The 44,162-nt window shown below is 47.7% G+C and carries 37 protein-coding genes and 1 riboswitch; of the genes, 21 read left to right on the forward strand and 16 right to left on the reverse strand.

Annotated elements, in window-relative coordinates; genetic code table 11:
- Window positions 1-410: 410 nt before the first annotated feature.
- Together B0181_RS08615 and fabF are read left to right on the forward strand one after the other, a co-directional pair.
- Window positions 411-1,706 (forward strand): anhydro-N-acetylmuramic acid kinase, encoded by a 1,296-nt coding sequence (locus B0181_RS08615; RefSeq protein WP_078277106.1) that lies wholly within the window; start codon window positions 411-413, stop codon window positions 1,704-1,706.
- Window positions 1,707-2,006: 300 nt separating this feature from the next.
- Window positions 2,007-3,308, forward strand: coding sequence for a beta-ketoacyl-ACP synthase II (gene fabF / locus B0181_RS08620; RefSeq protein ID WP_078277107.1), 1,302 nt, complete (start codon window positions 2,007-2,009; stop codon window positions 3,306-3,308).
- Between the two features lie 279 nt (window positions 3,309-3,587).
- Here the strand turns inward: fabF and hisH are convergent, their stop codons facing one another.
- Window positions 3,588-4,229: an imidazole glycerol phosphate synthase subunit HisH gene (gene hisH, locus B0181_RS08630; protein WP_078277109.1), complete on the reverse strand. Its 642-nt coding sequence runs from the start codon at window positions 4,227-4,229 to the stop codon at window positions 3,588-3,590.
- Window positions 4,230-4,238: 9 nt separating this feature from the next.
- Window positions 4,239-4,832, reverse strand: a complete 594-nt coding sequence (gene hisB / locus B0181_RS08635) for an imidazoleglycerol-phosphate dehydratase HisB (RefSeq protein WP_115338089.1) — start codon at window positions 4,830-4,832, stop codon at window positions 4,239-4,241.
- 336 nt (window positions 4,833-5,168) lie between these two features.
- On the opposite strand from hisB, the gene def reads away from it, so the two are divergent.
- Entirely contained in the window at window positions 5,169-5,681 is a 513-nt protein-coding gene (def, locus tag B0181_RS08640; protein ID WP_078277111.1) for a peptide deformylase, read from the forward strand.
- Between the two features lie 145 nt (window positions 5,682-5,826).
- Here the strand turns inward: def and B0181_RS08645 are convergent, their stop codons facing one another.
- Both B0181_RS08645 and thiC read right to left on the reverse strand, forming a co-directional pair.
- On the reverse strand, window positions 5,827-7,692 hold the full coding sequence (locus B0181_RS08645) for an ABC transporter ATP-binding protein (protein ID WP_078277112.1): 1,866 nt from the start codon (window positions 7,690-7,692) through the stop codon (window positions 5,827-5,829).
- A 250-nt stretch (window positions 7,693-7,942) separates the two neighbouring features.
- A complete protein-coding gene (gene thiC, locus B0181_RS08650) occupies window positions 7,943-9,865 on the reverse strand; it encodes a phosphomethylpyrimidine synthase ThiC (protein ID WP_078277113.1) in 1,923 nt (640 codons plus the stop codon).
- Between thiC and B0181_RS12120 the strand changes: the two genes are divergently transcribed.
- The 3 genes from B0181_RS12120 to B0181_RS08660 all read left to right on the forward strand — a co-directional run bounded on the left by B0181_RS12120 (window position 9,864) and on the right by B0181_RS08660 (window position 12,138).
- Window positions 9,864-10,001, forward strand: coding sequence for a hypothetical protein (locus B0181_RS12120; protein WP_158078956.1), 138 nt, complete (start codon window positions 9,864-9,866; stop codon window positions 9,999-10,001). The two genes, thiC and B0181_RS12120, sit on opposite strands and share 2 nt — an antisense overlap.
- Window positions 9,985-10,129, reverse strand: a riboswitch (TPP riboswitch). It overlaps the preceding gene by 17 nt.
- Window positions 10,130-10,480: 351 nt before the next feature.
- Window positions 10,481-11,731 carry a D-amino acid dehydrogenase gene (locus tag B0181_RS08655; protein WP_078277114.1) on the forward strand — a complete coding sequence of 417 codons (1,251 nt, stop codon included), beginning with the start codon at window positions 10,481-10,483 and terminating at the stop codon, window positions 11,729-11,731.
- Window positions 11,732-11,787: 56 nt separating this feature from the next.
- The gene (locus B0181_RS08660; RefSeq protein WP_078277115.1) at window positions 11,788-12,138 is read left to right on the forward strand and encodes a RidA family protein; all 351 of its coding nucleotides are present in this window, start codon (window positions 11,788-11,790) and stop codon (window positions 12,136-12,138) included.
- 98 nt (window positions 12,139-12,236) lie between these two features.
- Here B0181_RS08660 and B0181_RS08665 read toward each other — a convergent pair whose 3' ends face one another.
- The 6 genes from B0181_RS08665 to dnaA all read right to left on the reverse strand — a co-directional run bounded on the left by B0181_RS08665 (window position 12,237) and on the right by dnaA (window position 22,263).
- Window positions 12,237-13,517, reverse strand: a complete 1,281-nt coding sequence (locus B0181_RS08665) for a valine--pyruvate transaminase (protein WP_078277116.1) — start codon at window positions 13,515-13,517, stop codon at window positions 12,237-12,239.
- A 230-nt stretch (window positions 13,518-13,747) separates the two neighbouring features.
- Window positions 13,748-15,310 carry a glutamine-hydrolyzing GMP synthase gene (guaA, locus tag B0181_RS08670; protein ID WP_078277139.1) on the reverse strand — a complete coding sequence of 521 codons (1,563 nt, stop codon included), beginning with the start codon at window positions 15,308-15,310 and terminating at the stop codon, window positions 13,748-13,750.
- A gap of 143 nt (window positions 15,311-15,453) precedes the next feature.
- Window positions 15,454-17,916, reverse strand: coding sequence for a DNA topoisomerase (ATP-hydrolyzing) subunit B (gyrB, locus tag B0181_RS08675; RefSeq protein ID WP_078277117.1), 2,463 nt, complete (start codon window positions 17,914-17,916; stop codon window positions 15,454-15,456).
- A 282-nt stretch (window positions 17,917-18,198) separates the two neighbouring features.
- The gene (gene recF / locus B0181_RS08680) at window positions 18,199-19,476 is read right to left on the reverse strand and encodes a DNA replication/repair protein RecF (RefSeq protein ID WP_078277118.1); all 1,278 of its coding nucleotides are present in this window, start codon (window positions 19,474-19,476) and stop codon (window positions 18,199-18,201) included.
- A gap of 1 nt (window position 19,477) precedes the next feature.
- Complete coding sequence (gene dnaN, locus B0181_RS08685) at window positions 19,478-20,632, reverse strand: DNA polymerase III subunit beta (RefSeq protein ID WP_078277119.1); 1,155 nt, start codon at window positions 20,630-20,632, stop codon at window positions 19,478-19,480.
- Window positions 20,633-20,844: 212 nt separating this feature from the next.
- The gene (dnaA, locus tag B0181_RS08690) at window positions 20,845-22,263 is read right to left on the reverse strand and encodes a chromosomal replication initiator protein DnaA (RefSeq protein ID WP_078277120.1); all 1,419 of its coding nucleotides are present in this window, start codon (window positions 22,261-22,263) and stop codon (window positions 20,845-20,847) included.
- A 799-nt stretch (window positions 22,264-23,062) separates the two neighbouring features.
- Between dnaA and rpmH the strand changes: the two genes are divergently transcribed.
- The 14 genes from rpmH to B0181_RS08760 all read left to right on the forward strand — a co-directional run bounded on the left by rpmH (window position 23,063) and on the right by B0181_RS08760 (window position 37,027).
- Entirely contained in the window at window positions 23,063-23,197 is a 135-nt protein-coding gene (gene rpmH / locus B0181_RS08695; protein ID WP_003662232.1) for a 50S ribosomal protein L34, read from the forward strand.
- A 199-nt stretch (window positions 23,198-23,396) separates the two neighbouring features.
- Complete coding sequence (rnpA, locus tag B0181_RS08700) at window positions 23,397-23,831, forward strand: ribonuclease P protein component (protein ID WP_078277121.1); 435 nt, start codon at window positions 23,397-23,399, stop codon at window positions 23,829-23,831.
- Window positions 23,825-24,145 carry a membrane protein insertion efficiency factor YidD gene (yidD, locus tag B0181_RS08705; RefSeq protein ID WP_078277122.1) on the forward strand — a complete coding sequence of 107 codons (321 nt, stop codon included), beginning with the start codon at window positions 23,825-23,827 and terminating at the stop codon, window positions 24,143-24,145. Before rnpA ends, yidD begins: the two co-directional genes overlap by 7 nt.
- Before the next feature lie 393 nt (window positions 24,146-24,538).
- A complete protein-coding gene (gene yidC, locus B0181_RS08710) occupies window positions 24,539-26,203 on the forward strand; it encodes a membrane protein insertase YidC (RefSeq protein WP_078277123.1) in 1,665 nt (554 codons plus the stop codon).
- Between the two features lie 133 nt (window positions 26,204-26,336).
- Window positions 26,337-26,474, forward strand: coding sequence for a hypothetical protein (locus B0181_RS12125; protein WP_158078957.1), 138 nt, complete (start codon window positions 26,337-26,339; stop codon window positions 26,472-26,474).
- Window positions 26,461-27,882 carry a tRNA uridine-5-carboxymethylaminomethyl(34) synthesis GTPase MnmE gene (gene mnmE, locus B0181_RS08720; RefSeq protein WP_115338091.1) on the forward strand — a complete coding sequence of 474 codons (1,422 nt, stop codon included), beginning with the start codon at window positions 26,461-26,463 and terminating at the stop codon, window positions 27,880-27,882. The genes B0181_RS12125 and mnmE overlap by 14 nt, the downstream gene beginning before the upstream one ends.
- A gap of 74 nt (window positions 27,883-27,956) precedes the next feature.
- On the forward strand, window positions 27,957-28,424 hold the full coding sequence (nrdR, locus tag B0181_RS08725; protein ID WP_078277126.1) for a transcriptional regulator NrdR: 468 nt from the start codon (window positions 27,957-27,959) through the stop codon (window positions 28,422-28,424).
- Between the two features lie 81 nt (window positions 28,425-28,505).
- The gene (gene ribD, locus B0181_RS08730) at window positions 28,506-29,561 is read left to right on the forward strand and encodes a bifunctional diaminohydroxyphosphoribosylaminopyrimidine deaminase/5-amino-6-(5-phosphoribosylamino)uracil reductase RibD (RefSeq protein WP_078277127.1); all 1,056 of its coding nucleotides are present in this window, start codon (window positions 28,506-28,508) and stop codon (window positions 29,559-29,561) included.
- Window positions 29,562-30,016: 455 nt separating this feature from the next.
- Window positions 30,017-30,691: a riboflavin synthase gene (locus B0181_RS08735; RefSeq protein WP_078277128.1), complete on the forward strand. Its 675-nt coding sequence runs from the start codon at window positions 30,017-30,019 to the stop codon at window positions 30,689-30,691.
- Between the two features lie 71 nt (window positions 30,692-30,762).
- Window positions 30,763-31,770: a methionyl-tRNA formyltransferase gene (gene fmt / locus B0181_RS08740; protein WP_115338092.1), complete on the forward strand. Its 1,008-nt coding sequence runs from the start codon at window positions 30,763-30,765 to the stop codon at window positions 31,768-31,770.
- The gene (locus B0181_RS08745; protein ID WP_078277130.1) at window positions 31,770-33,143 is read left to right on the forward strand and encodes a transcription antitermination factor NusB; all 1,374 of its coding nucleotides are present in this window, start codon (window positions 31,770-31,772) and stop codon (window positions 33,141-33,143) included. Before fmt ends, B0181_RS08745 begins: the two co-directional genes overlap by 1 nt.
- Window positions 33,144-33,357: 214 nt before the next feature.
- The gene (thrC, locus tag B0181_RS08750) at window positions 33,358-34,773 is read left to right on the forward strand and encodes a threonine synthase (protein ID WP_078277131.1); all 1,416 of its coding nucleotides are present in this window, start codon (window positions 33,358-33,360) and stop codon (window positions 34,771-34,773) included.
- Window positions 34,774-35,070: 297 nt separating this feature from the next.
- A complete protein-coding gene (gene dprA / locus B0181_RS08755; RefSeq protein ID WP_078277132.1) occupies window positions 35,071-36,309 on the forward strand; it encodes a DNA-processing protein DprA in 1,239 nt (412 codons plus the stop codon).
- Window positions 36,296-37,027 carry an L-threonylcarbamoyladenylate synthase gene (locus B0181_RS08760; protein ID WP_245953234.1) on the forward strand — a complete coding sequence of 244 codons (732 nt, stop codon included), beginning with the start codon at window positions 36,296-36,298 and terminating at the stop codon, window positions 37,025-37,027. Before dprA ends, B0181_RS08760 begins: the two co-directional genes overlap by 14 nt.
- A 202-nt stretch (window positions 37,028-37,229) precedes the next feature.
- On the opposite strand, the gene B0181_RS08765 is transcribed toward B0181_RS08760, so the two are convergent.
- From B0181_RS08765 to B0181_RS08785, 5 genes are all read right to left on the reverse strand, one after another.
- Window positions 37,230-37,463, reverse strand: coding sequence for a GlsB/YeaQ/YmgE family stress response membrane protein (locus tag B0181_RS08765; protein ID WP_078277133.1), 234 nt, complete (start codon window positions 37,461-37,463; stop codon window positions 37,230-37,232).
- Window positions 37,464-37,759: 296 nt separating this feature from the next.
- A complete protein-coding gene (gene ribBA / locus B0181_RS08770; protein ID WP_078277134.1) occupies window positions 37,760-38,866 on the reverse strand; it encodes a bifunctional 3,4-dihydroxy-2-butanone-4-phosphate synthase/GTP cyclohydrolase II in 1,107 nt (368 codons plus the stop codon).
- A 229-nt stretch (window positions 38,867-39,095) separates the two neighbouring features.
- Entirely contained in the window at window positions 39,096-39,737 is a 642-nt protein-coding gene (locus tag B0181_RS08775; RefSeq protein WP_078277135.1) for an HI_0552 family protein, read from the reverse strand.
- Between the two features lie 139 nt (window positions 39,738-39,876).
- A complete protein-coding gene (locus B0181_RS08780) occupies window positions 39,877-41,160 on the reverse strand; it encodes a replication-associated recombination protein A (RefSeq protein ID WP_078277136.1) in 1,284 nt (427 codons plus the stop codon).
- 10 nt (window positions 41,161-41,170) lie between these two features.
- Entirely contained in the window at window positions 41,171-41,707 is a 537-nt protein-coding gene (locus tag B0181_RS08785) for a hypothetical protein (protein ID WP_078277137.1), read from the reverse strand.
- Window positions 41,708-41,999: 292 nt separating this feature from the next.
- Here B0181_RS08785 and recN point away from each other — a divergent pair, with 292 nt between their 5' ends.
- Entirely contained in the window at window positions 42,000-43,682 is a 1,683-nt protein-coding gene (gene recN, locus B0181_RS08790) for a DNA repair protein RecN (RefSeq protein WP_078277138.1), read from the forward strand.
- A gap of 165 nt (window positions 43,683-43,847) precedes the next feature.
- On the opposite strand, the gene B0181_RS08795 is transcribed toward recN, so the two are convergent.
- The coding region (locus B0181_RS08795) for an IS1595 family transposase (protein ID WP_143821595.1) at window positions 43,848-44,162 on the reverse strand (315 nt) is incomplete at its 5' end.

Here is a 44,162-nt window from a genome sequence, read left to right on the forward strand (position 1 = left end):
GATTTTTTAGGGTGTCAAGCGTTTTTTTCAAAGTTTTTTAATTTTTTTGACTGCTCTAAGTTCAGCCTAAAAAATCAAGCTAACTTCTTGTTTTTTCAACGTTTTTTATTACGCTGTATCGCTTGAGTGGTGCGTATTATAGGGGGTGATTCACCCTTTGTAAAGCATTATTTTTATAAATAATGCAAAAAGTTTATAACTTATTGTTTTTATTGATTATTTTATATGAAATTTTTTACTTGTTTTATCGTCTTATCCTGTTGACAAGCTATCCACATCATTTGCCGTGAACTTATAAGCAAATTTCATGTACAATATAGCCAGATTTGGCGCAGCTTTCGCCAAAATAATCGCAAATTATTTCTATATATAAGTCAAACGCACAACTAAACCAACAAAAGACAACTTTTATGAACGCAGACGATTTTTTAGCAACGCTTGGCGAGCCTGAGCTTGATTATCAAGACGGCTATTACATCGGCATCATGAGCGGCACAAGCCTTGATGGCGTGGACGCGGCGCTGTGCCGTTTTTTTACGGATTTGCCAAACGATTTCACCGAGCAAACTACTTCTTATAAACAAGCCGCTTCTCACAAAAAAGACGCTTCTATTTATAATGATGAAACCGCACCGTCCAGCCATGGCAAGAAAATTGAGCTTATCGCCACGCATAGCCTTGATTTTACGCCTGCGCTGCGCCAAACTTTACTGGCGTTATGCATGCCAAACGGCACGGACGCACTGACTCCGAGCATGAGCGAGCTGGACTGGTTTGGGCGTGCCAGCCGTGAATATGGCGAGCTGATTAGCGAACTGGTGGGCGAATTGCTTGCCAAAACCACGCTTGGCGCAGACGACATCATCGCCATCGGCTGTCATGGGCAAACGGTGCGCCATCGCCCTGAGCAGGGTTTTAGTTTGCAGCTGATTGACCCGAACGTCATCGCCGAGCGCACGGGCATTACAGTGGTGAGCGATTTTCGCCGCCGCGATATGGCAGCGAACGGACAAGGCGCGCCGCTGGTGCCAGCCTTTCATCAGGCGATATTTGGACGGCAAGCGCACACGCAAGTGGTGCTAAACCTTGGCGGTATTGCCAACATCACCGTCCTACCGCCCAAAGACAGCACAGATACCGTGATGGGCTACGACACTGGCGTGGCGAACCTTTTGATGGACGGCTGGATTCATCGCCACGAGCAAAAAAACTTTGATAAAGATGGCGCATGGGCAAAAAGCGGCACCGTCCACGAAGCACTCTTGGCTAAGCTGTGCGCGCATCCATTTTTGGCGCAAACCGCTCCCAAATCCACAGGGCGTGAAGATTTTAATCTGGCATGGCTAGACGACGTACTGGCAACGCTTGCGCCCATCGCCCCTGCGGACGTGCAAGCCACTTTGTGCGAATTTACCGCCAAAACTGCCGCCGAACAAATCGTCAAATTCGCCCAAGCGGACGATGCGCCCACTTTATATCTGTGCGGTGGTGGTGCTTATAATACGCACCTTGCCACACGTTTTGCGCATTATTTGCCAAACTGGCACATTGACACGACAGCAGCACTGGGACTTTCGCCAACGTGGGTGGAAGCCTGCGCCTTTGCGTGGTTGGCACGACAAAATATTCTCATGCAAACGGGCAATTTGCCAGCCGTTACAGGTGCGGCGCATGGCGTGGTGCTGGGCATGGTGTGCTTCGCTTAGCGGATCTCAGACCACCTTTAACAATTTACATAGTTTAACCGCCCCAGCGAATGTTGTGGGCGGTTTTATTTTGGGTGGGTTTTGGGTGAAACTTAGATGAACTGCGGCAAATTGACCGTTTAAACAAGACAATTTAAGGAAAAACAAGCAAAATAAACCGCCAAACCAATCACTCAACCGATAAATAAAAACACTTGTAAACTATAAAACTACAAATTGCAAAAAATTCATGCTAAGATAGGCAAAATTTACCCAATTTCAATGAAAATTTATTAAATTGACGCAAATAAGGATAATTTCATGAAAAAAACCCACCACCAAAGCCGCCCAGACCACCAAAGAGTGGTGATTACTGGCATGGGCGCAATCACCCCAGTGGGCAACGACCTTACAACGATTTGGCAAAATTTGACCGCTGGAGTGAGCGGCATTGTCAAAATTGACAGCTTTAAAGACTTGCAAATCAGTGAATTTCGCTCGCAAATCGCAGGATTGGTGAAAGATTTTAACGCCAAAGAGTTTTTAAACCCCAAAGAAGTGCGCCGCTACGATGAATTTATGCACTATGCACAAGTGGCAAGTGCGAACGCCTTGCGCCACGCTGGGCTGATTGATGACGTGGTGGGCGACAGCCTGCCTGTGAATGTACCGAACGAGCGTTTTGGTGTAGTGATGGGTTCTGGCATTGGCGGCATTCAAACCATTGAAAACAGCCGTGATGCGCTGCGTGATGGCGGTGCCAAAAAGACGTCGCCTTTTATTATTCCCGGGACGATTGTCAATATGCCTGCTGGACTGATTGCCATTCGCCACAACCTAAAGGGCGCAAACCTTGCCACGTCCACCGCCTGCACCACATCCACGCACGCCATTGGCTTGGGTGCGCGGCTGATTGCTTACGGTGATTTGGACGCTGTACTGGTGGGTGGTAGCGAGAAGGCTTCCACGCCGCTTGGTATGTCCGGCTTTGGCGCAATGCACGCGCTGTCTACCAGAAATGACGAACCCACCAAAGCCAGCCGCCCTTTTGACAAAGACAGAGACGGCTTCGTGCTGGGCGATGGCGCAGGCGCATTGGTGCTAGAAAGCCTTGCCCACGCCAAAGCACGCGGCGCAACCATCTTGGCAGAACTTGTGGGCTTTGGCATGAGCGATGACGCAAGCCACATCACCGCCCCACCAGAAGACGGCAATGGCGCACGCCGAGCCATGCAAAACACCCTAGATGACGCAGGCATCACGCCAAGCGATGTCGGCTACATCAACGCCCACGGCACAAGCACGCCTGCTGGCGACGTTGCTGAAAGCCGCGCGATTCAAACGCTGTTTGGCGATGATATTTTAGTCAGCTCAACCAAATCCATGACGGGGCATCTTTTGGGCGCAGCAGGGGCGATTGAAGCGATTTTCACCGTCTTGGCACTGCAAAATCAGCTGCTGCCACCCACCATCAACCTAGACAATCCAGACGAGCGCTGCACTTTAGATTACATCGCCCACCAAGCACGCGCGGTAGAAAATCTAAACTACGCCATCAGCAACAGCTTTGGCTTTGGCGGTACGAACGGCAGCCTTGCTTTTGCACGCTGGCAAGATGCTTAATCGTCAAAACCACTGCCAAAATTCTTATACTGGCAAAGCACTTAAAAACCAAAAACCGCTCATGATAGATTTCATGGGCGGTTTTTTGATGGCTTGGCGAGCGGATAATCACACAAACACACTTTTTAAATTACGCCATCTTAAAGAAAACAAAAACACTTGCCAGCACAATCTCTGGCAAGTGTTTCACATGGAACATTTTTAAATCGTTTAAATCACGCTTAAAAACAAACCAACTTTCAATCAAAAAACCAACTAAAAATCCATAAAAACAACAAATTACGGTTTCCAGTTGATAAAATTGCTCAGCAATCTTAGCCCTGCATTGTGGCTTTTTTCTGGGTGAAATTGCGTGATGAACAGATTGTCCTTGATAATACTGGCGCAAAATTTTTGCCCATAATCACTGTACGCAGCGATGATGTTTTCGTTGCGCGCGTCTGTAAAATCTGGCTTGCAATAATAACTGTGCGTAAAATAAAAATGCTCGTCATTGCAGCCTTGCCACAAAATATGGTCGGTCTCGGCACGCACTTTATTCCAGCCAACGTGCGGAATTTTAATCGGTGCGCCTGCTTCCACCCACGCATCATCAAAACGCTCCACACTGCCGCCAATTACACCAAGACATTCCACACGGCCGCCTTCAGTGGAATAATCAAACATCGCCTGCATACCCACGCAAATCGCCATCACAGGCTTTTCATTAAGTGCCTGCTTGACCGCCACATCAATGCCGCACGCCTGCATATGTGCCATCGCATCACGCATTGCGCCCACGCCCGGCAGCAGAATTTTATCAGCACGCTTGATGTCGTCTGGCTTATTAGTGGTGATGACGTCCGCACCTGCAGTCGTCAGCGCATTTGCCACCGAATACAGATTGCCCACGCCATAATCCAAAAGCGCAATCGTTGTCATGACAGCCTCTTATAGCAGATTTTTGGTGGAAGGTAATGCGCCATTGGCACGCTCGTCAATCTCGCACGCTTGGCGCAGCGCACGCGCCAACGCCTTAAACACGCTTTCAATCTGATGATGGCTGTTTTTGCCTTTTAGATTGTCAATGTGCAGCGTGATTTGTGCGTGATTAACCAGCCCAAAGAAAAATTCTGAAAACAAATCCACGTCCAATTTGCCCACATAAGCGCGTGTAAACGGCACGTCCATGTGCAGCCCCGGACGGCCAGAAATGTCCACCACCACACGGCTAAGACTTTCATCAAGCGGCGCATAAAAATGCCCATAACGGCGAATGCCCTTTTTATCGCCCAGCGCTTCACGCAGTGCCTGACCGATGGCAATGCCCACATCTTCTACGCTGTGATGGTCGTCAATGTGCGTATCGCCCACGCATTTTACGTCCAAATCAAACAAACCGTGGCGTGTGATTTGCTCAAGCATATGATCCAAAAACGGCACGCCTGTATCCAGCTTACCTTGACCTGTACCGTCAATATTCAAAGAAACGCTGATTTGAGTTTCGGCAGTATTACGAGTGATGTGTGCGCTGCGAGCAGTCATAATTTTCCTTATTCGCCACCAAAATGGCATAAAATCAATTCTAAAATCAAATTCAACAAACCAAGCAAATCACGGCTTGTGTGGTTTCAACGAACAACCAAACACCCCATTGTACACAAAATCACTGCCATTGTGGCGATTTTTTGTAACAAATGGGCTGGTTTGGCGTGAAAATCGTGCTAAATTTGGGCGCATTGCTGGCAGATTTTACAATAACTGATTTATAAACTATAATTGACACCATATAATTGGATAATTGGGCGTTTGAATGTCAGATTTTATCCCCATTGATAAAACACAACTCCCAACCCATCAAAATGACGAACTGAGAATTTTATGATTTTACCAATTTTACACTACCCTGACCCACGCCTGCGCACGGTGGCTGCACCTGTGGCGAGCGTAGATGACGAGATTAAAACGCTGATTGCCGATATGTTTGAAACCATGTATGATGCGCGCGGCATTGGGCTGGCTGCCACGCAGGTGGATCGTCATGTACAGGTGGTGGTGATGGATTTGGCAAAAGAAGGCGAAGAGCCGCAGCCAAAAGTGTACATCAATCCTGTGGTTACGCCTTTGACCGAAGAGCTGTCGCCTTATACTGAAGGCTGTCTATCCATTCCTGAAGTGTACGATGAAATCATGCGCCCTAGCCGTGTACGCATTGAAGCACTGGATGGCGAAGGCAAGCCTTTTAGCGTGGAAGCAGACGAACTGCTGGCGGTGTGCATTCAGCATGAGCTAGACCACCTAAAAGGCATTGTTTTTGTGGATTATTTATCACGCCTAAAACAAGACCGCGCCATCAATAAAGTGCGCAAAGTCATCGCCAAAAAAGGCAAATAATCGCCAAATTGACTGCTTGGCAAAACCTTGCAAGCCTTATCAAATCCTGCAAATCCTACAAAAAAAAATAGCTTGGCAATCCACCAAGCTATTTTTATTTTCGGCTGTTTTTGGCAAGTTTTAATAAATTTAGCAAACTCACCAATTATTCGTGCATTTCACCATCCATCTCACCCAAAAATCCGCCAGATTGTCTTGCCCACAGATTGGCATACACGCCGCCTTGGGCGATTAGCTCATCGTGGCTGCCCATCTCAATGATGCGCCCTTTGTCCATCACCACAAGTTTATCAAGGCTTGCGATGGTGGATAAACGGTGCGCAATGGCAATCACTGTCTTGCCTGCCATCATGTCATCAAGGCTTTGGGTGATGGCAAATTCCACTTCACTATCAAGCGCACTGGTGGCTTCGTCCAGCAGTAAAATTGGCGCATTTTTTAACATGACACGCGCGATGGCAATGCGCTGACGCTGACCGCCAGACAGCTTCACGCCACGCTCGCCCACTTGTGTGTCAAGCCCTGTGTTACCATGCTTGTCTTGCAAGGTTTGGATAAAATCCCACGCGTGCGCAAGTTTAGCAGCGGCGATGATTTCATCGTCTGTGGCGTCAGGCTTGCCATAAGCGATGTTTTCTCGGACGGTGCGGTGCAGCAGTGCGGTGTCTTGGGTAACCATGCCGATTTGTGCGCGCAAAGAGTTTTGGGTAACGGCGCTGATGTCTTGCCCGTCAATGCGCACTTGACCGCCATCAACGTCATAAAAACGCAGCAAAAGATTCACCAGCGTGGATTTGCCTGCGCCAGAACGCCCCACCAAGCCCACTTTCTCGCCTGCTTTGATGTGCAAATTAAAATCATCAAACAGCTTGTCAATTTTATCGCCACGCCCATAATTAAAATCCACATGACTAAAATCAATCTGCCCTGCCGACACTTGCAAAGTGCCTGCGTTTGGCTTATCGGTGATGGCGTGTGGCGTGTTCAGCGTTTTCATGCCGTCTTGTACCGTGCCGATGTGTTCAAACAGGCTTGCCATCTCCCACATAATCCACTGCACCATGCCTTTTAGGCGCAGCGCAATGCCGCTTGCCACCGCAATCGCACCCACGGTTACTTGCCCAATGCTCCACAAATACACGCCAATCGCCGTACTGCCGACAATCATCAGCAAAGACAAGCTCTCAGTTGTGGTATTTAGCACCGATACCCAGCGCATTTGTGCGTGGACGGTGTGCATAAATTCACGCATGGCGGATTTGGCGTAATTGAGCTCACGATTTGAATGGCTAAACAGCTTTACCGCACCGATGTTGGCGTAGGCGTCCGTTACTCGCCCTGTCATCAAGGCGCGTGCATCTGCTTGGTTGCTCGCAGTCTCACGCAGCCTTGGCAAGAAAAAGCGCATGATGGCAGCCACCGCCACAAGCCAGCCGATGAACGGCAAAAACAGCCAAAAATCCAGCCCCAGCAAAATCACGCCACTGGTAATCAGATATGCCGACACAAACGACACCATCTCAGCGACCGTCATGATGGTATCACGCACCGCCAGCGCCGTTTGCATGACTTTGGCAGACACTCGCCCAGAAAATTCATCGTGATAAAACTGCATGGATTGCCCAAGCATGTGCTTATGAAACCACCAACGCAGGCGCATGGGCAGCACGCCTTGCAGCACTTGAAAGCGCACCAAGTTGCCAAAAAACTCGCCGAAAATTGACAGCACACACAAGCCCAAAATCAGCGTAATCAGGCTGCCTTTTTCTGCCCACAGCGTATCTGGCGTGTAAGTGGTGAGCCAATCCACGACATCGCCCACCCACGCAAACAGCAGCGAGCCAAACACGCCAAGCAACACCGACAGCAGCACACGCACAAAAATCCACGTCCGCGCGCCTTCGGTACACGCCCACAAAAACGCAAGCAATTTGCCTTTTTCTGGCGTGGGCATGGGACTGTCAGGATAAGCGTCCAAACGGCGCTCAAAATAATCAAATAGGGATTTCATGGCTTTATTCTTTAGGTTATTCTTTATGTGCAGCAAACCGCTTATTATAGCAGATTTTACCCCGTCAAGAATTGAGTGGTTTTGTAATTAAATTTGTCTTTGGCGCAAGACAACAGGCGAATGACTCTTACCCAGCCAAGCACACAGCCTAGGCACACCATCAGGCACAAAAAAGACGTGCCAAAACACGCCTTTTTAAATTCATCAGCTTATCAGCACTTGACTGACGATGATTTGTCAAATCATACCATCAAACTTCATGGTACAGCCGTGCGCCTTCACGGTGAAATTTTTCTTTCATGCTTTGTAAGCCTTGCTCGATTTGTAAGCCCTTGGCGTATTCTCTGACGTTTTGGGTGATTTTCATCGAACAAAATTTCGGGCCGCACATTGAGCAAAAATGCGCCGATTTGTGCGCTTGTTTTGGCAAGGTTTCATCGTGAAATTCTCGTGCGGTGTCTGGGTCTAACGCAAGATTAAACTGATCTTCCCAGCGAAATTCAAAGCGCGCCTTAGACAGCGCATTGTCTCTGGCTTGGGCAGCTGGGTGTCCTTTTGCCAAATCGGCAGCGTGTGCGGCAATCTTATAAGTGATGATGCCGTCTTTTACGTCCTTTTTATTTGGCAAGCCCAAATGCTCTTTTGGCGTAACATAACACAGCATTGCCGTGCCATACCAGCCAATCATCGCCGCCCCAATCGCACTGGTGATGTGGTCATAACCGGGAGCGATGTCCGTGGTGAGCGGCCCAAGCGTATAAAATGGCGCTTCGTGGCAATGAGCGAGCTGCATTTGCATATTTTCTTGAATCTTATGCATCGGAACGTGTCCGGGTCCTTCCACCATCACTTGCACATCATGCGCCCACGCACGCTTTGTCAGCTCGCCAAGCGTGATAAGCTCGCTAAACTGCGCTTCGTCATTGGCGTCTTGAATGCAGCCGGGACGCAAGCCATCGCCAAGACTAAACGCCACGTCATAGGCTTTCATAATTTCACAAATTTCATCAAAATGCGTGTGCAAGAAATTCTCTTGATGGTGCGCCAGACACCACTGCGCCATGATTGAGCCGCCACGACTGACAATGCCCGTCAAGCGATTTGCCGTCATCGGCACATAACGCAGCAGCACGCCTGCATGAATGGTGAAATAATCCACGCCTTGCTCGGCTTGTTCTATTAAGGTATCCTTAAAAATCTCCCACGTCAAATTCTCAGCAATGCCGTCCACTTTTTCCAAAGCCTGATAAATCGGCACTGTACCGATTGGCACTGGTGAATTTCTGATAATCCACTCGCGCGTCTCATGAATGTGCTTGCCTGTGGATAAATCCATGATGGTGTCCGCACCCCAGCGTGTTGCCCACGTCATCTTGGCAACTTCTTCATCAATGTTTGAACCAAGCGCAGAATTGCCGATGTTGGCGTTAATTTTCACCAAAAAATTTCGCCCAATAATCATCGGCTCGCTTTCTGGGTGGTTGATATTACAAGGGATAATCGCACGCCCAGCCGCCACTTCTTGCCGCACAAACTCAGGCGTGATCACGCGTGGGATATTTGCTCCGAAACTCTCGCCTGCGTGCTGGCGCATATCTGTCAGCTCGTGCTGCTTTTGAGTTTCACGAATGGCAATGTATTCCATCTCAGGGGTGATGATGCCTTGCTTGGCGTAGTGCATTTGCGTTACGTTTCTGCCCATCTTGGCGCGGCGTGGCTTGTCAATGTGAGCAAAACGCAAATTAGCGGTGGTGATGTCTTTGGCGCGCTCTTGCCCATAACGACTACTCAAGCACGGCAAAACTTCGCTGTCGCCACGCTCTTCGATCCAATTTTCACGCAATTTTGGCAGTCCTTTTGTTAAGTCTATCTTAACAGTTGGATCGGTATACACCCCTGATGTGTCGTACACATAAAATGGTGGATTATGCTCGCTGCCGCCTTCAATGGGCGTGTCGGTGAGCATAATTTCACGCATTGGCACACGAATGTCTGGGCGAGAACCTTGCACATACACCTTTTTAGAAGCAGGCAATGCACGAGTCAAATCACGCGCTTCATCGGTGTAGCGCTTGTCGTTAGGCGTGTGATGGGTGGTTTGGATTTTGGTGGTTGTGCTTAAAGCACTTGGATTTAAAGCAGCTGGGTTTGGAATGGTGTTGTGTTGGGTCATGAAATTTTCCTTAAAAAACATGAACCAAGCAAACCGCACATCTGACACAGCTCAGACGATACTGGATAATTTTAGTCGTATGAACACTTGCCGATACGCCTTGGCATACAAGACTGCAGATGGCGGACGTGCTTGATTCCTACGCAGGGACTAACCTGTTCAGGTTCAACGGATTTTGCGTTATAAGTTTCATGTGGAACACCAATGGCGCACCCACCAAAGACGCAATCTCAGCGGTCTCAAACCGCACTCCGTCAAGCAAATGCCAGCCTGCGCAAGTTTTTTGCTTGCACGGCTGACCTTAAGATTATTGTAAAGCGTTTTCTTGTGGCAAGCAACCTTTATTTGGTTAAATTTTAAGCAAATCTGCCCAATGCCGATTTTCATCACGGCTTAAAATCAGTGCAAAAGCAGATTGCAAAGATTGTATTAACGCCTTATTAACCGCTGATTTAGCACGCCTTCATCAAAGCAAAACCACCCAAGAAAAATTCACCCCAATGCACGATTATCCCTTGTAGAGTTTGGCGCTTCTTGTTATGATATTTTCGTGGCATTTTGCCCTTCTCATTTCTTTTTAGCTTCTTATCATCAAATAATTTAGTAGGATTTCTTGTGAATATCATCGTCTTGGGCGGCGGCGTGATTGGCGTTACGTCCGCTTATTATCTTGCCAAACACGGCTGTCAAGTTACCGTCATCGATCGCCAAAGCGACGTCGCTGAAGAGACCAGCTTTGGCAACGCAGGGCAAATCTCCCCCGGCTACTCAACGCCTTGGGCAGCCCCCGGCATCCCTTTAAAAGCGGCCAAATGGCTGGTACAAAAACACGCACCTTTTGCCGTGCGTGCCGATGGCTCGACGTGGCAGCTGGCATGGATGGCGCAGATGTTCAAAAACTGCACCCAAGAGCGCTACGCCATCAACAAAGAACGCATGATGCGTGTGTCTGAATACAGCCGTGATTGCTTGCGTGCGCTGCGTGATGAGATTGACATCAATTACGAACACCGCACAGGCGGCACGTTACAGCTTTTTAGAAAGCAGGCGCAGCTTGACGTGGTGGGACGTGATATTGAAGTGCTTAAAGAGTGCGGCGTGGCGTACGAGCTACTAGACCGTGATGGCTTGGCACGCGTTGAGCCTGCGCTTGCCCATGCCAAAGATAAGCTGGTGGGCGGTCTGCGCTTGCCTAATGACGAAACTGGCGACTGCAATCTGTTCACCAAATCGCTGGCACGCCACGCTGAGCGTCTGGGCGTGCGCTTTATGTTTAATGCCAATATTGAGCGCTTCACCACCGATGGCGATAAAATTTCAGGCGTGGTGGTCGATGGTGAGACGCTCACCGCTGATAATTATGTGCTGGCGCTGGGCAGCTACTCACGCGGCATGGCAAAATCGCTGGGGCTGTCTTTGCCTGTCTACCCTGTCAAAGGCTACTCACTCACCGTGCCAATCATTGACCCTGCCAATGCGCCTGTCTCCACCGTGCTTGATGAGACGTTTAAAGTTGCCATCACTCGCTTTGATAATCGCATTCGTGTGGGCGGCATGGCAGAATTATCAGGGTTTAATTTGGGGCTAAATCCAAGCCGCCGTGCCACGCTTGAGATGGTAACCAGCGATTTATTCACAGGCGGCGATTTACCAAATGCCAGCTTCTGGACAGGTCTGCGCCCCATGACGCCAGACGGCACGCCCATCATTGGCGCTACTAAATTCACCAATCTGTACACCAACACAGGGCATGGCACGCTCGGCTGGACGATGTCGTGCGGCTCTGGCAAGCTCATCAGCGACATCATCACAGGCACACCAACCGAAATTTCACTAGAAGGCTTGGCGCTGACTCGTTATGATTGATTGGCTTGATAGCTTAATAAATCCCACCAACTCATTGATTTTATTTAGGAAATTTTATGACTGACATTCAAAAATACGACAGCAACGACGCCATCACCGAAGTGGTGGTGCATAATGGCGTGGTATACTTGGCTGGGCAAGTACCTGACGATGACAACCTAGACATCACAGGACAAAGCAAACAAGTGCTTGCCAATATTGACAAAGCGCTGGCGGCGGCTGGCACGGATAAAAGCAAGCTATTATCTGCGCAAGTTTTCATCAAAGATTTGGCGCAATTTGACGCTTTTAATGCCGAATGGAAAGCGTGGCTGGCAGGCTGCGTACCGCCTGCGCGCGCCACCATCAAGGCAGACTTGGTCAATCCAAAGTGGCTTGTGGAAGTGATGGTCATCGCTGCGGTGTAAACTTAAGTCAAACCAGCCAAACTCGGCCAAACCATCAAAAACAAACCCCAACAAACGCATTGTTGGGGTTTTGTCTTGCTTATCAAATTTACCGTCAATTAAGAATCGGTATACAGTTTACGCACGATTTGTCCAATCGTGGCGATACCCTTTTGCAGCGTGTCATCAGGCTGGGCAATGCTTAGGCGAATGCACTCGTGCGCGTGCGGATACGCTTTGGTGTCAATCCCCACAAAGAAATGCTCGCTTGGGATAATCAGCGTGCCAGCTGCCTTGAGCTTTTCGTACAGCTCGGTGGTGGAAATTGGCAAATCCTTGAACCACACCCACAAGAAAATCGCACCTTCTGGCTTGTGAATTTTCACTGGCAAATCGGCAAACTCACTCTGCAAAAGTGCAATCGCCTTGTCCGCCTGCGCCTGATAAAACGGACGAATGGCGGTATCAGCAAGCGTCTTAATCTCATCATTAGCAAACAGCGGCGCAGCGATGGTCGCCCCAAAACGCACTGGCGATAAATTGACAATCGCATTCATCGCACTCACCGCGCGCACAATCTGTGGATTTGCCACGATGATGCCTGTGCGCACGCCCGGCAGCCCAATCTTTGACAGGCTAAAACACAGCACCGTATTTTCATTCCAGCTCAGCGTCGCATTCGTGTGAATGATGTTTGGAAATGGTGTGCCGTACGCATTGTCAATAATCAGCGGAATGCCGTGCTTTTTGGCAAGCGCATCAAGGCGTGCCATCTCATCATCGGTCAGCACATTACCTGTAGGGTTGGTCGGACGTGAGCAGCAAATCGCCCCAATCTTACCATTTTCAAGCTCTGGCAAGGCTTCCAATGCCGCAAAATCCACTTGATATTTAAAAAACCCTGCCTTACCTGCGTGCGTGGTTTCCACGATTTTTGGCGGCACCGCCACAAAATGCGAGCCATCAATGTGCGCATCGGCATAGCCAACGTACTCAGGCGCAAGCGGCAATAAAATAGACTTGTCGCCATCGGCAAACTTGCCAGAAAATAAGTTGAACAAATAGAAAAAGGCGTTTTGCGAGCCGTTGGTCAAGACAATATTTTCCTTGGTAAGCTGCCAATCGTAATGACGATTAAAAAACGCCACCAAAGTGTCCAAAAATTTCGCATCGCCTTGCGGTGTGGAATAATTGCTCACGCTTTCAAGCGCACTGCCGTCTTTGGCGATGTCTTGCAATGTGCGTGCAAATGCTTCATTCACCTTGGCAATGCTCGCAGGATTGCCGCCACCAAGCATATTGACGGGTTTATCGCTTGCCAGCGCATTTCCTAAATCGTCCATCAACTGCAAAATGCCGCTGTTTTTGGTGAATTTTTGTCCAAATACTGAAAATTGCATTCGTTTTACTCCGTTTTATGCGCAAAATTGCTTGGCTTGTGGTTTTGGCTGGCTGTCATGATTACAAATCACCAATTTCACAGCAAAATCTGCACAATGTTCCACACGAAACCATTTGCTCGCCCAATGACGTACTTACAAAATCGCCCGACAGCCTGCGCCATCGGGCGTGTTGGTGTGTCGTCAAATCTATTTATAAAATAAATCAAAACGACATCACACCAAATCCATCATTCCCACTCAATGGTCGCAGGCGGTTTGCTAGACACGTCATACACCACGCGCGACACGTCCGCGATTTCGTTCATGATGCGTGTGGAAATTTTATCCACCAAATCGTACGGCAAATGCGCAAAACGCGCAGTCATAAAGTCCACCGTTTCCACCGCACGCAGGGCAATCACCCACGCATAGCGTCTGCCATCACCGACCACGCCCACCGATTTGACAGGCTGGAATACCGCAAAGGCTTGCGCCGTCTTATCGTACCAGCCAGATTCACGCAGTTCTTGCATGAAAATATCGTCCGCCAAGCGCAAGATGTCGGCATACTCTTTTTTAATTTCGCCCAAAATACGCACGCCAAGACCCGGCCCCGGGAATGGATGGCGGTAAATCATGTGGTGCGGCAAGCCCAGCGCCACGCCAAGTTTACGCACTTCATCTTTAAACAAATCACGCAAAGGCTCAACCAGCTCAAATGCCAAATCGTCAGGCAAACCGCCCACATTATGGTGCGACTTAATGACGTGCGCCTTGCCGTGCTTGCTGGCGGCAGATTCAATCACATCAGGGTAAATCGTGCCTTGCGCCAAGAATTTCACACCGTCCAGCTTACGTGCTTCTTCGGCAAACACTTCAATAAATTCACGGCCGATGATTTTGCGCTTGGCTTCTGGATCGGTTACGCCTGCCAATGCCGACAAAAAGCGATTTTCGGCGTCCGCACGAATTACACGAATACCCATATTCTCGGCAAACATCTGCATGACTTGGTCGCCTTCGTTTAGGCGCAAAAGTCCATTATCCACAAACACGCAAGTCAGCTGATCGCCAATCGCACGGTGCAAAAGTGCCGCCACCACCGAGCTGTCCACGCCACCAGACAAGCCAAGTAGCACTTTTTCATTGCCGATTTGCTCACGCAGCTGCGCCACACGCATTTCAATGATGTTTTCAGAATTCCACTCACTGCCGCAGCCGCAGATGTTATGCACGAAATTGGCAATCAGCTCCACGCCTTTTTCGGTGTGAGTAACTTCTGGGTGGAACTGCACGCCATACAATTTGCGTGCTTCATCGCTGGCAGAAGCAAAAGGACAGCTTGGCGTGCTGGACGTGGTTGTAAAACCGTCTGCCAATTTTGCCACTTTATCACCATGACTCATCCACACTTGGGTTTGGTTGTTGGCATCTTTTACGCCAGCGAGCAAACCATCTTCTACTTGCACGTCAATCTTGGCATAGCCAAATTCTTTGACACTGCCTGCCACCACTTCGCCGCCAAGCTGTGCGGTCATGGTCTGAAAGCCATAGCAAATACCCAGCACAGGCACGCCCAGCTCAAACACCACCTGCGGCGCGCGTGGACTGCCTTCTGCGTACACGCTTTCAGGGCCGCCAGATAGGATAATGCCTTTTGGGTTGAAAGCACGGATGTCGTCTTCGTCATGGTCGTAGGCATACATCTCAGAATACACGCCAGCTTCACGCACACGGCGCGCGATAAGCTGGCTGTACTGCGAACCAAAATCTAGGATTAGGATACGATCGGTGGTGATGTTTTGGGTCATGATAGTTCCAAATACAAATTGACTGATAAATTCAAACCACTCAAGCAAAACACCAAAGCCGTCAAACACTCATTGGCGCAATGCTGCGTGGTTTGTTATTGCAATAATTTAAACGCTTATAAATCAAATACTTATCGGAAAATTTAAGCATCAATGTCCGCATTCAAGGCGTTTTCTTCAATGAATACACGGCGCGGCTCAACTTCATCGCCCATCAAGCAGCTGAACAGATGGTCGGCAGCGATGGCATCTTCAATGGTGATTTTGAGCATATTGCGGTTTTCAGGGTCCATGGTGGTTTCCCACAGCTGGTCGGCATTCATTTCACCCAAACCCTTATAACGCTGGATAGACAAGCCACGGCGTGCTTCCGTCATCATCAGCTCCCACAGATGGTCAAAATCTTTAACCGCAAAGTCTTTTTCGCCACGGCGGATAAAGCTGTCTTCGGTCAAAATCGTGTTCCATGTGGAACTCAGTTTCAAAAGACGCGCATATTCGCCAGAGCCGATGAACAGCGGATCAAGTGTGTAATGCTGCGGCAACTGATGCACATAAATGGTGATTTTTGGCAAAAATGCCTTCGGTGTGCTGCTACCACTTTGGGCAAGATCAGCGTCTGTGTCCGCACCGCCAATCGGCTCAAGCACCACTTTTGGATTCAGCTCGCCTGCGGTCTCATTCAGCACGGTTTGTAAATTTTGCACCCATGTCGTCATCGCAGCTTCGTCTTGGGTGTCGGCAAGCTCAAGTTTTGGCACAAAGGTGAGTGCGTTAATCAGCACTTCTGGGTATTTTTGCGCCAAGCGATTTTTGACGTTTTGGGCTTGGCTGTAATCATTCATCAAGCCTTCTAACGCCTGCCCTGTGATGGCTGGCGTGTCTTTGGTGAGATACAGCTGATTATCATCAATCGTGGACGACAAAAGATAAGATTTTAGTGCGTCATTGTCTTTTAAATACAGCTCTTGCTTGCCTTTTTTCACCTTGTACAAAGGCGGCTGCGCAATGTAAATATGTCCACGCTCAATCAGCTCTGGCGTTTGACGGAAAAAGAAGGTCAAAAGCAGCGTGCGAATGTGGCTACCGTCCACGTCCGCATCGGTCATGATGATGATTTTGTGATAGCGCAGCTTGTCAGGATTGTATTCGTCCTTGCCAATGCCTGTGCCAAGCGCAGTGATGAGCGTGCCAACTTCCGCGCTTGACAGCATTTTATCAAAGCGCGCACGCTCCACGTTTAGGATTTTACCTTTTAGCGGTAAGATGGCTTGGGTTTTGCGGCTGCGCCCCTGCTTGGCACTACCGCCTGCCGAATCACCCTCCACCAGATACAATTCAGACAACGCTGGGTCTTTTTCTTGGCAGTCGGCAAGTTTACCCGGCAAGCCTGCGATGTCAAGACTGGTCTTGCGGCGGGTCATTTCACGCGCTTTGCGAGCCGCTTCTCTGGCGCGCGCTGCGTCCAAAATCTTGCCTGCAATGGCTTTGGCGGCGTTAGGATTTTCCAGCAAATATTCACTCAAGCGTTCGTGCATGGTGGTTTCCACCGCGCTTTTTACTTCGCTTGAGACAAGTTTGTCTTTGGTTTGGCTGCTGAATTTAGGGTCAGGCACTTTCACCGACACAATCGCCACCAAGCCTTCACGTGCGTCATCGCCCGTTACTTGCACTTTTTCTTTTTTGCCGATGTTTTCGCTGTCCATGTAAGCGTTTAGGCAGCGAGTGAGCGCCGAACGAAAGCCCGACAAGTGCGTACCACCGTCTTTTTGTGGGATATTATTGGTAAAGCACAGCACTTTTTCGTTGTAGCTGTCCGACCATTGCAAGGCGACTTCCACGCCAATGCCGTCCGTGCCTTGTGCGGTGAAATGAAACACGTCATTGAGCGTTTGCTTGCCGTCATTGATGTATTGCACAAATTCTAGCAAGCCGCCTTTATGCTCAAAAACTTGTGATTTGTCGCTGCGCTCGTCCGTCAGCACAATGCGCACGCCAGAATTTAGGAATGACAATTCACGCAAACGCTTGGCAAGAATGTCATAATCAAAAATCGTGCCGCTAAAAATCTCAGCAGATGGATAAAAACGCACCTGTGTGCCTGTTTTGCTCGTGGTTTCGCCTTTTTTAAGCTCAAAATCTGGCACGCCATCGGTATAATCTTGGGTATGAATAAAACCATCACGCCAAATGGTGAGCGTCAGTTTTTTGGACAAGGCATTCACCACTGACACGCCCACGCCATGCAGACCGCCAGACACCTTATAAGAGTTGTCGTCAAACTTACCACCAGCGTGCAGCACCGTCATGATGACCTGCGCCGCCGACACGCCTTCTTCTGGGTGAATGTCCACAGGAATGCCCCGGCCGTTATCCGCCACAGAGATGGATTCGTCCGCATGAATGATGATGTTAATCTCATCGCAATGCCCAGCAAGCGCTTCGTCAATGGAATTATCCACCACCTCAAACACCATGTGGTGCAAGCCTGTACCGTCATCAGTGTCACCAATGTACATACCGGGGCGCACACGCACCGCCTCCAGACCGCGCAGGACTCGGATATTTTTTGAGCTGTAATCGTTTTGCTCGCTTGGACTGCTCATACAATTTCCTTAACTGTGTTATTTTGCCGTGCGCTGCAAATCCACTGGCAAAACCAAGCAAAAACAGCACAGCGATATAGTCAATTCAACATCGTTTAAAACAAGGCGGCAAGCCATGGACAGCACAAGCGGCACTTATAAGACAAGCCAGCGAAACATCAAACCAAATTGCAAAGACTATAATTTTGTTAAAATACTGTTTATTATAGCACATTTTGGCGATTTTAGGGGGATTTGTCGGTGTTTTTGGCAAAAGCTGACAGGTTTGTAATTTGTGAAAATTTACTCATCGTTCATCATTTGCACAGCGCTCACCGCACCTTGATGCACAGTGAAAACTTTAAGCAAATCCTGCGCCTGTCCATCAAAACTTTGCGATAAAGGCGGCGCATCTTGTGCGGTACTGTCTTGAGAAGGTGGGTTTTGAGAAATTTGCTCTTGAGAAGGCTGGTTTTGAAAAGAGGTACCTTGAGCGTGTTTGACTTTTAATTTAGCGATGATGGTTTTGGCGATGCCAGCTTGCAAACTGCTGATAAACAGCTGACACGGCAAGGCAAGTGCCACGTCCAAAAACACCTCCACCGCGCGCTCATCAAGCTCAGCGTCTATGTCATCAATCAGCACCATCGGTAAAGCGCCATCAAAGGCTGCAGCTTGGCTGGTGCGGTATTGACAAATCAGCTGTAATTGTGAGAGTTTTAAGGCGGTGATGAGCAGTTTTTTCTCGCCACGCGACAGCACGTTGCTCGCTTGCTCTCTTTGCTGTGCCGTACCGCCCATCGTTACCGATACATCAGCACGGTGCGCGCCCACGCGTGTGTAACCCAGCTCCACATCGCCATCAATCCTGCTTTGCAGCACCGCAAACAGCCCTGCCGATACGTCAAACCCTGCCGAATAGCTCAGCTTAATTCTGTCGGCATAAGCTGGCAAAAGCTGCGCCACCATCGCCAAAAACAGCGGATGCCACGCAGCAAATACCGCTTGGCGTGCTTCGTGCAAGCGTGCGGCGTGCTGTGATAGCTGCTGATCCCACGCAGCAAGCTCTCTGGCACAGCGTGCGGATTTTAATAAGGCGTTGCGCTGCTTGAGCAGGCGCTGATACGCCAGCCACTCATTATGAAAAGTAGGTTTCACGTGAAACGCCAGCCAGTCCAAAAGTTGCCGCCTTGCGCCGCTGCCTTCTTCTAGCACCGTCATGCCAGCAGGGTCAATCAAAAGCACGGGCAATCTTTTGGCAAGCTCGCTTTGGGCGGTGAGCGGTGTGTCGTTTAGGCGTAAAATGGTGGTGGCAAGATTGGCAGCGTCCAGCTGTTTTTGGATTGCTAAAGCCGTGCCGTCTTGGGTTTTTGCCCAAACGGTGCAAGCATTGGTGTGGTGCGTGATGTAGCGCTTAGGCTCATGATGACGAAAAGTCTTGCCACGAGAAAGCAAAAACACCGCCTCTAAAAGCGATGTTTTGCCGCTGCCATTAGCACCTGTGATCAGATTGTACTGCGACAACGCCAAATCGGCTTGGGCGATGTTGCGCAGCTGATGAACACGAAGCGTGCTTAGCATATCACACTCGCATTGGCATCACTACATACTGATGATTCATCTCATCGCCCACTTGATAAATCAGTGTTGGGCTGGTGGCTTGAGTCATGCCAAGGTAAATTTCACCATCAAGCACACGCAGCACCGCACGCAGATAGGCTTCGTTGAACGACAGCTCAAGTGGCTCGCCTGTATACTGCACCGACATCACTTCTTCGGCTTCGTCTTGTTCACGGTTGCGCACGCTGATGGTAACGCTGTCTTCTTTGGCGAAATCCAGCAGCACACCCGGGGCTTCTTTGCTGTTTAGTACAGACAAGCGGCGCAGTACGTCCACCGCTTCTTCTTTATCAAACAATGCCACACGCTCAATGTTGTTAGGAATCACACGGCGATAATCAGGGAATTTGCCTTCAATCAAACGCGCGGTCAAAAGCGCACTCATACCATGATATTCGCTGTCTGCACCAAAATTTAGCGACACTTGCAACATTTCATCATCAAAGCCAAGCGACACCACGTCATGCTCGCTGCCATCACGCACAAGCTCAGTTAAAAGTCGCTCAAGCTCGCCCACCGCCTTGCCGGGGATAATGATGCGCTTTTCATCATAACTTTCATCAAGCGCACGGTGCGCCACCGCCAAACGGTGTCCGTCTGTCGCCACGGCAGTCAGTTTGTCGCCAATGATTTCAAACAGCATGCCTGTCAAATAATGGCGCACATCTTGGGTTGCCATCGCAAAACGTGTGTGGTTAATCAAATCAAACAAAGCATGGCGATTGACGTTTAGCGTGGTGGTTTGGCTTGGTGCGCCAATGCTTGGGAAATCTTCGGCTGGCAAGGCTTTTAGGGTGTATTTACCCTTCTCGCCGCCAATCACACAGCGACTGCCTGTTGCGTCCAAATGCAGCACATCGCCTGCCACCGCCTTACACACGCTAAAAAATTTCTCAGCAGGCAAGGTAGTCGTGCCAGCTTGTACGCACGCGCCCTGCGGCAAAGCAAGTGCCGTAGTCAGCTCTACTTCTAAATCCGAAGCAGTCAGCACCAAACTTTCTTCGCTAAGCTCAAGTTTGATGTTGCCCAAAATCGCCACACGGTGATGCTTATCGGCAATTTTCACCACCATGTTAATCGCTTTAATTAGAAGTTCTTTGTCAATGGATAGTTTCATGAGCGTTCCGTTGTTTTTGCTTGTGTCTGTACTTTTGCTTAGGTTAAAAATCTTAAAATTTTTGTCAATTTTGCCTATTGTAGCACGCCAATGCGCACACGTCAGTAATAAAGCAGGGCAAATTTTAAAGCGATGTCTGCGCGCTTTTAAGGCGGCGTATCAAGCCGCATTTAAATTACGCTTTAAAACATGGTTTCAAATACACCTTAAAATCACAGCTGCAATGTCGCTTTTAAGGCGGTGTAATCCTTATAAAATAAAGGGTCAGTCTCGCACAATTCTTGCACTTTTTCGCACGCGTGCATGACCGTGGTGTGGTCTCGTCCGCCAAACGCCTGCCCAATTTCGGGAAAGCTGTCGCGCGTCAGCTCACGGGTAAGCGCCATCGCCATTTGACGTGGACGAGCGATGTTGCGCGCGCGTTTTTTGCCGATCAAATCACGCGATGACACGCCATAATACTCCGCCACCACTTCACGAATGTTATCAGCATTGATGGCTCTTGCGCGCGCTTCAATCAAATCACGCATGGCGCTGCGCACCAGCGGCAGCGTGATTGGCTCGCCTGTAAACGTTGCGCTGTGGCAGACTCTGTTTAGCGCCCCTTCTAGTGCGCGCACGTCAGAAAAAATGTTTTGCGCAATAAAAAGCGCACAGTCTTTTGGCAAATCCAAACCCACCGCTTTTGCTTTTTTCTCCAAAATTTGCACGCGCGTTTCAATGTCTGGCGGCTCAATGGACAACGCCAAACCGCCTGAAAACCGCGACAAAAACTGCGAACTAAAGCCTTCCATTTTAATGGGGTGCCTGTCCGAAGCCAAAATGATACGCCGTCTGCCGCCTTTGTTAAATTCATCAAACAGCGACAACAGCACCTGTGATGTGTGCGGCGATGTGATCAAATGCACGTCATCAACCATCAAAATATCCGCTTTCATGATGCGCTTAATGACGCTATTCACACTGCTTTTGCCGCTGCGATTGTCAGCAAACACACCTTCAAAAAACCGCTTAAAACCGTCTTTTTCAAAATAACAATAACTCAGACCTGCCTTTGAGCAGCTGTTCGCCACGGCATGAATTAAATGCGTCTTACCAAGCCCTGATGAACCATAAATGAACAAAAACGGATAATCTGCTTGCTTATCGCTTTTCACCAAGTCATAGCAGGCTTTGTAGGCTTGCTCATTGGACTTACCCTTCACAAAAGACGAAAACGTAAAATAATCCATCACGGTATCGCTTTCAGCAATGCGTGATGTTGTTTTTTGTTTTTTGCTGACGCTTGGTTTATCGTCTTTTGGCGGCGCGGCTGTCATCTGGGCGATTTGCACGTCCACACCAGACACAAAAGGGGCGTGCTTTGCCACCAGACGCTCGATTTTATCAAAATGATTTTGCTTGATGTGCTTTAAGAAAAATTCATTGATGGCAAGCAACACCAGCTTATTGCCTACCATGCTTGGCTCAAGGCTTGTAAAATACTGCACAAATTCCTGCTCGCCCACTTCTTCTTTGAGCGCGGCAGCACAGTCTTGCCAAAAATCCACTGACGCAGGCGCAGGACTTGACGAAGTGGTACTCACCCCTTCTTCTAAAAAATCTTCGTCATAATCAAACAGCGATGTCATTTTGCTCTCCGCCCACACCTTTCATGCTCACAACTTTAAAAATTTTATTTTGGCAAGGTTTTAAATCTTATTTAAAAATATTTTTAAACTTATTTTTGCGTAATTCTCACAAAAACAACTATTAAGTAAATTTACCCAATCTTTTAATCTATCATTCAATATTTGGGCAAATCCACCTTCCTTGCCAAGTGCTGCGCATATTATCACACTTGCCAAATTTTTAAAAGTGCCATTTACAAATCTGTGGATAAGTTTCTGTAAAAGTCTGTGGATAACTCAAAATACAAGTTATCCACAACTTACAAACAATCTTATAACAAATTTTTCCACAAACTAAACTAATGATTTTTAATCAATTTTTGTGATTTTCCACAGAAAATATCACTCTTTATTATCATTATTTTTATATATAAATTAAATAAAAAGCGATTTTAAAATCTGTGGATAAGTTTTAAATCCTATGATTTTCAAGGCTTTCAGGCAAAAGGTTTGATGCTATGATAACTCAAAATCACTCAAGCATTCAAAATAAAATCATGAAAATTTTAACGACAAAACCTAACATTCAGTGAAATGTTTTTATCAATAGCAATAAATCAAAGAACCACAAAAAACGCTCACCAAAATAATTCTTGACCTAATAGGTAAATTTTGATAGACTTGTCAAGTTTTACTTATGGTGAGTAAAACCTTTGTGATATTTTTGCTGATAAAATCTTTTTAGATTTGTCAGTCCAAAGTCGTCGCAGACGGGTTTCTGCAGAGCCCAGCGATGCCAACCCAACCTTAAGGTAACCTTATGAAACGTACATTTCAACCAAGCGTTCTAAAACGCAAGCGCACTCACGGTTTCCGTGCTCGCATGGCAACTAAAAAAGGCCGCCAAGTTTTGGCACGCCGCCGTGCTAAAGGTCGTCATCGTTTGACCGTATAAGCCTAAGCGCACAAAAAGCACCACATTGTTGGTGCTTTTTTGTTGCCCAAATCTTTTTTGTCGGTATTTTTTTAAGTTCGTTGGACGGTTGTTTAGGCTTAAAAAGCGTGCGCCAATACACAATATTAACAAGGCGCATGAGTAAATATCGGGCTTGTGCTATACTAATGAGCGACGAGTTTATTTTGGATAATAAAATATGACCAATTATCATTTTGGCAAATCACAAAGATTGCTCAAGCCTGACGAATTTCGCCAAGTATTTGATGCACCGCTCAAAAAAGTGCATGGCGAGCATCTGCTTGTGTTTGTACAAAAAAATAACACCAGCCATGCACGATTAGGGCTTGCCATTACCAAAAAAAAGCTGAAACGTGCAGTGGATAGAAATTACATTAAGCGCATCACCAGAGAAGCTTTTCGTCATGCCAGCGTGGAAATGGGTGCGGTGGATGTGGTGCTAATTATTAAGAAAAACTACACAAAAGATTGGGATATGTATGCTGAGATTGTTAAGATTTTTGAAAAAATAAAAAATTCTTATCCAAAAACCACGCCAAACAAAAATTTAATACCAAGCGAAAATTTAACAACAAACCAGCAAAATAACGCACAAGAGCGCACGCCATGCTAAAAAAGGTGCTGCTGTTTTTAATTAAGGTGTATCAGCGTGCCATCAGCCCTATGATGTCGGCGCGCTGTCGCTATTATCCGACTTGCTCGCAGTACGCCAAGCACGCACTGCTTTGGCATGGCGTTTGGCGTGGTGGGCGTTTGGCGGCGTGGCGGATCATGCGCTGTCAGCCTTTTGGCGGCTCTGGCGTGGATTTTGTGCCGCTGGCATTATACCGTGAGCGTTTCATTCCTGCGAGCATCACGCACCGTGCGTGTCTGGTAGATTATGCAAGCTACAAAGCAAGGCTTGCGCATTTATTAAAAATGAGCTAAAAAAGCCAGCCATATCATAAGCGCACTGTATGTTAGTTATCTTTTTGATTTTATTGACTTTTATTTCACCTTGTTTTTACCCTTTGGTAAATCGCATTTCGCTGATTTTAAATTCCCCTATCTTATAAGCCTGCCATCTTTTGCTGAATTTTAAGCAAAATACGCTTGGTGTTTAGGCTGTCTATACCAAAACCTTGCGCCATTACAAATATTTTCTAGGATTTTTGTGTAAATTTTAGTAAAATGGGCGATTTATCTTTTTGTTTTAGCGTTTGTTTGCGCAATGTTGCATTTGCTTATAATGATTTGGCGAATGTGCTTAGCGAATTGAACGCTTGTACGTTTGGCGATGGTGCTTATTTGCTGCCCAAACCCAACTTAGGATAGATTTTCATGCAAAAAATTCTTCGGATTTTGATTATTATTGCCATGCTGATTACGGCATATTTGCTGGTGCTGGCGTGGCGTGATGATTATGCCAACCAGCCTGCAAGCAGCGTGCCTGTGGCGACACAAACCAGCGCAGACGTGCCTGTGGTGAATGCTGGCGGCGATGTACCTGTGGCAAGCAACACTCTGCAAGCGGCGACTGCTGCCAGCAGCGAAGCGAGCGCAGGCGAACTCATCAGCGTGTCCACCGATCGCTATGACATTCGCATCAATCCTGTGGGCGGCGACATCGTGTACGCAGCGCTTAAGCAGTACACAGAATCGCTGGATGGCGATGAGTTGTTCGTGCTTTTACAAAACGACAGCGCACGCACTTATGTGGCGCAGTCTGGCTTGATTGGGCAAAATGGCATTGACACCGCTGCAGGGCGTGCGCAATACACCAGCCCAAAAAACAGCTACACGCTAGAAGGTAATGCAGGTACATTGCAAGTGCCGCTTGTCTACCAAAAAGATGGCGTAACCATCACCAAAACTTACACCTTTAACGCAGGCGAATACCCAATTCAGCTAAGCTACAACATCAATAACGCATCGCAAACCAACTGGCAAGGGCAAATGTACGCCCAGCTAAAACGCGACAACAGCAATGATCCGGGCATGGACAACAAAGGCTTCATGCAGATGGCGACTTACTTGGGCGGTGCTTGGGGTACGCCTGACGATCCGTATAATAAGCTAAAATTCAAAGAGTTTAACGATGGCGAATTGCGCGCGGTGAGCAAAGACGGCTGGGTGGGCGTTGTACAGCACTATTTTGTGTCGGCATGGACTCCGGGCGATTTTGAAGGTCAATTTTATAGCCGTGCCAGCGGTAATGATAATTTCATCGGCTTTAATAGCCCAGCGGTAAACGTGCCAGCAGGCAAGCAAATCACGCTTGACGCCACGCTGTACGCAGGGCCAAAAATCCAAGAAGATTTGGCGAAAGTCGCACCGGGTCTGAATCAGACGGTGGATTATGGCTTCTTGTGGCCGATTTCTAAGGTGCTTTTTGCCATTCTTGATGGCATTCACAAGGTGATTGGCAACTGGGGTTGGTCAATTATTGTGCTGACGATTTTGGTGAAGTTGGCGCTGTTTTGGCTGTCAAACAAAAGCTATGTGTCTATGGCGAAAATGCGTGCCATTGCGCCAAAATTGCAAGCGCTTAAAGACAAGCACGGCGATGACCGCATGGCAATGAGCCAAGAAATGATGCAGCTTTATCGTGATGAAAAGGTTAATCCGATGGCGGGCTGTTTGCCGATTTTGCTACAAATGCCGATTTTCCTTGCGCTGTACTGGGTGTTGGTGGAGAGTGTTGAGCTGCGCCATGCACCGTGGATTTTGTGGATTAAGGATTTGTCAGCGATGGATCCTTGGTTTGTGTTGCCGATTTTTATGGGCGCAACCATGTTTATTCAGCAGCTGCTAAACCCACAGCCAACCGACCCAATGCAAGCAAAAATGATGAAAATCATGCCATTGATTTTTGCGGCATTCATGCTGTTTTTCCCGGCAGGTCTTGTGCTGTATTGGACGGTGAACAACCTATTTAGCATGACGCACCAGCACTTTGTAAATAAGCGTGTGGAGCGTGAAATGGCGGCAAGAGACGCAGCCTAAATCCCAAACCAAAAAGCCCGTTCGTTATGGACGGGCTTTTTTTTGGGGTTTGGTAGGCGATTTGCAGGCTGGCTTTGGGATTTGTCGCCAAAATCCGCCAAAACTTGATAAAAAGATGATACAATAAAAGGTTATGGTTTTAATTTGGGCAAGTGCATTGCCAGACTTGCCATTTGTCTTGCTTGTTTTGCGCCAAATGGATAAAACCAAGCCGATTTTCTTAAATTCATACAAATCCACCAATCAAGAGCCGTATTTTGAACACGTTTGAGCAAACACCCAGTCAAAATCCCACCATTGCCGCCATCGCCACGCCCATCGGTCAAGGTGGTGTGGGTGTGATTCGCCTGTCTGGGCGCAGCGCTTATGAGCTGGGCTGTCAGATTACTGGCAAAAAAAGCCTGACGCCACGCCATGCGCATTTCGCCAAATTCACGGACGCCAAGGGCGATACGATTGACGAAGGGGTGGTGATTTATTTTAAAGCGCCACATTCATTCACTGGCGAAGACGTGGTGGAGCTGCAAGGGCATGGCGGCATGGTGCTGCAAAATATGCTTTTGACACGCTGTTTTGAGCTGGGTGCGCGCCAAGCGACTGCAGGCGAATTTTCGCTGCGTGCTTTTGAAAATGATAAGATTGATTTGGTGCAAGCCGAAGCCATTGCCGATGCAATCAGTGCCACATCAAAGGCGCAGGCAGCCAGTGCGATTCGTTCGTTGTCTGGTGAATTTTCTAATAAAATCAATGAGTTATTTGATAATCTCACCAACTTGCGCCTGTATGTGGAAGCCAGCATAGATTTTCCTGACGAAGAAGATGTGGATTTTTTGTCAGATGGCGTGATTGATTCTCGCTTACAAAAGCTGCTCGCAGGCATCGATGAGATTTTAGCAACTGCCAAACAAGGACAGCTGCTGCGTGATGGTGTGCACGTCGTACTGGCGGGCAAGCCAAATGCAGGTAAATCCAGCCTGCTTAATCGCTTGGCAGGCACGGAGCGCGCCATTGTTACTGATGTGGCAGGCACAACCAGAGACACGCTTGAAGAAACCTTGGTGCTTGACGGCTTGACGGTGCATTTGACAGACACTGCTGGACTGCGTGAGACGGCAGATAAAGTGGAGCAAATTGGCATTGATCGTGCCAAAACCGCCATCAGACAGGCAGATATTTTACTGATGGTTTATGATGTTTCACGTGAAACAGACCCAGAAACCCTTGCCAAGACGCTCTTTGACGATGATTGCCAAAACATCGCCACACGTCTTTTGATGGTGGCGAATAAGTCGGATTTGCTCGATGTTTCATGTGAAACCTTGAATGTTCGGTCAAGCGATGAGAGGTTGAGCAAAAATCTAAAAAATTCAGCAGATGTTATCCATGTTTCATGTGAAACAGGCGATGGCATTGCCGATTTGGTGGCGATGCTCAAAGAGAAAGTTGGTTTTCATCCGCCAGAAAACAGCCTGATTGCACGCACGCGCCACATTGATGCGTTAAGACGCACACGCCAGTATGTGCTAGAAGCGCACGAGCAACTGACGGTGTTTTATGCAGGTGAGCTGGTGGCGGAAAGTCTGCGCAGCGCACAGCAATCCTTGGGAGAAATCACAGGTCAAGTCAGTGCCGATGAGCTGCTGGGTAAGATTTTTTCAAGTTTTTGTATCGGTAAATAGCTTTGTGGCGATGGTTTAAATTTATGATTTAGTTTGCGATTGTAGCTTCGCCATAACATCACGGAAATCAAATTATGCACTGCCCTTATTGTAATGCAATGGACGCTAAGGTGATTGATTCACGCTTGGCGGCCGAAGGTTCGCAGGTGCGTCGCCGCCGTCAATGCGTGGAGTGTGGCGAGCGTTTTACCACCTTTGAAGTGGTGGAAGTGGTCATGCCGCGCATCATCAAGGTAAACGGCCGCATTGAGCCTTATGACCACGCCAAACTCAAGCGCTCCATCGCCCTGCCGCTGCAAAAACGCCCTGTCAGCCTTGATGAAATGGAAGCGATGATTAGCCGCATTGAGCAAAAATTGCGCCACACAGGCGAGCGAGAAATCAGCTCAAAAATGCTGGGCGAGATTGTGATGAGTGAGCTAAAAGCGGTAGATGACGTGGCGTATGTGCGTTTTGCCAGCGTGTATCGTGATTTTCAGGACATTGCGGCATTTCAGGCGGAGCTTGCTAATTTTCAGCCACTAAGTAAGTCTAAGGATTAAAAGCAAGGCTTGCAAATTAAGTGAGTTTATTTTTACCAGCAGGCTTTTATAGTCAAATCAAAATCTGAGTAGGTCTTAATGATGGATAAAAATTCTTTTTCGTCTGATGATGAAAAGTTTATGCGTTTGGCATTAGAGCAGGCGCAATTAGGAAGTTTTACTACAAGACCAAATCCTGCAGTGGGCTGCGTCATTGTAAAGAATGGCTTAATAATTGGCAAGGGATTTCACCCAAAAGCAGGCTTGCCCCATGCTGAAGTTTATGCGCTGCAAGACGCTAAAAATCATGGGTTTGATGTGGCAGGAGCGAGTGCTTATGTAACGCTTGAGCCATGCAGCCATTATGGACGCACGCCACCTTGCGCCAAGGCATTGGTGGAAAGTGGCGTAAAACAAGTGGTGGTGGCGACACTTGACCCAAATCCGCAAGTGTCTGGGCGTGGCGTGGCGATGCTGCAAGAAGCTGGCATTGAGGTGCGTGTTGGTGTGTGCGAGCAAGAAGCAAAAGCCATCAATGCAGGTTTTTTAAAAGCGATGGCGACAGGCTTGCCTTCTGTGCGTGTGAAAATCGCCGCAAGCCTTGATGGACGTACAGCGATGGCTGATGGTGAATCCAAGTGGATCACAGGCTCTGCGGCGCGCCAAGATGTGCAAAAACTGCGTGCCAAAAGTGGTGCAATCATCACAGGTTCAGGTACGATTATTGCGGACAATCCTGCGTTGAATGTGCGTTTGCCAAGCCTTGATTTGGATAACATCACACAGCCAAAAATTGTCGTGGTGGATAGAAGCGCTCGCTTACAACATACTGATAATTATCAAGTTTTTAAAAAAACCGACACGCTGATTTGGCGTGAGAATTTACCAGAACTGCTAAAAACTTTGGTGAGCGAATACCAATGTTATGACGTGCTGGTGGAAGCTGGCAGCACGCTTAGCACGACATTTTTGCAGCTGGGTTTGGTAGATGAATTGATTGTTTATCAAGCGCCTTGCCTGCTTGGCGATTCAGCGCGTGCGATGTTTGCTGGTAAGTTTGACAAACTAAATCAAAAGCTGAATTTCACACTGATGAAAACTGAACAAATCGGCGAAGATTTAAAAATGACATTCGCACCAAAGCCGCAAAGCACATGAAAGTTATCCACAGGATAAATTTTTAAATTTAATTTGCGAAAAATACAAATTTTTCAGATTGTGGATAACTTGTCATATAATCATCGGTTTGCAAGAATCGTAAATTTTTAAGTCATTGATATATAAAATATTTTATCGTAAAATTTAATCGTTTTATCAATACCTATTTGCGAAAATTTATCTGTGGAAAACTTTTTATGTACAGACAAAGACTTTACAAAGAATAAGATAATTTTCTTAGTTATCCACAGTAGTATTTTGTAATAAAATGAGTGTGTTTTTCATGGCTTTTTATGTTTAATTTTTTCAATTATAAAAAGATTTTAAAATCACTTAATAATTTAAAAAATTAAACATAAAAATGGCAAGTTTAACACAAGTGTTCGAATTGAAAAAAATTTGAAAAATGAGTGCGCAGTCAAATAAAGACGGCTGAAAAATCATAAGAGAGAAAAATGTTTACAGGTATTATTGAAAACACAGGGCGATTGCAAGCCATCAGCCAGATTGGTGGTGATGTGCGCTTAACCATTCATGCGCCGAAAATGGATTTTAGTGATGTAAAACTTGGCGACAGCATCGCTTCTAACGGCATTTGCTTGACGGTGGTGGCGATTGATGGCGACAGCTATGCGGTCGATGTTTCACGTGAAACTTTATCAAAAACCGCCCTGCAAGGCTGGCAAGTGGGCGATACGCTCAATTTGGAAAAAGCCATGCTGCCCACCACGCGATTTGGCGGGCATATCGTGGCAGGTCATGTGGACGGCGTGGGTAAAATCGCCAAAATTGCCAAAGACGCGCGCTCGGTGTACATTGAAGTGCAAATCCCAAGTGAGCTGATGAAGTACACGGCGGATAAAGGCTCCATCACGGTGGACGGCATTTCCTTGACGACCAACGCCATTAAGCCTGATGAAAATATCGTCTGTCTGAACATCATTCCGCACACTGCTGAGATGACGAACATCGCGCGCCATTGGCAAGTGGGCAAGGCGGTGAATATTGAAGTGGATTTGGTGGCAAGATATTTAGAAAGACTGCTTTTATCTCGTGTCAATGATGAACAAACTGCACCAAAAAACACCATTTCTGAGCAATTTTTAGCGCAAAACGGCTTTTATTTATAAGATAGTTTACTCGTCAAGGTGAGTTTAAGCCAGTGTTTTAGATGCGCCAAGACGATAAAAAGAGAAAATTCATGAGCAAAACCCGAGTAATTTTCGCAGGCACGCCAGAGTTTGCCAAGGTTGCCTTGCAGACACTCATCGATAAGCAAGACGAGCTTAATATTGAGATTGCTGCTGTCTATACCCAGCCCGACCGCAAGGCGGGACGTGGGCAGAAACTCACCGCTTCGCCTGTCAAAGAATTGGCTTTGGCGCACGGCATTGCGGTCGAGCAGCCCGTCAGTTTTAGTCTAAAGTATGCGCCTGATGATGGTATCAGCGGTCAAGTTTCACGTGAAACATTGGCAAATTACCGCCCTGATGTGATGGTGGTGGCTGCTTATGGCTTGATTTTGCCGCTGGGCGTGCTAAACACACCGACCTTCGGCTGCTTAAATATCCACGCGTCTTTGCTGCCAAGATGGCGTGGCGCAGCACCGATTCAGCGCGCGATTTTGGCAGGCGACACCACCACTGGCGTTACCATCATGCAGATGGCGCAGGGGCTGGACACAGGCGATATGCTGTACAAGGCTGAATGTCCGATTGAGCAGACGGATACCACGCAAAGTTTACATGACAAGCTGGCTGCGCTTGGTGGTGCGGCGATTACAGCAGTGCTGGCGGATTTGGTAAATTATCAAAAAAATGCCGAAGCGCAAGATGAAAATTTGGCAAATTATGCCGAAAAAATCGCCGCCATTGACGGACAAATCAACTGGCAAGAGAATGCTTTCGCCATTCAGCGACAAATCCGCGCGCTCAATGCTTACAGCTTTTTAAATGGTGAGCGTGTGAAGGTGCTGTCCGCCATGCCGATTAAAATCGAGCAAATCACGCACGAAAGCGCAGGCAAGGTGGTGAGCGTTGGCAAAAATGCGCTGCTGGCGGCGTGCGGTGCAGACGAGCAAGGCGTGCAGCATTTGATCAACATTACGGGTTTGCAATGGGCAGGCGGCAAGCCATTCAACGCCGAGCAAATCGCAAACAGCAACAAAGTCAGCGATGGCGATTATTTCACCAATGAAGGTGGTGCGTGATGACGTATCAAGAGCGTCTGCGCCAAAACATCAGTACGCGCGCTAAAATCATCGCTGTGCTGACGCTGGTGCAGTCTGGGCAGTCGCTGTCGGCATTGCTTGATGGCTTGCTGTCGGCGGTGCCTGCGCAGGATAAAGGTTTTGCGCACGAGCTGACCCTTGGCACGCTGCGCCAGTGGTGGGCGCTGTGCCGTGTGAGCGAAAGTTTGGTGGAAGGCGAGATTGACGATGTGGTGCTGTCGGCGTTAAATGTTGGTCTGTATCAGCTTTTGTATTTGCAAACGCCTGATTATGCGACAATTTTTGCCACTGTAGAAGCGCTCAAAGAGCTGGGCGAGCCACGCGCAGGGGGTTTGGTGAATGCGATTTTGCGTAAAGTTGCCAAAACACCTGCCAAATTTGCCAAAAAAGTGCAGAAAAATCACAGCTTGCCAAATTGGCTTGCCAAAACGCTCAAGCAAGACTGGGCGGAGTATTATGATGCGCTTGGGCAAACGCTGCGCACATCTGCGCCGATTTTTGTGCGTGCTAATGTCAGTAAAATCAGCCACGATGAATATAAAAATCTTTTGATAAATCAAGGATTTGAGTTTGATGAAGTGGCGATTGACACGCAAGTTTTTGATAAAGAATACACCACGCAAGCCTTCAAAATCCATCAAGGCAATGTGCAAAATCTACCCAAATTTGATGATGGTTTTGTGGCGGTGCAGGATTTGCATGCGCAGATTTCTGCGGCAATCATTGATGGCGTGATGGCAAGGCTTAGTAAAAATTCTCTACAGCTTTTGGATGCTTGTACTGCACCTGCAGGCAAATTAACGCATTGGCTGGCGCATTTGCAGGCGTTTCACGTGAAACATGGCGATTATCAGATGACCGCCATTGACAGCGATGAAAAGCGCTTGGTGCGTGTGTTTGACAATGTGGAGCGACTGGGTTTTGGTGAATTGCTGGGCAAAAATCTTACCATCAAGACGGCTGATGCCACCACTTTTACCAGCGATAAACCTTTTGATGTTGTGGTTTTGGACGCGCCTTGTACTGCCACTGGTGTGATTCGCCGCCACCCTGACATCGCCTTACTGCGCAGTGAGCTTGATGTGATACAAACCGCTGATTTGCAAGAAAAAATCTTGGAAAATCTATGGCAAAGCGTGGCAGATGGCGGCTATCTTTTATACATTACTTGCTCGATTTTAAAGCAGGAAAATGAAGCGCAGCTTGAAAAGTTTTTGGCAAAACACGCTGACGCTGCCGAAATTAAATTGGACGGAGATTGGGGTATTGCGCAAACCATCGGACGGCAGATTTTGCCTGTGCTTAATGGCGGTGATGGCTTTTATTATGCGCTGCTGCACAAGCGCTCGTAACATTCACCGCTAAAGACATTACCAAAGACACTGCCAAAGATACCGCTAAAAATGGTTAAAAATGGCGCAAAAAGATGAATTGTAACGTGCCAAATTGCTCATATTTTGGTATGATACGACTAATTTGATGAATGAGCGCTCGGTTTTGATTCGTTGGATTATAAGAATTTGAGCGCGGTAACTTGATGGTTTTATTGATAATTTTAGGAAATTTATGCACTACATCAGCACTCGTGGCAATACGCCAAAAATGCAATTTAGCGACGTTCTTTTGATGGGGCTTGCGCCTGATGGCGGTCTTATGTTGCCAGAAGTTTATCCTGTGATTGACCGTGCCACGCTGGATCACTGGCGCACACTGAGCTACACCGAGCTTGCTTTTGCCATCATAAGCTTGTTTGCCACCGACATTCCTGCCGATGATTTGCGCGCGCTGATTGACAAGACTTACACCAAGGCGACTTTTAACAGCGATGAAATCACGCCTGTAAGCAAGATTTATGACGATTTGTACTTACTTGAGCTGTCAAACGGCCCGACACTTGCCTTTAAAGACATGGCGATGCAATTTTTGGGCAATGCCTTTGAATATGTACTTGCCAAAAAAGGCGAGCGCCTGACCATCATCGGTGCAACGTCTGGCGACACAGGCTCTGCGGCGGAATATGCGCTGCGTGGCAAGGCGAATATTGAAGTGTTTATGATGTCGCCACACGGCAAGATGAGTGAGTTTCAGCGTGCGCAAATGTACAGCTTGGACGACAAAAACATTCATAACATCGCCATTGAAGGCATGTTTGACGACTGCCAAGACATCGTCAAAGCCTTGCAAGAAGATAAGGCATTCAAGCAAAAATACAGCCTAGGTACGGTGAACTCCATCAACTGGGGGCGCATTTTGGCGCAAATCGTGTACTATTTTAAAGGCTATTTTGCCGCCACCAGCAGCAATGACGAAAAAGTAAGCGTGTGCGTGCCATCTGGCAACTTCGGCAACGTCTGTGCGGCGCACATCGCACGCATGATGGGCTTGCCGCTCAATCGCTTGATTGTGGCGACCAACGAAAACGACGTGCTGAACGAATTTTTTGCCACAGGCAACTACGCCCCACGCACATCAGCAAACACTTATGTAACGTCAAGCCCGTCTATGGACATCTCAAAAGCGTCCAACTTTGAGCGTTTTATTTTCACATTGCTTGAGCGTGATGGCGAGAAAGTGAGCGAGCTTTTCAATCAAGTAAAAGCTGGTGCTGGCTTTGATTTGTCGGATAAATTGGCGGACATTCATGAAAAATACGGGTTTGTCGCTGGCAAATCCACGCACGCCGACCGCCTTGCCACCATCAAAAAAGTGCATGACGAGACCAAGCGTCTGATTGACCCGCACACCGCTGATGGCGTGAAAGTGGCGCGCGATGTACAGCAAGCAGGCGAAATTATTGTCGTGGCGGAAACTGCCTTGCCGATTAAATTCAAAGACACCATCACCGAAGCAGTGGGCGAGATGGATTTGCCGCGCCCTGCCCATACCGTTGGCATTGAAGATAAGCCGCAGTTCGTTACCGTGCTTGACAATGACGCAAAATTGGTGGCGGATTTGATTGCCAAGCACGTCCGCGCGGCTTGATTGGCGTTTATCATGCGTTGCGCTGTTTTATTGTCATTTATAAGATTGACAAAACAGCCAACCGCTTGAAATTTATGATGAATAAGACGCGCCAATGAGTGCGTCTTGTTTTTTGGTGGTTAGTCTTATTTTTGGCGGATTTTGGCGTGGGCTATGATGATTTTTGGTGGTTTAAATCGCTTTGAGTGGATTGATTGTTAAATGGAATGGTTGTTAAATGGAATGATTGTAAATCACTTGGTTTGGCAAGTTGATTTAAAAATCGGCTTGGCGAATTGGTGATTTTTGGATTGAGTTATGTCTTATCAAACTTTGGACGCACACACAAAAACGCTGGCGCTGTGGTACATTGTCAATACGTCTTTGCAGTCGTATTATAAGCTGATAGAATCGTTTGGCGGTGCTGAGCAGGCATTGGAGGCGGACGTGTCGGCATGGCAGGCACTGTCTTTGCATAAGGCACACATTGGGCGTTATCAGGATGCGCAAGATGTGCTGGCGTTTGTGGATAAGGTGCAAAATGACGTGGCGCGCGGTGCATATGGTGCGCTGTATCAAGGCGATGCGGCTTATCCTGATGCGCTTGATGAGATTTACGATCCGCCGCCTGTGCTGTTTTATCGTGGCAATGTGGCGCGCCTAAGTGAGCGGCAGATTGCGATTGTCGGTAGTCGTAAGCCAAGCGAATATGCCGAGAAAATCACCTTTGATTTGGCGCAATATTTGGTGCAATCAGGCTACACCATCACCAGTGGCTTGGCGCAGGGCGTGGATAAAAGTGCGCATTTGGGCGCGCTGGCGCAAAGTGCCGCACTGGCTGGGCGCACAGTGGGCGTGGCTGGCACGGGCATTGATGTGTGCTATCCTAAAAATCATCACGCATTATTTGCGCAAATCATCAATGATGGTGGCTGCATTGTCAGCGAGCTTTTGCCGGGTACGCCAGCGAGTAAGCACACTTTTCCACGCCGCAATCGCCTTGTCGCAGGCTTATCGCTTGCGACCGTTGTAACCGAAGCGGCACTACAAAGCGGCTCGCTCATCACCGCACGTCTGGCAGCTGAGCAAGGCAAGCAGGTGTTTGCTGTGCCAAGCCGCATTGATAACGCCAACGCTGAAGGCTGTCATCATCTGATTCGTGAAGGCGCAACGCTGATTTATCACCCAAATCACATCATTGATGAGATTGCTTCGGCGCACACTTTTAACGCCTTGCCAAAAACCTTTTCTCAAGGTGTGTCGGCTTATGGTGATGAGGGGTTTACTGCTACGCAAACTAAGCTATCAAGCAATTTTGATAAAAATACCATTAAAAATCAACAAGTTAATATCAATTCTGAAATTTCATCTGTATCACCGCAAACCGTACCAGAGCATTTGCTGGCGGTGTTTGGATGCGTGAATCAAACGGCGGTGGATTTGGATACTTTGGTGGAAATGACAGGCTTGGATACAGGCAGTTTGCTGGCGCAGCTGATAGAGCTTGAGATTTTGGGTGTGATTGCTCAGCAAGGGGGTCGTTATGTGCGCTTATAATATGCCAAAAAATGGGCAAAATACTGTCAATGAAAACACCGCTGATATGAGCACCAGTGCAAGCGCTGACAAGGCAGGCAGCTTGAGCGATGAGCGGCAGTTTTCACATATGTTTCATGTGGAACAACTTGATAAAGCGGTGCAATATTTACAATCAGGCGGTGTGCTGGCTTACCCAAGCGAGAGCGTGTGGGGCTTGGGCTGCGATGCTTTTTGTGAGCAGGCGGTGCGAGAAATTTTGCGCATTAAAAACCGTCCAGAAGAAAAAGGCGTCATCGTGCTGGCAAACCATGCTGATGTGCTAAAACCCTTGCTTGCTGATTTGCCAGACGATGAGCAGCAGCAGCTGATTGCTCGAGCGGCTGATAATGTCGTGCGCCATGATGGGCAGGCGGTGCAGGCTAAGACGTGGCTTGTGCCTGTGGCGGCTGCAGCTGGCATTCCGTCTTGGCTGACGGGACAATTTGACAGCTTGGCGGTGAGAATCACACCGCACCCCATATTACAAAAACTGTGCGAAGGCTTAAAAAGTGCGCATAATCCTTATGGATTTTTGGTTTCTACCAGCTGCAATCCGTCAGGCTGTGAGCCAGCAATGAACTTTGAGCAGGCAGCAAGCTATTTTTATGATGACGTGGGCTATTTGTTGGCGCAAAATTTAGGCTTTGACAAACCCAGTCAAATCGTCAATCTTTTAACTGATGAAGTTTTACGGTGAATGTTAAAATATCATCTGATAAATAGCGAGATTTCTTTGGATAAGTTCCACATGAAACAAGAAATCGCCCAAAATGAGCGATTTTTAGTGGGTTGATTTTAGCGAGCTGATGAGAATATTTGACAATAAGTTGTCATCTTTAAAAAGTATGACAATCAGTTGTCAATTCCACCAAACTTAAATCAGGATTGCCGCCATGCAATCAACGGCTGCGGCTTCTGATAAATTCGTAAACAAACAGCACGATGATTGTGCCAATCACCGATGTGGCAAAACCCCAAAATCCTGTCTTGTCTGCGCCGAATAAAAACCCGCCCACAAATGAACCAACAATGCCTAAAATGATGGTCATAATCCAGCCCATGCTGTCGGCACCGGGCTTAATGGCGCGCGCAACCAAACCAACAAGCAAGCCAATCACGATTGCTGAAATCATAATACTCTCCATATTGTACAAATTGATGTCTAAAATCTTAAAAACTGATTTCGTTATAAAGACTGTACGCAAGGCTTTCCATGCCAAAAACGTTATCAGTGTAACAGCTGTGTAAGTAAAATGTAGAGCTCTTTTGATTTATTCAAATGGTTTTACGAATAAGCGTTTTGATTTTGACAACTTATTGACAACTCATCATCAATCATAAAATAAAAAAGCAACCAGTTTCCAATAATGGTAACTGGTTGCTTTATTTGATGATTTATTTAAGTTTGCTTACCTAAAGTCTTAACAAATCATGCTGATTTTGGTGCGGCAACTGATTCTACGATGTTCAAATCAAAGCCAGACACGTTAAATTTGGCAGGGCTGGACAGTAGGCGCATATCCGTCACGCCAAGCTGTTTTAGGATTTGTGCACCCACGCCAATGCTGCGATACGGCTCGCTTGTCTCGTGAATGCTGCCAGATTTTTTGCTTTTATCCAGCGCGGCTGAGACGTCTACTGCACGGCCATTGTCAATCCACACAAACACACCCTGCTCGCTTTTGGCGATTTCTTGCAAAGCAGAGCGCACATTCCAGCCACCTTTGCCTGTCTCGTTTTCGGTGGCGGCGAACAAATCTTTTAGTGGGTTTAGGCTGTGTACACGCACGGTTGCCACGCCATTTTTTGGCTCGCCTTTTACCAGTGCGATGTGCGTTTCGTTTGCGCCATATTCTTTAAAGCGGTGCAGGGCGAATGTGCCAAATTCGCTTTCAAATTCGCTGCTGTCAATCAGCTCTACAGTTTGCTCATTGGTCATGCGATAATGAATCAAATCGGCGATTGTACCAATTTTTAGTCCGTGTTCTTTGGCGAAAATTTCCAAGTCATCACGTCTTGCCATCTCTCCATCAGGCTTGATGATTTCGCAAATCACCGCCGCAGGCTCAAGCCCAGCTAGGCGTGCCAAGTCGCAGCCTGCTTCGGTATGCCCTGCGCGGTGCAGCACGCCACCTTTTTTTGCCATGATGGGGAAAATATGCCCCGGCTGTACGATGTCGGACGGCTTGGCAAATGGCGCAACTGCCGCCTGCACGGTGCGCGCACGATCCGCCGCTGAAATACCTGTGGTTACGCCTTCGGCAGCTTCAATGGACAGCGTGAAATTGGTGCTGAATTTTGCGCCATTTTTATCGCTCATCAGCGGCAGCTCAAGCTGCTTACAGCGAGCTTCTGACAGCGTCAGGCACACAAGACCGCGTGCGTGGGTAATCATAAAATTGATGGCGGCAGGCGTAACGTGCGTTGCTGCCATGACGATGTCGCCTTCGTTTTCGCGGTCTTCATCGTCCATCAAAATGACCATTTTGCCAGCTTTAATGTCGTCAATAATTTCTTGGGCGGTATTTAGTGCCATGAGAATTCCTAATTATCAGGATAAGTTTAAGTATTTGATTTTAATGCAGAATTTTAAAATTTTATTGATTGCTAAAGTGTTATTGAGCAAGCATTGCTCTTTATATGGGGTTGGTTTGTCAATTATAAAGAAATTTTACCACAAAACCGATGATAAAACTTGCTATAAAGCTGGTGTTTGCATTTGGTAATTCTAAATTAACCACAGTTTTGTTGGCTGTGGTTTGTATTTAACTGTTATTTGCGCCCTTGCCATGACAAAATTCATACGCCTTGGCAAGCTGGCAAATGGTTTGTGCCGCCCAATCCACCAAATCATCATCGGTAAATGCGTCTAAATCCGCCTTGTCAATAAACTTGCCCAAGCGATAAAATTCACCGTCCGCCAGCGAAAGTTTGTCATAATCTAGGGCGTTTATAGGCGTAAAATCTTGGTATTCATTGATGCTGCTGTGCCAAAAATAAAAGTCCGAAAAATCGTCCAAATCAATTTCGTTCAGCCATTCGTTAAAGGCGGACAGCGGTGTTTGTGAGATTTTTGCTTTGTAGCGGTGCCATGTCAGCGCGATGATAAGGCGCTGGCGGTTTAAAATCACGCTGATGATGGGCGCATTGCCAAGGTATTTGTCGTACTTATAATAGGCGAACAAATGGCGGCGAATTTCCCAGCCGTTACACCAATTTTGGACGTGCGGTTTGGCAAAGTCGGCAGGCAGTTTTTGAAGTACAGCCGCATTAAAAGCCTTGAAAATCTGCCAAATGTGGCGATGACTTTCTTTGATGTCGTCAAGCTGCTCAGCGTGGTGCAGCTTTAAATCTTTGATTTGTGAATAAGGCTTGATGAGCGTGGTGGCGTGGGCGGATTTTAGCATGGCGATGGGTTTAAATTCTGGATAATTTTTTAGTTTTTCTTAATAATAAGTCGGACAAATTAGTCGGTTAAATCGGTCGGTTAAATTGCAGTGGTAAATTGGCATTGATGAGTGTTTGTCATGGAGTTAAAAAACCGTTTCATGATGTTTCATGTGAAACATTACCTTTAAGCCAACCCATGTAGGCTTTGCTGGCTTGCTCTTTTTGATTGTCGCCATAATGGTAAAACTGCACGCCCATTAGGCTGTCTGGCAAGTATTGCTGCGGGTGGTAGTGGTTTGGATAGTCGTGCGGATAGATGTAGCCTGCGCCGTAGCCGTCTTGCTTCATGAGCTTGGTTACGCCATTGCGCAGGTGCAGCGGCACGGCGGCGTGGTCGGCTTTGGCGGCTGCCATGGCTTGATTGATGGCGTTATAAGCGGTGTTTGATTTGGGGGAATTTGCCAAATACACCACCACTTGCCCAAGGATAATGCGTGCTTCTGGCATACCGATGAGCTTGACTGAGCGCAAGGCGGCGTCCGCAAGCAGCAGCGCATTTGGATTGGCAAGTCCGATGTCTTCGCTGGCGGCAATTACAAGGCGTCTGGCGATGAATTCAGGCGGTTCGCCAGCCACCAACATGCGTGCCATCCAGTACAAAGCGGCGTCTGCGTCCGAGCCACGAATGGATTTAATCATCGCTGAGATGATGTCGTAGTGCATATCGCCATCTTTGTCGTAGCGTGGCAGCAGCGTCTGGGCGATGTTTTCAATGACGTCTGTGTCAATGATGCGCTGCGTGCCGTCTGTTTTGGCGTTTTGAGCGGCAATTTCTAATAAATTCAATGCCTTACGAGCATCTCCATTAACCAGCTTGGCGATGGCAAGCGGCTCGGTCAGTGTGATGTTTTGCCGTGCAAGTTCGCCATCTTGGCGCAGCGCACGCATTAAAACTTGTACGATTTCGTCATCGCTGAGCGGCTGTAAGCGGTACACTTGACAGCGTGAGAGCAGTGCATTATTCACGCTGAACGATGGATTTTCGGTGGTTGCGCCAATCAGGGTAATTTGCCCTGCTTCCACCGCGCCAAGCAGTGCGTCTTGCTGGGCTTTATTAAAACGGTGAATTTCGTCAATGAACAGCACAGGCGCGCCAAAATTTAAGCCGTCAGTCGCACCGCCATCAATGAGTTCGCGCAGTTCTTTGACCGTCAAATTCAGCGCAGATAATAGGTGAAATTCTCGTCCCACAGCGTCTGCCAAAAGCCGCGCGATGGTGGTCTTGCCGATGCCCGCTTCGCCATGTAAAATCAGGCTTGGCAGTTGCCCATGCGCAATCATATTGGCAAGCGGTGCGTTTTGCCCAAGCAGGTGCGTCTGCCCAATGACATCGCTTAATTTGGCTGGGCGCATACGTTCGGCAAGGGGAGTGTGGGTCATGGTGTGTCCGTTATGATTGGTGGGTTTTGGGCGACTGTTTGCGGTGTGCGCAGACGATGTTTTTGATTTTGCCTAGATAAATATCTTCGCAGATTTTGCCTTGTTGTTCAATGTTATATTCCCAAAAATTTTTCGTTTCATCAAGGCGGTAATGATACGGATTATATTTAAGAAAACTTAAATAATGCAAACTTTGCAACCACGCACCACGCCACAGCACATTGATGCCTTGTTGGTATTGAAAAACGTGCGTCATCTCATGAATAAAAACCTGCGCATAGCGTGCGCCGCACTGGCTAAAGTCGTCTTGGTAGTGCTTATCACTCACAAAAACCCAGCCGTTTGGCGCAATCAGCACATCGTCCGTTTGCCACGGCAGATAAGGATAATTGACGATGCGCACTTTTTCATAATTCATCAGCACACCAAAAACCGAGCGAGCAAGCGTGATTTCGCCTGCGGTCAAATGGCGAATGGTCGGTTTATTTTTTAAGAATTTCTTAATAAACCAAGGTAATTTTAGCGGCGGCAACAAACCAAAAATCATGATTGGGCGGATTGATGAGCGTTTAGGTGTATTTTGGGGCGAATGGCTTTAAAATCAAGGGCTGACAGTCGTTTGTGATGGTGTATGATAAGGTTTTATACCAAATCATCGTTTTGGCGGTAGGCGCAAATATTCACTCTAGAAAATCGCCGCACACGCCCCCATTATTGCCAAAGCGGTGAAAAATATTGCGAAAAGTTGGTAAATTCATTATGATGGTAGGTTTATTCATCGTTTTGCGTTTGTGCACTTTGAGCGATGATTTTATTGATAAAAGTCTTGGAAAATGCCTATGCTTGTGTCTTTAACTTTAAACAATCTTGCGCTGATTGACCATTATGAAGTGGGCTTTGATGCTCGTTTTAATGTCATCACGGGCGAAACTGGCGCAGGTAAGTCATTGATTTTAGACGCATTATCTTTATGCACAGGCGAGCGAGCCGATTCTGGCATTGTGCGCCACGGCACCGATGAAGCCAGCGTTTTTGGTGAATTTGACATCGCAGGCAACGAAGCGGTGGCGGCGTGGTTTGCCGAGCATGATAGAGAATTGGACGAAGATACGCTGCTCATTCGCCGCAAAATCAGCCAGCAAGGGCGCTCGAAATCGTGGATTAACGGCGTGCCAGCCAGTATCAGCGAGCTAAAATCTTTGGGTGCGATTTTGGTGAATATCCATTCGCAGCACTCAGGGCTTGAGCTATTAAAGCCGCAATTTGTCGTGGATTGGCTGGACACCGTGGGCAATCTTGGCGCACTAAAAACCGCCACCAAGCAAGCGCACCACACATGGCAAACGCTGAAAAAACAAGCCTTAGACGCCAAAAATCAAGCCACCAAACGTGCTGATCGTATTGCGTTATTGAGTGCGAAAGTTGCCGACATTCAGCCGCTGCTTGCGGTGAATTTTGACGATGTGGAAAGCGAATATGACGAGCTGTCAAACCTTGAAAGCCTGATGACCGAAGCGGTGCAGGCTTGTACTTATTTAGACAGCGATGGCGATGCGCCAAGCGTGTCAAGCCTTTTGGCGCGTGCTATCAAGGCGTGCGACAGCCACAGCGATAAAAGTAAAGTTTTTGGTGAATGTGCCAATCTTTTGGCGGTGGCAAGCGAGCAGATTAACGAAGCGGCGGGGCTTTTGGCGGACTATGCCGAGCAGTCTTTGCCAGACGAAGCAAGGCTTAATGAATTGAACGAACTTATCAGCCTTGCGCATCGTTTGTCGGGCAAATATCACACGCCGATTGGCGAAATGCTGCTGGAAGCCAAGCACTGGCAAAGTGAGCTTGACGAGCTGCTGGCTTTGCCTGATGATGACGTGTTAGAAGCGAAAGTTGCCGAAAGTTATGAGCAGTATTTGAATGCTGCGCGTGAGCTTGACGCTGCTCGTAAGCGTGCCGCTCCCAAAATTTGTGAGACGCTGGAGCTTTTGTTGTCGCCATTGGCATTGCCAAACGCACGCTGCGAGTTTACATTCAGCCAAAAAATGAGCGAGCAGTACAATCAGCACGGCTTGCACGACGTGGCGTTGCTGTTTAGTGCAAACGTGGGCATGCCAGCGCAACCGCTGCACAAGGTGGCGTCTGGTGGTGAGCTTTCACGCATTGCGCTGGTGATGCAAGTGATGACGACCAACAATAAGCAGCAAGCACGCCCAACTTTGGTGTTTGACGAAGTGGACGTGGGGATTTCTGGTGGCACAGCGCAAGTGGTGGGTGAGCTTTTGCGAAATCTTGGCGAACATCAGCAGTTGCTTGCCATCACGCACCAAGCGCAAGTGGCAGCCGCTGCGCACCGCCATATTTTGGTGCATAAAGAACATGGCGAGCAGACCACAAGTTCTTTGACCATCATCACTGATGAAGCGCGCGTGGACGAGCTGGCGCGTATGTCTGGCGGCGTGCATATCACGGACGCCACGCGTGCGCACGCGCGTAGCTTGCTTAATGACATCGCTCAAGGTGCTAAATAAGCTGCCAAACAAACCGATTGGTTGCTAGAAATCATCAATGCCACAAAGCCGTTTGGTGTTGCCATTTGAGAGTTTGGCTTGTCGGTTTGACCGTGGTTTGATTTGGTGATCGCCAATAATTTTAAAACATTTTAAAGACTTAAAATAAGGGGCTGTCCTAGATAACTAGAACAAACGCTCCCTAACTAATTGTTTTAAAATGGAAATTTGAGTTTTTAAGTCACTGTGATTAAAACGCCATTCGCATTCCTTTAAATAAAGCTCAAAATGCTCTTTGGGAATGCCATTAAACTTGCGTAAATGACGTTTTGCTTGACTCCAAAAGTTCTCAATTCCGTTAATATGATTGTGTTTTTCTGCAAAGTGTGTGCTGTGATTGATGCGAAAATGACTAAATTCACTGACATCTAGCACATCATAACTTTTGTAGAAATCAGTGTAAACAATACTATCAGGCTTCACTTGCTCACGAATAATGGG

It is taken from the genome of Moraxella caviae (genome assembly GCF_002014985.1).
In the GTDB taxonomy this organism is placed as follows: Bacteria; Pseudomonadota; Gammaproteobacteria; order Pseudomonadales; family Moraxellaceae; genus Moraxella; species Moraxella caviae.

Bases quoted from the DNA above. Each gene is read 5' to 3' on its own strand.
- B0181_RS08615 (WP_078277106.1), top strand. From the start codon at position 411: ATGAACGCAGACGATTTTTTAGCAACGCTTGGCGAGCCTGAGCTTGAT.
- fabF (WP_078277107.1), top strand. From the start codon at position 2,007: ATGAAAAAAACCCACCACCAAAGCCGCCCAGACCACCAAAGAGTGGTG.
- hisH (WP_078277109.1), bottom strand. From the start codon at position 4,229: ATGACAACGATTGCGCTTTTGGATTATGGCGTGGGCAATCTGTATTCG.
- hisB (WP_115338089.1), bottom strand. From the start codon at position 4,832: ATGACTGCTCGCAGCGCACACATCACTCGTAATACTGCCGAAACTCAA.
- def (WP_078277111.1), top strand. From the start codon at position 5,169: ATGATTTTACCAATTTTACACTACCCTGACCCACGCCTGCGCACGGTG.
- B0181_RS08645 (WP_078277112.1), bottom strand. From the start codon at position 7,692: ATGAAATCCCTATTTGATTATTTTGAGCGCCGTTTGGACGCTTATCCT.
- B0181_RS12120 (WP_158078956.1), top strand. From the start codon at position 9,864: ATGAAATTTTCCTTAAAAAACATGAACCAAGCAAACCGCACATCTGAC.
- thiC (WP_078277113.1), bottom strand. From the start codon at position 9,865: ATGACCCAACACAACACCATTCCAAACCCAGCTGCTTTAAATCCAAGT.
- B0181_RS08660 (WP_078277115.1), top strand. From the start codon at position 11,788: ATGACTGACATTCAAAAATACGACAGCAACGACGCCATCACCGAAGTG.
- B0181_RS08665 (WP_078277116.1), bottom strand. From the start codon at position 13,517: ATGCAATTTTCAGTATTTGGACAAAAATTCACCAAAAACAGCGGCATT.
- guaA (WP_078277139.1), bottom strand. From the start codon at position 15,310: ATGACCCAAAACATCACCACCGATCGTATCCTAATCCTAGATTTTGGT.
- gyrB (WP_078277117.1), bottom strand. From the start codon at position 17,916: ATGAGCAGTCCAAGCGAGCAAAACGATTACAGCTCAAAAAATATCCGA.
- recF (WP_078277118.1), bottom strand. From the start codon at position 19,476: ATGCTAAGCACGCTTCGTGTTCATCAGCTGCGCAACATCGCCCAAGCC.
- dnaN (WP_078277119.1), bottom strand. From the start codon at position 20,632: ATGAAACTATCCATTGACAAAGAACTTCTAATTAAAGCGATTAACATG.
- dnaA (WP_078277120.1), bottom strand. From the start codon at position 22,263: ATGACATCGCTGTTTGATTATGACGAAGATTTTTTAGAAGAAGGGGTG.
- rpmH (WP_003662232.1), top strand. From the start codon at position 23,063: ATGAAACGTACATTTCAACCAAGCGTTCTAAAACGCAAGCGCACTCAC.
- rnpA (WP_078277121.1), top strand. From the start codon at position 23,397: ATGACCAATTATCATTTTGGCAAATCACAAAGATTGCTCAAGCCTGAC.
- yidD (WP_078277122.1), top strand. From the start codon at position 23,825: ATGCTAAAAAAGGTGCTGCTGTTTTTAATTAAGGTGTATCAGCGTGCC.
- yidC (WP_078277123.1), top strand. From the start codon at position 24,539: ATGCAAAAAATTCTTCGGATTTTGATTATTATTGCCATGCTGATTACG.
- B0181_RS12125 (WP_158078957.1), top strand. From the start codon at position 26,337: ATGGTTTTAATTTGGGCAAGTGCATTGCCAGACTTGCCATTTGTCTTG.
- nrdR (WP_078277126.1), top strand. From the start codon at position 27,957: ATGCACTGCCCTTATTGTAATGCAATGGACGCTAAGGTGATTGATTCA.
- ribD (WP_078277127.1), top strand. From the start codon at position 28,506: ATGGATAAAAATTCTTTTTCGTCTGATGATGAAAAGTTTATGCGTTTG.
- B0181_RS08735 (WP_078277128.1), top strand. From the start codon at position 30,017: ATGTTTACAGGTATTATTGAAAACACAGGGCGATTGCAAGCCATCAGC.
- fmt (WP_115338092.1), top strand. From the start codon at position 30,763: ATGAGCAAAACCCGAGTAATTTTCGCAGGCACGCCAGAGTTTGCCAAG.
- B0181_RS08745 (WP_078277130.1), top strand. From the start codon at position 31,770: ATGACGTATCAAGAGCGTCTGCGCCAAAACATCAGTACGCGCGCTAAA.
- thrC (WP_078277131.1), top strand. From the start codon at position 33,358: ATGCACTACATCAGCACTCGTGGCAATACGCCAAAAATGCAATTTAGC.
- dprA (WP_078277132.1), top strand. From the start codon at position 35,071: ATGTCTTATCAAACTTTGGACGCACACACAAAAACGCTGGCGCTGTGG.
- B0181_RS08760 (WP_245953234.1), top strand. From the start codon at position 36,296: ATGTGCGCTTATAATATGCCAAAAAATGGGCAAAATACTGTCAATGAA.
- B0181_RS08765 (WP_078277133.1), bottom strand. From the start codon at position 37,463: ATGATTTCAGCAATCGTGATTGGCTTGCTTGTTGGTTTGGTTGCGCGC.
- ribBA (WP_078277134.1), bottom strand. From the start codon at position 38,866: ATGGCACTAAATACCGCCCAAGAAATTATTGACGACATTAAAGCTGGC.
- B0181_RS08775 (WP_078277135.1), bottom strand. From the start codon at position 39,737: ATGCTAAAATCCGCCCACGCCACCACGCTCATCAAGCCTTATTCACAA.
- B0181_RS08780 (WP_078277136.1), bottom strand. From the start codon at position 41,160: ATGACCCACACTCCCCTTGCCGAACGTATGCGCCCAGCCAAATTAAGC.
- B0181_RS08785 (WP_078277137.1), bottom strand. From the start codon at position 41,707: ATGATTTTTGGTTTGTTGCCGCCGCTAAAATTACCTTGGTTTATTAAG.
- recN (WP_078277138.1), top strand. From the start codon at position 42,000: ATGCTTGTGTCTTTAACTTTAAACAATCTTGCGCTGATTGACCATTAT.